Consider the following 57671-nt stretch of genomic DNA (forward strand, 5'->3'; position numbering starts at 1 on the left):
GGCCTTCATGCTTATCACAGCAGAAATCTATGAAATTGAGATAAATATTCATTTTATGATCTATGCATTTTGGCGGTTGATTTTTATTAATTCCAAGATGATTATAAAAAGAGTTGAAATTACTCATCCCTTATCCCCCAATTTAAAGTATTTTTGTACATTTCTTATTTGTATGCATATCCATCCTCATATAATTGGGCCAGTGAGCTGTAAAGCAAATCTTTATTCATAGCATTTTTTAAATGATCTACATGGCGCACATGGCTCAGGAAACTACAGATTCTAATTTTCCACTTGCTATTCAAAAAATGAAATAAACGCATCCTCTCTTCCATAAAATTCAACTGATTTTGTATGTCTTTAAATTGATTATTTACCAAAGGCATTATTTCTTGAGTGAAATTTAAACTGGAGCAAGATGGAATGTCGTGGGTGTTTATAAAGACGTTTTTATACATGATTCTCCCATCTTGTATGTGGAAATTTAATTTTTCTGCACTTATCTCTAAATTTTTCAATAATTTTTTATAATGTAAATAGTAACTTTCCGATGTGTAATTATATTTATATTGTACAACTTCAGCAAATATATAGGTTGCATTTATCATCTTTGCAAATACTGTTCTATGATTTCCATCGGTTACTACATAAATATCCTCTTTATCAAAATATGAAAGGTTGATTTTATGTTCGGGTTGTTGGAAATATTCGATAGAAGCTGCAAGACCATTTTCTTGTAAATATTTATAATGAGTTTCTAGACGATTAAGAGCTAAAACACCAGCTTCGCCAGTCATATGCTGTGCCCAGGTACAATTAGTATTTAATCTAGTATCTGTTAAACCTCTAATCTTTGAAATTTTTACTAGCATATTTTTCTTTTCAGTTGGTATACAGTCATAGTACAGCTCTAATTCCTCACATAATATAGGTTTTTCCTGATTCATTTTTTTTAGATGATCCAAATTAATTCCATAAGTACGTAATTCATCCATTAAACAATTAGCCATATCATACTTCCTTTCTATTCAAAAATACAACTTGTCTATATTTGAAACATGTCGATATACTTGTATAAGTTTTGAAATGTATAATTTAATCTAACTCTGACCTGGAAAAAATTGTATTAATCCCCCTTTTCGGGGGATGGGCGAAAACATCCATAGTGTATTTTGTTAGCTTGATGACGATGTGTTGTGACGCATATTAGGGCATCAATTCAGCAATTGTAATAGTTCCTAGTTTCTTATGAAAAAAAGAAGGGACTAAAGAAGAATAAACAGGCTGTCCTTTTTTCTTGTTCTTATTGTGATATATCTTGAACCAATAGACGATTGGATACTCTCTTACAAGTATTTCTTGTCCTAGGTATGTTGTTTTAAGCATGCTATTTACTTGTGAGTCTGAAGGTTCAATTTCAGGTGTTTGTAATGCATTAGCATGGATACTAGGGATATTTTCACAAACTGCTGATTGAAGACTACTTATCATAAGTGAAAAAGAATCATGAGTAGTACCAAAGGTTCTACAGATCATAGGTCTTTTATTGTATACTGTACAACTTCCATTATGTTCATCTAATAATGGACAAGGTAATTGGAATCTTTCTATTTGTTGATATTGTTCTACATCTTTAAAGTCAGTTTTGTTCTTATTTTGAAAAGTTGTATCTTCTTCTAATCTTTTGTATAACCCAGGATTATTGGTACGTAATGAATCTAAATGTTTGAGTGCCTTTGCGAAAACGGTTTCAGCAAATTCTATACCAATATTGCGCATTTCTTCTAAAAGTAATTCAAATTCCAACATTGAAACGGGAAAGACATCATAGCAACAATTGAAACATCCTTTTCCGCAAGGGTGATTTTCGAACTCATTATGTGTTGTTTTGTAATCTGAAATGATGTTGTCTATTTTAAAATATTTTTTATAAAGATTTCCGATATAACTATTCGGATCTACATCGTCATGACATTTTTTCTGTTTTTTGCCACTACCACAAAAACATAATTCATTTCTACCCATCTTTTTCCCTCTCAATTTTTTTATGCTTTATTTTCATGTCTCTTCACAAGTCGGTAAAATGTAGTTTTAGATAGATTAGCTTGTGTCATAGCTTCTACAGCGGTAATCTTTCCTGTTTTCCAGGCATTATAAACTGTAACAAATTCATCTGTAATTTCTATTTTAGGTCTTCCAAGATGTTTTCCTTGTTTTTTAGCCAAATTAATTCCTTCGTGTTGTCGAATTTTTATTTTTGTTCGCTCTTCTTCAGCAAGCCACGAAAGAATTTGAAGTACTAGGTCAGTAATGAGATTTCCTAAGTTGTCCTGGTACTTAGTTGTATCTAATAAAGGCATATCAATTACAACGATGTGGGCTTTAATATTTTTGGTGATATCCTTCCATTCATTTAAAATCGCTTCTTTGTTTCTCCCAAAACGATCTAATGATTGTACATATAAAATATCTCCTTCCCGTAACATCATTTTTACAAGTTGGTATTTTTGACGATTAAAATCTTTACCAGATTGTTTATCAATGAAAATATCTCTTTCATCAATACCAACTTGTTTCATTGCTTCTAGCTGTCTACCTTCGTTTTGATCTTTACTACTTACACGGATGTATCCGAATTTTCTGTTATTCAAGGTATCAGAATCTCCTTCTCTTGATGTTTTATAATACATATTATAACAAATCAGTTTCAAAAGGTGTCGATTTTTTAGAGACGTTTCAAAAATGGATTTTTGAGGTTTTGGAACTAGTATTTTATGTAATTTTGACAGTTCCAAAAGGTGTACCTTTTGAGACTGCACAAACAAATTAGTAATAAATTTCTCAATATGGATATTGTCACTATTTTTATCTATAATATTCAAACTTAACAGTTAATGTAATATGATAAAAAAGTGATGGTTATTACCCTTTTTCTTTCTCCTTATGCCATAGATAAGACCAAATCTGGTCTTATCTTTTTTATTTATGGGGTTCAGCCGAGATACGTGTAAAAATGGGTCATAAGCTGTATTTTATTTCCATCACTAGTTTTTTAGATAAAAATAACTATCTCATGCTACACAAAAAGCCAATTTTCTGTACGCTAAGGAATCGACTCTTTTATGTTCTTGCTTTGCTATATAGGCGTCCGTCAACCTTTTTTCTCTACTTTGCACCAGAATCATTTATGTTGTATCGCAAGAAGAAAAATCACATTAGAAAAGAGCCGGAATTCACCCTGTTAAGAGTAAACCAAATCTTTAATATTTAAAGGACGAAAAAAAGAAACATAGAAGTGAAAAACTTCTATGTTTCTTTTTGATTCATATATTTATTGGAAAATACTTTGAACTTTCAGGCACAGATGCTCCTTCTACCCTATTATAGAAGCTATTTTGAACGTAAGGGATTTGTAAGGAATAGGTAAGGAAAAAGAGATTTTCATTGTGTATGATCAAAATATAAAGAAGCATGAAAGGCGGAACAGATATGACGTATATATGAAAAACAAACTAGTTAACAAGAGTGTTTCAAGGAAAAGAAGTAATTTCTGTGGTTAACATATATGTGAAAAAAGAGGGATTTACCGTTTGTTAGGACAGAATGGTGTTTGTAAAAATAATCATTATGAAGATGATTACAAATTTAATGTTGACCTTTTGTCATTGGTAGAGATGATAGCTGTGTGGTTAGTATGAAACAGCAAGCAAGCAACCAACCACCTATACAATATGAATAGAGGAGAGGAATACCTTATGAAAATACGTGGTCAAATTACATTTGCAAGTCTGGCCCTTTTAATAACTGGAAGTTCCCTGCTATACACATCACCAACCTCAATTGTAAAAGCAGAGCCCACTCAAAATGTATCTAGTTCGTTACAAACAAGCACTGAGCGAGATCGTAATTCCGTTAAGCAAGCAATGCGGGATACATTGCAACATGGATACCCAGGGATACTTGCTAAAACTTCTGAGGGTGGAAAAACGTGGGGTTATGCCGCTGGGGTAGCGAATCTGAGCACTAAGAAACCAATGAAAACAGATTTTCGCTTTCGCATTGCCAGCGTGACGAAGACGTTCACCGCAACGGTTGTACTTCAATTAGCTGGAGAGAACCGCCTGAATCTAGACGACTCCATCGAAAAATGGTTGCCTGGTGTCATTCAAGGAAACGGATATGATGGTAACCAGATTACTATCCGGCAGATATTGAACCATACAAGTGGTATCGCTGAATACTCAAGGTCAAAAGAAGCTGATTTTTTTACAAGTACAAAAAAATCGTTTACCGCTGAAGAACTAGTGAAGATTGGACTTTCGCTGCCCCCAGACTTTGCCCCAGGAAAGGGCTGGTCCTACTCAAACACAGGATACGTATTACTGGGTATCCTTATTGAAAAAGTAACCGGAAACAGCTATGCGGAAGAGATTGAAAATCGGATTATTGAACCGCTTGAATTGTCGAATACATTCCTACCTGGCAATTCAAGCGTTATTCCAGGCACCAAGCATGCCCGTGGATATTTCCAACCAGACGGAGCAAGTGAGCTAAAAGACGTTACTTATTATAACCCAAGTATAGGTAGCTCGGCTGGAGATATGATTTCTACTGCTGACGACTTAAACAAATTCTTCTCTTACTTACTCAGTGGCAAATTACTGAAGGAACAGCAACTAAAACAAATGCTTACTACAGTTCCTACAGGAAGTGCTGAAATCGGCGGATATGGTCTTGGAATCTATGAAACTAAGCTTCCAAACGGTGTCTCGATATGGGGACACTCAGGTGGCATTCCAGGGTTTGGTACTTTTGCTGGAGGTACACTTGGAGGTAAGCATATGTTGGCCGTCAATATGAACAGTATGGGTAGAGCTAACAGTCCTGATCCTTTTAAAAATATTTTACTTGCTGAATTTAGCAAGTAGGCAAAAAGGGAAAACGGATAAATTTTGTCATAGTTTTTATAGTTAAAAATATACCTTTCTGGTACAAAAGCTCCCATTTACTTTTAAAGGTTCTGGTGCAAAAAATCTCTTAAATTTGGACATACTGATATTACTACTCTACAAAAGGTGTGTGATCAGTATGGAAAAGGAAAATTTGTTCAAATGGAAGCATTATCAGCCTGAACTAATCTTATTAACAGTAAGGTGGTACCTACGGTACAATTTGAGCTTTCGTAACCTGGTGGAAATGATGGAGGAAAGAGGATTATCAATTGCTCACACAACGATTATGCGTTGGGTTCATCAATATGGACCTCAATTAGAAGAGAAAGTACGACATCATCTTAAATCAACAAATGACTCGTGGAGAGTCGATGAAACTTATATTAAAGTAAAAGGGCAATGGATGTATTTATATCGTGCAGTCGATTCAGAAGGGAATACCATTGATTTTTATCTAAGTAAATCAAGAGATAAACAAGCAGCCAAGCGCTTTTTCAAGAAAGCCTTGGCTTTTTCGTACGTTTCTAAACCTCGCGTGATATCAGTAGATAAGAACCCTGCCTATCCTGTAGCGATTCAAGAGTTGAAAGAAGAGAAACATATGCCTGAAGGCATACAACTAAGGCAAGTTAGATATCTCAATAATATAGTGGAACAAGATCACCGTTTTATTAAGAAACGTGTGCGTTCTATGTTGGGATTCAAGTCATTTAAAACAGCAATTTCTATATTGAGTGGTGTTGAAGCCATGCATATGATGAAAAAAGGACAACTTCACCGACAGGTGAAGTCTACCCAAAATGAAGTTGAATTTGTACATAATTTATTTGGAATTGTATCATAATCTGGAATTGAACAGATTGTGTAGGTTCCCTATGTCTCTATTAAATGATTTTTGCACCAGAACCCATTAAAATGTGCGTGCTATCCCTTGGGAAATTTCTGTTCAATCTTATCATGTACTGATTCGATTTTTTCAGGCAACACAAATAAATATTCGATAAGGACTTCTGATAATTCTGTTAATAAATCTACTGTTTCATCATCAATTTCCTGTTGCAATTCAAGCATCCCATAAAGAGGACTGTCGGGATGAACGAGGTGGCCAATATCTTGAATCGGTTTAGTTAAATCGATATATTCTGGCAATTGCTCAAATTGCTGGGAAAGAGACTGCCCATTACTTTGCTCTCCAAGAAAATGTTTGAGGACACTTTCAAGAACTCGTTTTGACAGTACTGCAGCAGCAGAATTATCTTTTACATTTAAAGTAGAGCGATATGCCCTGACAAGGTCTATAGGGATATGTTTATTGCGTTCGAGCTGATCCAAAGGATTTCTTAAATCCGAAGGACTATAAATATAAACCTCTACTTCTACTTTTTCATTTATTCGATTCGGATAATCATTAAACATAATCACAAATTCTGATGGCTTTTGACATTCAAAACAAAGCCCTTCTGCGAATAATCCCCTTTTTGTAACTTGGTAAAAATTCGTTTTTAACGTAAATTCACTTGATTTACCGCATTTAGGACACTGACTTTTGACATTTTCCGGTACCTTTAAATACCCATACTGGGTATGAGACAAAATGGCCCCTGGCAATATTTTTCTCATTTAAACCTCCTAAAAACTCAACCCTAATACATAACTTATATAAATATTTCTGATAACTATTCAGTCACCTCATGAAGATATAAGATAGTTGGGGAAAATTACTAAAATGTATGTTTATCTGTTTTATGACAAGATGTAGTGGTATCACACATGTTTGTGTTGTAGCAAAAAAAATAGACCGAATTTTCGCCTATGAAACTCCTAAATTAAAGGTATAGCTGAGTAGTTATTATTCCTGTATAATTGATAATACAAATTTTTAAAGTTATACAAAAAGTATAACTTTAAAAATCATAATTACAATCTATAATATATGGAAATTATGTTTTTTATTAGTAGAGTGTCACCATAAATACCCACATTTTAACAAACATATAAGGGCCACTTGGGTTCTGGTGCAAAAACTATAAAGCTCATGTAACGAATCTTCGAAACTTGGACATACTGATTGGTCTTACCCCGTCAAGTAGACAGCTGTAAAAAAGGCTTAGCCATCGAGATTCGATATTGGGTATCTTTTCCCATCCCCTCAAAATGGGGGAATAGCAAGCGCACTATTAGCAAAATCCTTATAAATAAAGGATTTTAATTGACGCATTCAAATAATAATAAGTTGTATTTTTGAAATTAAAAATTCTAGAATTATAGTCATGTCATAAAGTGTACTTTTTGACATGGCTATAATTTTTTAATGAATTAGGCTAATTCTCCCTTTTCGGGGATTTGGGCAAAAATACCCAATTTACGAAAAGGAATTTCAGCACAACATCTTCGAAATACCTTCATTTTACGGCTGATTGAACATGGAATTTTAGAGGAACAAATTATAAAACAGGTAGGTTTTAAATCTAAACTTTCGTTAAAAAGATATTATGATTTCATCGATTAAAAATAACGGAGGAAGATAGCATGAAGGAAAATAAAAAACAGGAGCAACAGTACATAAGAGTGTATACATTAAGGGATAGAAGTACCAAATCCATTAAAGTTGAATCTTGGCGAACGTTTAAAGAGGAGATGAGAGTTCTAGGTCTAAAAGAATCGGATATTTTTCAAATTCAGTTAATAGCAAAGTAAAATAACCCCCAAAATGAGGTGAAGGTTTTTCGTTTGTTTTGGAGAATACCTAATCCAATATGAAAATAGAAGTTAGATCAATAACACTTGAAGTATTTTCTTTATAATCTAGGCTCAGATACGACTCAAATATATAACAAGGAATCACTGGAAAGGAGATTGGGATGAATAAAGGAAAAGGGTTATTGTTACCTCTTTTATTAACTATTGTATTAAGTAGCTGCCAACAGAGCGATATAGAAGAAGCAAAAAGTGAAGGTTCAAAAGTTATGGATACTGTTAGGAATACAGTGAATAAAAAAGATTTTCTCAGTTCGTCTGTGGATGATAAAGCGAGAGTTGTAGACCTAGAAATAGCGGATACTGTAAATACAAGTAAATTAAAAAAAGAGATTAGCATTCAGTTAAAGAACCAAGATATTAGACCATATACTATTAATATTAGTCAAAGAGATATGAACATTGTAAAAATAGAGAACAGGTGGGACAGAATTTTGAGTTATATTTTAGAAGAATTGTTCCATAAAAAAGGATACAAAGGTTTTTCAATGCGGGCTTATGTAGAATCAGGGCAACCTATTCCATTTGCTATATATACGCCTATAAATAGTGCTGATTCAGGAGCTAAAGAGTTTGGGGAGAAGATCGAGAAAGAAATTGATGATCTACTTAAAACACAGCAAGCACAAAAATGGATTGAAAATGATTTATATACTATTGAAGTTTATAGTCAAGATAATCAAAGAATCAACTAACAAATCTATGAACAGGATATAGGAAACTTAGTATTAATAGGCTAGTATTTGATGAAAAAGACTGGATTCATACCCAGTCTTTTTTACATGTATATAACTATTAAATTTAAGAAATTGTATTATTTATAATAAACTTGTCCACTATCAAGATATATAGTTCCCCCACCATAATTTTTAAGTCTAAGTTGATAATAATTACCAGAAGCAGTTAAAAGGTGAGAAATTGGAATGTTTAATCCACTTGAAAAGGAACCTTTAACTCTATATTCTTCCCACATCGAACTATTATGAAATACTTGTACTGCCAATCCAATAGTCTTAGTTTGTGGTTCTACCTGTACACTTTGAGGTTGGTAAAATGATGTGCCACCATCAATCCACTTATAGTTACTAAATTCCATATATCCAAAATTAAAAACATTCATAGCAAGAGGGTTAACCTCTGTTTTATTTTGCATATTACCATCGAACTTAGAACTTCTTAAAGGAGTTTTAGCCATGTCTTGATTAAATTTTTCTAATTCCTCTTTAGAATATGTTTTAACCAAATTCCTATCTTTATCGTAAACTTCTACAGATACATCATCAATTTCTGCATTATCGACATTTGCTGTAGATGCAGATACAGAAGAAGGCAAAGCTTCTCCATGTGCAACAGTTGAAGGTAAGATTATTCCTGCTGCTAATGCAAATACCCCTGCTTTAGCTAAATATTTTCTTTTCATAACATCATCCCCCTATTGTCTTTAATTTGTAGAACAATGTCATCATATCTTACAAATATTGTATGTGTAAATATGTTTTCAGAATATTTTTTCACCTTTGGGTTATGGGGGCATTTTTATGAATTGCAAGAGAATAACAGGGATAAGGGGTACAGGGGAAATTTTTAAAATTATGGGGGCAAAAATATTTTTGTTGAAATACAATAAAAAAGAATCCTTTCATAAGGATTCTGCAACAGGAAACAACAAATATATAGAAGTAAGATAAAGAGAATTACTTATTATTATATCGTATATATGTATAATGTAATGTTGAGAAAATGTTAAGAAATGGTCGAATCATTCTCATATGTATTATGTAGTAATGGTTGAAACTGCTTGTTTGTAAACGAGTTGCTGTTTACCACGAACCATCATAAGAATCGTAAATTTGTCCATTGCAAGAATTTGCCCGGTCATCCTAACCCCACTCTTTAAAACTACAGTGATTGGCTTTTTTTTCTCTTTTAATAATTCAGATGTTTTTTCTTGTAGACCGTTCATATAGCTTCCCCCCTTACTATAATCGTATCATACTTAAATTTAAATATTGTCTTATACACGTATTTCTCAATATAGCCATTGAAAAGGAATCTCCTAGTATTACGGATTTGTTTTTTATTACAAGAAAGCGCATTTTTTCCTTTTGGGGTATTTGCCTTTCTTAGCTTGATAGGGTCACCATATCATTTCGGGAATTTATTACGTTTAGACACCCCTCTTCTTATTGGATGTTTATGCTTCCCATTCGCTTTCGATTTTTCGAAACCATTTACCGATTTTACTTAAATAATATCTTTTTACTTCCCCATATGGAATCCAAATTTCACGTTCTTCTATGCGATCCATTACTTCATCAAGAATCTCATCATGCTCATATTTTTTAGGTCTTCTATGATGTACCTGTACAAATTTTGTATATTCTCTACGAAGCCAATTAGAAATGCGTTCTTTTTGTTGTTGTCTAAGATGTGACCATTTTTTATTTGTTTGACGGATCTGCCCATTCACTCTTATATGATTTTTCATAGACACGCCTCCTGTTACTGTTAAAACGAGAATATAGAACTATAGTAGCACACAAAATTCAAAACAGGGAAAGAATCCCTTGATGAAGTATCTTAATTTATTTATTAGAAATATGGTACGTGAAATTATTTAGATATAAATTAAAAAAGCCCCTCTAAAAGGAGCTAATTATTTTACAAGATTCTTCTGTAATTGCTCTATTATAACCTCTGCACCTGCTAGACTTAGTGTAATCTTTCCGTCTGCTAAAGTAATATTTTTATCAGATACTTCACCTGTTATTACACAAGCACCTTTAGCTTCATATTTTTTCAAGATGATCTTTTCACCTTCTACATAAATCTCTAATGGTGTCTTTTTTTCAATTTCCAGGGTACGCCTTAACTCCATTGGTATAACTATACGTCCTAATGGATCTAATTTTCGAGTTACTCCTGTTGATTTCATGAAATCTCTCCCTTATATAATCTATAGTTCTATATTTCAAACCCTATGCCATTTTTCATTGTAACAAGCTTTCTCCAAAGATTGAAAACATTATAAACTAAAAGCTTACAATCATAATAAGAATCTCTTTACACCTTTGTGAAAAGGGATACTGCGTTTCTTCCTCCTTTTGTAAAAAGATATTTTTGATTTTCTTTTCCAATACCTTCACTCCTTCAAATAGTAATATAAGTGATATCACTTATATTACTATTTTATTACTCGTTTTTCCAGTTGTCAATATAAGTAATATAACTTATAATACTTTTTATAAAGGAGTGATACTTATATGGCGATAAACAGAGATAAAAATACACCCGTTTTAGTTACAATTCCGAATGAACAATTAGAAAAAATCGAGAATTTTTGGCATGATAACAAACTAAAAAGTCGTAATGAAGCCATTCGTCAGCTCATAGAAAAAGGGTTAAGTCAAAAATAGACTTCCCTTTTTTATTTTGCTTAAAAATATGCAAAATAAATTTAACCCCCTTAAAATCTTCTGTATTCAAAAATAACTCCTCCAAGACTAATTACATTAGGCCAGGAATTAAAACTCCATACAAACAAACCTGAGGATCCGTTTTTGTTCAAAAATCCAATTATTAACTTAGAAATGGAAATGCCTTACTAAAAGCGAAATAGAGCTGAAATTTTTCCAGCTCATGCGTTAATTCGTTCCGTATGTGTACAAGTAGGAAATTGAGAACAACCAAAAAACTTATTAGCATTTTTCTTTGAATATCGAATGACTAATTGATTTTTACAAACCGGACATTTCCGTTCTGCTGGATCTACTTGCTCATACACATCTTCTGCTTTTTGTTCTGGATTTATTTTGTTAATTAAGTTCTGAAGCTCCAATCGATCAATAAGTTTTACCTGACATGCTTTTGCTAATTCCTCTGCTTGTTTCGTATAAAAATTATTGGTTACAATCCATGCTTCATCTGCCTTATAATACGCTTTCCCTGCATATACTTCTTGCACAGCCCGAATCCCAACTCGATTCTTTACCCCATATCGTTTCGCCTGAATCACAATACGATTTTTCCCTTTTAATACGACGTCTACTCCGTAATCACAAGAGCGTTTTGTGACCTCTGGACGGTACCCTAGTTCTCGAAAAAGAGCTTTTAAGTACACTTCAAACTGATATCCGTCCATTTTATCAATGTACTGAATACCTGACTTTGCCATCATCTTCAATACTCTTTTCTCTTGGATAATTCGATGAACAAACATATAAATACGAAAGAGAACATAAAAAATAAAAACATACATGAAAGCCTGTACCATGCTAGATACAGGCACAACTGGTATAAGTTGCCCGACTGGCAGATTAGACACTATGTTCCATCTCCTTTTTCTGTATTCGTACCGCTTGTTTCTTTTGCTGTCCTTGCGGTTGTATATGAGATTGTTGTTGTTTTTCTGTTGATTGTATGACCGCCTTCAGTACATCATTCCAATCTTTTTCTTGGGAAGGAAGGTGCATTTGGACACGTGGATTAATCGTTAAAGCTCCTATCTTTTCTGTGAATTCTTTCCCCGCTTTATCATTATCTACTGCGAGGACAATACGATTCACGGGAAATCCTTCATCTTTTGCCTCTTTAAATGTACGTAAAACGGTTTTCATCTTCAGTCCATTCATACTGACTAACCTTGCATTTTGTAGTCGATTTTGTTGTAACGTCCAATACGAAAGAAGGTCAATTGGGCTCTCAAAATAATAAATGGATGTTGGTTTTCCAACATCCACCATAAATCCCGTATGCGGTTTTCCATTCGGCAAAATTTGTTTAAAAGAACCTCTCTTATTTTCCATCTTAACCGTCCCTTGACGCTCCGCACCTACTACATTTCCTGTTCCACCTTGTTCCCGCCATTTAAACACCACATTCTTCTTTTTATCCTGTGCAATCAAGTCTTGACCAATCAACCAATTTACTAAACGAGCGTCAATCTTCCGTTCATCAGTTAAATAGTGCTTAATGGCTTGTTTATCCTGGACTTCTAGATGCCCTGGATAACGAAAGGGCTCATCTTGTTTTGGTTCTTCTTCCTTAGAAGATGTAAAAGTAGGATAATCACCAAAATTCACGTCTCGAACTGCTTCTTGAAAAGTCATACCATAGTACATTCTAGCAAAGCTAATCGCCCCATACCCCTTCTCTCCTCGGCTATTCCAGGCAAACATATTGTCACGAATTAACAAGCTATCGTGCTCCGTATGTCGATAATAATTGCCCTCCTTTTGAAATTTCTCCCCTTTGGCCTCTAGATACGCTAACAGATCCACATCTTTTGCTTTCATGACTTCCTCCTCTGCTAGTCGATATGTCATGTTGGCACCTCCCCTTGTTGTGAATGGTTTCAAGAATAAAAAAAGAGAACTGTTTGTATCAGTTCTCTACATCATTTATTTTCCAAATAAGAATTTTATTCGTTTTTCTTGCGTGCTATAAGATAACCGGGCATCAAATTTCTTCCCAGTATTTTTAGATTCAAATCCTTTGATTTGATCGGTCATATTCTTTTCTAATATTTTGATCACATTGTTACTGCTAATTTTCTTTCCAGACACGATCCCTGGAATAATGAATTCACAAGTCTTCTTATACTGCTCACATAAGTAATTTGATTTCCCTACAATCACTCGGCTCTTACAAAGCGGACATTTTCCTAGTGTACGATCCTCAAGTGTTGGAAAGCGGAACTTTAGTCCTTCCTTATCCAAATAGAGTGCCGCTGTAAATTCACCCTTTTCTCCTTTAAATCCTTGAATGAAGTCTGAACATTGTCCGTTCAATATCTTCTTGAGTTGCGAAGTGGGTATAGTTTTTTCTTTGATTTTTGCTGGCAACATGAACTTACAACCATTTTTATATTCTGTGCACCCAAAAAATGTTTTTCGGTGAAGAATAGCCCCTTTTTTACATGCCGGACACTTCCCCAGAGATAGCTCCTCTGTCGTTGGAAACTGGAATTGCACTTTACCTTCTCGTAATACTAAATACGCTGAAAACTCTTTCTCACCGGATTTAAAGCCTTTTAACAGATCCGTTTTCTTATCTTCAAATAGCTTTTTTATTTGTGCTTCAGGAATCGCTTTTTCTTTAATTTTCTTTGGCATGCGAATCTCACATTCTGGATAGTTACTGCACCCATAGAAGTTTCCTTTATGAAGAATCTTGCCCTTTTTACATGGGCAACGGCATACTTCAATTTGTTGATTCCAATTCAAAATCATTTCATCCGCTACTTTTCCCTCAGTTTCCCCAAGTTTTGCAACTGTTTCTTTTACAAATGTATTCGTATTTTCCACAAATTCACCGTATTGCATTTCCTTCTTTTCGATCATATGAATCATCCCTTCCATTTCAGCCGTATAAGCTGGATTTTTGATTTCATCTATCGGAAATTTTTCTACAAATGCACGACCAATTTTCGTAGTACGAATTTGACCATTGGTAACTGTGATGTAATTTCTCGTTGCGAGTTTTGGAATAAAGGTCTCCTCTGTCGCAACCGTCCCAATACGTTTTCCTTTCATTAGCTCTTTTAAATGGTCATCATCTAATTTACGACCGGCGGTCTCCATAAACGTTAGAATGGAGCTTTCAGTATGAAATGCTGGTTTCTTTGTTTTCGACTGCATTAAGTCATGTTTTACGATTTGGAACGAGTCTCCCTCATATAAAAAAGGGATTTGAAAGCTTTCCACAGAACCTTCTTCCATGTCCTCATGAAATACGCTTAAAAATCCATTCTCTTGAAGAACTTTCTCTTTTGTACTGTATATGTTTTCCTCTCGATCTATAAACTGTGCCTCACGTACCAAATAAATAGCCGGTGGCATAAAGTTCCCAATAAATCGTTTCACAATGAGGTCATATAATTGAATTTCTAATGGTTTTCTATCGGTCCCGTCATATGGTTTTGTTGTCGGGATGATGGCAAAGTGACTATCTACAAGCTCATCGTTAAATGTGGCATGTTTTTCTGTAATGGTATGCGGATCTACAAGTTGCACCAAATCCGCATAATGGGTAGACTGCAAGGCTTGGAATACTTCTTGTACTCTGCCTACCTTTTCCGTTGGCAAATGCCGGGACGATGAACGAGGATAGGAAATCCACCCTTCTTCATATAAACTCTGAATATGTTTTTTAGCGGTTTCTGCACTTACCTTTAATTTCGCATGAGCATCTTTATATAAATCTGTAAGGTTATATAACAACTTTGGTTTCTTTTTTCTAGTACTTTCTTTAAATTCCGTTACCGTTAAGTCTGTACCGATTAATTTTGTGCCAAGCTTTTGTAAAGGAGCTGGATCTAATAACTGGTCTTCTGTTTTCATAACAGCTTCTAATCCATTCTCTGTGATGAGTTTTAGATTATAGTAGGTTTGTTCCTTATAATTTTCTATGGATACCTCACGTTGCCAAATCTCATGTAACAGGCACATTTGCACACGCCCCGTTGCCAATAAGAATTGATTTTTAGCAAGTTTCGTTGTACATCCTCTCGTCACATTAATTCCGAGAAGATAGTCTAGGTATTGCCTTGCTTTTGCGGAATTTGCAAGTCCGTCATAGTGTTCCCCTGACTCTAATCGGTTCAGTCCTGCCTCTAATTCTGCTGGCTCATACGAAGCAAGCCAGAGGCGAGATTGTCGTTTATTTACACCCGCATATTCATACATTTCACGATAAATCAGCTCGCCCTCACGGTCTCCATCACAAGCGTTGACCACATGATCTACATCCTGACGTTGCAACAGATCTACTAGAATATTGATTTGTTCGATATAATCTTGCTTCACTTTGTATTCCGGCTCTAACAAAAGGGGCAAGTGTTCGAATTTAAATTCTTTGTATTTCTCATCTATTTCTTCTGGATGCTTCAGCTCTAATAAATGACCGGAACACCAACTAATAATGTACTGATGGTTCTCAAAGTATCCAAAATAAGGTTTACTCCCCATATGTTTCTCTGCATTTCTAAAACGTGGTGATTTCAATAATTCGTATGCAACTTTCGGCTTTTCCGCAATAAATAATGTTTTTCCCATTACTCATTCCTCCTCATGTATGTAACATCTTTAATTTTGACGCTTGATTCTCCGCATTTTGAAGCGTTTCATCACACATTGCCCCATCCATAAACAAATGTTCAATGCCACGACTACAAGCAACATACAGCCAGCAAATAGCCATGGATTCATGACATCTTTCTCCATTCCCAATCTTTCTGCAAAAACACATACATTTGCTTTTTCTCTGACAATATTTCACGTGCCAGTTGAATTTTTTCTTTTGGGAACAGAATAAAAATCAGTTCTTCAGCATTCCTTGTCTCTGCCCATACACCTGTATAATCAATATCTACAATCTCAACAATGTTTACCATTCTCTTCTCTCCTTTCGCTTTTAAAAAGAAGAAGAGCACTGTTTCACAGTACTCTCCTCAACCTATATCTATCTAGCATGTTCCATTTCCGCTTCTTTTGGCTGCTCTTTCTTTTTTACGTTTTTAAACTGATGAAAAAGTTGTGCGAATTTATTTTGACTTTTTGGTTCTTTCTCCTGGCTCGATTCTTTTTTACTGTTTTTATCATATTCTTGTTTTTCTTGATCTAAGGCTTTTTCAATGCCGGACAACTTTTCTCGCTGGGAATCTGTTAGATTCATTCCTTTTAACTCCTGAAGAGCTTCCTTTTTCAACCGGTATACTTCAGGATATGAATGTGTCTTCTCAAACTCTTTCATTTCTTTGACACGCTCTTCCCGACTTTTCGTATACGTTTCTTCTTGTTGCCCTGGACTATTATCCTGTTTTTCTTTTGATGAGGTTTGTTTATTTGGATCTGATCCCTTTTCATTATCAACTCCTAATAACATAAGCAATTCTGCCTGGTATTGTTCCTTGTAACGTATCTCATCCTGAGAAGGAGCAATCTCTTCTAAAATTTGTTCCTTATACGACTCTTTATATGCCTCTTTTGGCATTGCTTTAGGCATCACCACATGATTTTTTTCATCTAATGGCTCTAGAGGTGAGAAAGACTGTTCTACTTGATTTTCCCTCTTTTGATTGGCTGTTTCATCCATTCTTTGCCGCTCAATCGCTCTTTGTTTTATCAAATTTTTCACCACATCAGACAATTGCTTCTCTCCTGTAAGTCGAAGAGAAGATTTCGACCAATTCTCACCATCTATTTCTTGTTCATATACTCTCACTTTCCCTGTATCATGATGAACATCAATTGTGATATCTCCTTGCCCCCAGTCCATTTCGCTTGTCACAGATGGAATTGCAAAACGAGCCACACCAGGCTCAACTCCTCTTTGTATTTCATGCATATTCCCTTCAGGAAACCTTTCTTTTTGTTTACCAGTCATCTTAATTGCTTGTTTATATAAGGCTTCTCTGGTTTCTTCTTGCTTCAGTTGCTCTTGTATATTCATTTTTCACGTCCTCCTTTATAATAAAAAATCACTTCTCGTTCTCAACGATAAGTGATGACATTGTTTCTTTATTAAATTGTGTAAACAAGCCATTTATCGTCCTAATTCCACCTCTTGTTTCTTTTTCTTTGCAACATTTTGGAATTTCGTAAAGTTCGAGAATGGTTCATATTGTTTTTCCCAATCAACCAATTTCGATTCGGTCTGCTTTGTAACCGTAACTCCTTCTTTGTTCAACTTTTCTTGTATTTTACTTTCTAATTGATTAACAGATTCTTGGGTAATGAGTTCATTATCAATTGCTACATTTTTGGTTGCAAAATAACGCTCTTCCACTTGTACACGATGAATAATACTATCAATATCGTTTACTGTTTCATGAGATTGTGCTCGCTTAAAAGCCTCATATTTTCCACTTAATTCTTTCTCCATCGAAGCTGTAACATGTTTAGCTGTATGAGGAAGTGGTTGTAATTTTTGTTCTAATGACTCAATTGGTGCATAACCTTCCTGTTTCATTTCTTTATATAACTCTACTTCTTTTTCACTAAACCTTAACTCTTTTTGATCCTCAGCTTTATCTACAAAATCCCCTTCTCTTTGTGCCCATTTATCATATATGGCTATTTTGACTAGATCATTTAAATCAATCTGTGCATCCTTTTGATGTACAACAAACGAACTTTCTTTCCCCTCAAAAACAGAATTATGGACTGTCTCATATAAATCTGGTTGCAAAATTTTATTTAAGCGAACATCTTTTACACTACCGTTTTTTTCCGTTAAAGATACAGATAAACCTTCTTGATTTGGTTCTTCTTCCTTCCGTATTGGTATGTCAGTAATCTCTTTAGTAAAAGCATCCATCATGTGTATTTTTCCACCATACATATCTTGCACATCTTTATACAACACTTCGATTGTAACCAAATGGGCTTTCTCATGATATGGAGATGCATATAAACCATCTGACTCTGTTTTTGCCATACTATCTACCTCTTTCCCTTTTTTATTATTGATTTCTTTATCTAAAATACTTTCAATTGTTTCAATAAATTCCACAGACGTTTCATGTACTTCTTTTAGCAATTTGGATTTATCTTTTAACTCTTTCCCTTGCGTCCAGTTTGCTAAGTATCCTAACGAATACTCGCTTGAATCAATTCCAAAATAGGAAGAAACCGTATAAGCTGCCATTTCTGCCTGAAACTCTTTTTCTGGTGCCGTGTAATTCATATGTGTTTCTGCTGTATGAAGTTTGGCATGGGCAAGTTCATGAAGAAGCGTTTTTACATTTTGTAATTCACTATTCCTCGGATTCAAGGCAACCTCTTTCGTTAAGGTGTAGCTCACCCCCTTTGCGACCCCAAGCTCTTGTTTCGGTTCAATAATTTTCACACCGTTTTTTTCCGCAATAGCTTCCATACCTTTGTACAAACTCTTATAATCTTTCACAGTTCCTTCTAGCCAACGATTTGGAAAAATACGAGGCAAATCTTCCACTTTTGCGTTCGTTTGCGACACATCGAATACATAGCCGACAGAAAAATATAGACGACCTGGTTTCACTTCTATACTTTTAGATTCAATCTGTTTTTTCTCTTCTTCATTCGCTTTTGCAACAGGTTTCCAGGTTCCCCTTTTGTCTTTAAATTTTGCTGTTGTTCGGTTCGGAACAAGGATCTGTATTCCTTTCTCACCCTTATTAACCGAAAATCCTTTTTCTTTCCAAAAAGAAAAGGAACCCACGGCTCTGGATCCCTCAAATTGATTCTGTATTAATGCAATATTGGATGGTGAATAGTGATAAAACTTTGCCATAAATGATAAATATTCTTTTAAATCTTCTGGTGAACGAAAATAACCTTCTATGCTTTTTTCCATCTTTTTTGTTAGTGCTACTACCTTTTGTTTTTTCTCTTCAAATGAAACAGGGGAACGCTTTTTACTCATTGTTTTCCGCTCCCTTTGATGAAGCTTCTATTAATTCATCCATCGTTTCTTCATTCCAAGTTTCTAAGTCTGTTGGAACACATATTTTATGAGTTTTCATGTTGATGGGAATCAGTAAATCGTTTTCTGGAAGCTCAATATAATCAAATAACTCTTGTTCTTCCTCTTCTGTTAATGGGATTGTTACTTCTTGATTTGCGACGTGAAAAGTAACTTCTCTTTCGCCAATAGATTTTATAATTCCAAGTTCAATATCTTCATGAAAAAATAGCATTGTATCTTCCCCTCTTTTGTTAATTATTTATTTTCAATCCACGATTGTATTCTTTCTCATAATTCGTTAATTGCTCAAACACTTTTTCTAACTTTCTCATTGCATACATCATCCTTTCTTTATCAATTCACCTCCTCCACTGGAACATACACTTCTTTTGTTTGCCCTTTCGAAGCTTGATAATCCATCTTCTTTTGTCTTTTATGTGCAATTTTCTCCTCTACTACTTCTCTTATATGTTTTGTTGCTTCGGTTTCTGCAATATCAGTTGTACAAACTCCTTGATACTGTTCATGCTCATAGATGCCATTCATAAACTCAATTAACATTTGTGTATTTTTATCAGCACTATTCGTACCAAGTCGGATTTTTGTAAGTTCTTCTTTCAACACCTCATGAAGGTGCTTTGTCACGACTTCTGTAATATATCGAAGCGACCATTCTTGTTGTTTCGCTTCTTTATGCTCTTTAAAGATTTGTGCTAAAGCGACCCCGTTGTATCTAATTTTATGTTCTTCTTTAAATGCCACAAGATAATCATCAGTATCTTTTTCTAACTTTAATACACGCCTTACTTTACTCATCGTTCATATCCCCTCTCATTTTGTTGTTGGATTTCTCTCTCAAGACGTTCATAATAACGTTGGTTTTTCCAACTTTCATATTCACTTTTGAACGCACCCTCCATTTTCCTAAGTGCATACTGCATCGAAACATTTTGTTGAAAGTTCTTTTGCTGAATGGGCTTTCGATCTAACATTTTATCAATGCGCTGTCGTTCTTTATCGTATGCTTTCATCTCTTGTAAAAACGCATTTCCCATTCGCTTGTGAAGCTCTTCTATCTTATTTTCTTTATAATTTTCATAGCGTTTCTTATCACCAGAACCTTCTCCATATGCTCTCTTTAATACATCTACTTCTTTATCTAACTTTTGAAGAAACTGTTTATAATCTTCTTTATGATGCTTCTCAATATATTTTTTCGTTAATGCATCGAGATGAGGACGGAGTGGGCGCAATGTATTGTAACTGTATTGCCATTGCCTTTTATCTTCTGGTAAGCGTTTATAAATGAACTGGAATAATGGTTTTAGCTCTCGATTGCGCCATGTGAATGTGGAATCTTCTTTCTTTTTTGCAACCATATTCTTTCGAATCAAATCGTTAATCTGTTTTTGTTCCTGACCACGATCCATAATATTTTGAACAACTTTTCCCTTCATCGCATCCAACGTTTTTTGTTTTCGCTTCCCGCGATCCCTCGTTGGAAATGGTTCAACAGTTGCGACATGAATATGAAGGTTATCCGTATTATAGTGAATCGCTCCTGACCAAACTGCTGTATGTTCTAACTTTTCTCTTTTCAACATTTCTTTCATCGCTAATCGGGTCACATCCATCAATTTTGTTTCATCTACAGTACGTGTTCTAGGATCATACACACCATGTTCTGCAAGCCAATCATTATCAAAAGTGATGACATCTTGCCACATAATACTTTTATTATTTTGAGCGAGCTGAAACATCTTTTTTAAATCTTTCTTTTCATTTTCCTTTAAACCGTTACTATGCTCTGTGAAGAGGGAAGATGTCTTCTCTGCATCTCCCATATAATCCTGATACAGAGAAAACATTTTCTGATGCGCTTCACCTTCTCTTTTTGCATCTTCTCGGTCGACATACTCCACATAATCCTGAAATGTTTTTCCATCCGCCGTAACAAAACGAGACACTGTCACCACACCAGGCGTCACCGTTGCTTGTGAAGGACTTGTTGATTGATTCATGCCTCATCATCCTGCGTCATCATTTGTAAAAAAGCATTCATTTCTTTTACAGCTTCAAAACAACTTTCCATCGCATAGATATTTTTTTCTAATAACTGTTGAAGATACAATTCACGGTTTTGCTGTTCCTGGTAAAACGCCAATGTCTCAATTTGTCCTTTCAAGAATTCCTGTCTTGAGATGTTTTTCTTCTTTGCAATTTCATCTAATCTTTTGATCGCAACTGGACTCAAATTTCGGATTTTAATGTCCATCTGTTATTTCGCCTCCATTCGTTCAGAACACTACACCCAAGAGTGAGAAGAGCATAAGGGATTTTTGCCCCCACCGAGGGTGTGGGACTAGGCAAAGCCTAGTAAAATCGTGGGGTCATGAAAGTCTTCCAAAAGTACACTCAAGGTACAGTCAATATCTTCCAAAGTTCAGTCGAGGTACACTAAAAATCTATTAAAAGTGCACTCAAGGTACACCTAAAAACCTTGAAAGTACATTCAAGGTACACTACACTTTTTTCATAAACGCTCTACATCTTTTGCCTTCTCATCTAGTTTTTTAATCTTTTCTTTGACTTGCTCTTGCTCCCATTTATATAGTTCAACCTTCTCTTTTGACTGGCTAATATTCGTTTCTTTTGAGTTAATTTTTGCGTCGGTTTCCATTTTTTCTGTTTCAGTTTGGTACTTAGAATCGTTTTTCCATTCTATGATTTGTTTTTGCCACTCTGTTTGTTTAGATGTTTCTTGTTTCATGACTTCATCGTACTGTTTTACTTTTTCTTTTAAGATTTTTTGTTCCATACCGATAAACACTTTTGCATAAGCGCCTTTATTCTTTTGTGAAATACCCTCTTCTATTTCTGTTTTCTTTTGATCGGAGAAGAATGATTTTAAGAATGTTTGCTTTTCATCTTCTTTTGAAGTTTCATTTTCTCCTTCAGCCTTTTGCTTTGTCTCTACTGTTACATCTCGATTATTTTTTTCAAATACATCGAGCGCAACTGCTTGCCATTTTGGAGATAGTTCTTTCACTTGTACAACCATATTTTCATCATCTTGGTATACCACTTTTACTGGTAATTGAAGATTCGGATTTGCTTTTTCTTGTGCCTGGAACTGATACTTTTCTCCATCTCCTCCCTCTACATGAAGAAACATTTCTATTGTATGGGAAGCTGGATCATACGCTCTTTTCTCTATCGTCATTGTTCGATTTCCAAATAACGTAACCGGCTTTTTCAGCTCTGTATGATAGACTGGTTCTTCATAGGGTAAATATAATTTCGAAGTGAAAAAGCCAAAAAAACCAAAAAACATAAATCCTACAATCAATCCATATATCCATGATTTTTTACGTCTTAAATTCACACCATTATTTACAACTTCCATTTACTCAACACCTCACTTTTTTAAGATGTAACGATTTGAACTGCTAGTTCTTCTACATTGGTTATTTGCCAACTCTCTTGATTTTTTTGCACCGTTACTTTCATCACATTTTTCGTTTTATCTGTTGTTCCATTCGCACCAATCGTCACGGTATTTTGAAATTCTGCGATCACTTCTACCTGAGAAGCACCAATTTTATAGTCTTGTAAATATAACTTCATATCAGATGGCTTAGATACGTATGTGTCCTCCATTTCAAATGTATCCGTTGGATAAAAGAGCTGAAACACTTCATCCTTCATTAATTTTTTTGCTTGTTCTCTTCGTCCTTCATACCCCTGCTTTTCTCGATGAAATGATAGTTGAATAAACTTTTCTACTGCCGAAAGCTACGATTGTCGCTCTTGTTCTTGTTCCGAAGGAAGAGTTTCCTTCACTTTCTTTTTCAGTTCTTCATTTTCAGTTTGTAACACCTGGTTACGAACTTTTAATTGCTTTACATCACCCGTTTCATCGTTACGAGAATACAAAAAGATGTTCAAAAAAGTAACGCCTGCAATAACAATTGCAAGCGTTACAAACCAGACTTTTCTTTTATCTTTTTCATTCGTTTCACTCACTAATACCGCCTCCTTAACTTGTAATCCCCTATCCAGTTTTGTTATCGTTTTAGTAACGTCTCACATGTCCTTTAAATACTTTAGTCCAGTATGGAGTCGATAAATTTTCGATTGAGACACCTTTATTCGTTTGACAACCAATGAAAGTATTTTGATCAATGACAATGCCAACATGACCGTCATGTTTATACGTATCAAAGAAAATAACATCACCAGCTTTCATTTCCATTGGTGAAATTTGTGTACCAATCTTATTTAAAGTTTCTGTACTTACAGCTCCCATTGGACTCACATTCATCCCAACCTGTTCAAATGCCCAACGTACAAAACTACTACAATCAAAAATCCCTCTTGCAATGTCATTTGTGTTGCGTCCACCACCAAATACATACGTAGAACGTCCAATCCATTGACGCCCTACATCGGCAACTTGTGAGCCAGAAGAACCGCCTCCTGCGCTTCCTCCACCGCCATTTACTGGTACGCCAGGTATATAATATTTCAGAACGGCATCAACATATAAGGCGTCGCCATAACATGCGGAATAGGGAATCATCTCTGGTCGTACACATCGATACATACCCGTATGTTTTACTTTTTGATATGTTTCTGCGGAGAACTGAATTGCTAATTCTTTTGTGTATTTCCCCCCATTTTTTGCAATAAAATCAAAGAATCCTGTTCCAAAGTTGTAGGCCTGCAAAGCGGTTTTTATGTGATCCATATCACCTGGTCCCGTGACTCCCGCTCGCTCAATTGCATGCTTAAATTCCTGAACACCTGCCCAAATACTATAGTCTGGATCTGTGATACAATTTGGTGCTTTACAATACTTTGTGTTGTAAGCTCCTTCTGAGCTTTGCATAGGATCCAGTCCACGTCCGCCACTCTCCTGCATCATTTGAGCCAACATTAATGGAACAAACGCTTCTACACCAAATTCCTGCGCATACTTCCGAATGGTAGGTTCCCATTTCAACACTTCAGCCGAAACATTTGCTGTTCCCATACCACCTTGTGGGTATGTAATATCCCCTTGTTTTTTATTCCCCTCCATTCCGCCGATCAGTGCCATTGTAGCTCCTATAAGAATAGTTCCAAGGAGAAAGAGTAGACTCAGAGCGATCACAATGAGCCACTTTTTCGGAATAATCTTCAGTACAAGATGCATGAATTATGCCCCTCCTCCAAACAACGCTAACTCTTCTTCTGTTACATCAACTTTAAATAAAATGTTCTTCACGGCACTGATGCATAAGAGAACATCTCCTGTTGGTAAAAACGGTATTTCATTCAGTTCACTTGTACTGATTTGACCCGCAAACACTCGCCGTAACATATCTAGATTGTTGCTGTCTTGTTGCATAATGAATTTGTACTGTGTTAATTCAAATAGCTTCTTAATCTCTTCTACTGCTGCTAAACTAGCATCCTCTGGAACAAAGTCACGAATCGAATGACTCGCAAATACAATGCCTGCAAAATATTTTCGAGCTTCTCGGCTAAACTTGATCGTGAATTGCACCGCATGTTGACTTCGTTCACTCGTATTAATTAAATGATGAGCTTCATCCATAATGATGAGATACCGAATGACATCTTCAAATTGTATTTCTTTTCTATCAAAGGCTTTCCACTGTGGCTTTCCGTTTTCTAACATCTCATCCCACATCAAGTTCATAACGCTGAAAATCTGAGCTTGATAGATTTCCGGTTTTAAACTCATCAGGTGGCGCAATGAAAAAAAGACGATTTGCTCTTTTGAGAAATCGTCTATCGTTGAAACGCCATTAAATAAGTGTCCAAAATTATCTACTAAATTGATTAGATTTAATTCAATCAACTCTAACCGTTTCTTACGAGTATCGCTGACATTAGAACGGTGTATTCCCTTTTCTATATCTTCATATAGTTCTGTGCGAACAAGATACAAATAATTTGAGAAAATAGGATACTCGTTCGCTAACAAACCTGTAATATTATTTTCCGCACCTGGTTCATCATTCCACAGTTCCTTTTCCACATACATTTTACGAAGTAAATTCTCATATTCTTTAATTTCATCATCCTTTGCTTCTGGTGCAATAAAACGATAAAAGATACTAAGTTTAGATAGATGTTGAGTAAAGGATACTTCTTCTGTTTCAGCCGTTTTATATACTTGGAGTGGATTGATTTGTCCTTGCGATCCATCTAATGCAATTTGCTTCCCGTTATACTCTTGCACAATATCTTCAAACTCACCTGTAATATCAAAGCCTCGAATCTTATACCCCTTCATTGCATTATCACTCATGATTTTTTTCAGTAAAGTAGATTTACCCGCACCCATCTTTCCGATAACCACGCCATTGTAACTTTTACGTTGTTTATCTTTATGGAACAAATCAAAAATGACACTCCCCTTTGTCTTGGTTGTGCCATAGTAAATCCCATATGGATCATTTAGAAATGTAAAGTGAAATGGGAATCCCCCTGCTAAAGCAAGAGCTGGTATTTCTTTCCCATTTCGTTTATTAATATATTTCTTCTGCATCTCAAAACTTGATGTTAAAGAAGCCCATTCATGTTCTTGTTCATTTAGGAATATGGCACCTCTAAAATTATAAGATTCTAGTGTTTCCATGACTTCTTTCGCTTGTTTTTCTAGCTCTGCCATCGTTCGTGCTGAAATATAAATACGTAAATGTACTCGCTTCAGCACCTCTCCTTTGGATACTTGCTGATATAACGTTTCTAACTCACTAAACTGTTGTTCCGCTTCAATTCGCTCAATATTATCTTTAGCGTTCGCATGTCGAACGCTTTGTTCTGCCATTGATTTATTAATCGATTCAATCACAATTTTTCGGCTATCACTGATAATATCAAGCGTTGTAATGACATTCGGCATATTCATAATAGGTTCTAACCAAAAGTCATTTACCGTTGTTTGAAACCCATATACATGAATGCAAGTTTGTAGTCCATCTCCACCTTGAACATATACTTCTTGGAATTTAATGCCCCCTTGCGGTTGAATTCGGGAAACTAATTCCTTACTGATTTGTTTCTTTTCTTTTTTCTCTTCCTTCTTTTGCTTTCTCTTTAAAAAATTAAGTACAGACACATTCATCACCTCTTCTTATTTTTTCGTACCAATTTTTGAATTTTGATTATGCAATTTATATAAAATTTCTATCTTCTTTTCCTCTTCCATCTCTAACAATGGGATACATCGTTGCAAGTACCGTTTTGACGATTCCACCCGCTCTTTCACAACAAATTCGTTCTCACCATACACGAATAAAAAGTACTCCCGGTTTGTGCGCCCCCATTCTAAATACTGAAGTTCTTTCAGTTTTTGTACGAGGAAGCGTTCATATAGCGGATTCTGACATGTTTCAATTTTCTTCAGTAGAAAACGTTGTTGCGGTTCCGTAGAAACTGGAAAATTCATCGATACAATCTTGATGGACTCTTGATATGATTGATAATAGTGTGCAAGATGATAAATCGCATATTCTGCTTCTTCCTCGTTCATCGAATAGATATCTGTACCTTGGATCTGTAAGATATCTACAAAACCTTGTTCTTCTCGAAATTCAAAGACACCCGATTCCGTCATATCAATAATCGGAATTACCTCAGCAATACTCTTTTTGATATGAGGTGGCTTTTCTTTCTTTTTGGCTTTTTTTCCTTTTTTCTCTTTTTCCGTCTTCCCTTTGCTTCCCGAATCCTCGTCAATCTTCGCTGTTTTTTTCACAACATCTTTTTTCTTTTTTCCAAGATGTTGCATTAAATTTTTCTTCTTTTTCTTTACGGGCATTTCTTCTTCTCTCAAAGGAGCAACCGTTGGTTGTGCATCTTTCTTTTCCTGAAATCCTTTGATTTTCACGACTCCCCCTGGCTTTTTTTCTTGCTTTGGCAATTGCAGGGACGGTTTGGCTTCGCTCTTTTTTTCTACTCCTCTATTCATTTCTTTTTCATTGAATAATGCCATGCCATTTCCTCCTTTAATCTTGTTCCTGGTCAATTGCACAATACGTAGAACGTTTTCTAGCTAACATAATAAACAGCACCTCAAACATTCGTTTTTGTGGGTTTGTATTGGGACGAACTATTAAAAGGACACCTACAAACAACATAAAAATATAAAAGGGAATTTGTAACATCGGATGAACCAAGGGCTTAGTCGTCATAGTGAAAACCACAAGCCCTATAATGAACAAGAGATCAAAAAGATATAACACTTTGTTAATTTTCAATTCCGTTCGTATTTCTTTTGGAATTCGATAGTTTGCCATTTTCATTTCCTCCTTTTCAAGCGAAAAAAATAAGCATTCCATGTATGCTTACTGTGTTGTAACCTATGCATCTTTTCTACGATTTTTGGGTGGATTTTGATTTGTATTTTGCCCTTCATTCTTATTTTGGCGTTTGTTTCGGAAACTCTCCCCTGTGTTTTGTCCAAGCTGATAAGAACGTCTTGTCTTTTGTACCGTTGGAGAATTATGAAATGCGTTAGAAAGACGATCTTTTGCATATTGACCAATGGTACGATTTTCTCTTTGCGGTGCCGGAATATCCTCGGTAGAACTTGGTGCCGTATCTACTGGACGAGATGAACCGGTAGAACCTTCACCACTTGAAGATGCTCCGCTATGACTTGGTTGAGACGGTTCTGATACGCTTGATGACGCTCCCCTACTGCTTGGTTGAGTTCCGCCTGTTGTACTTGATGGTACTCCACTACTACTTGATTTAGAGCCGCCTGTTGTACTTGATGGTGCTCCGCTACTACCTGATTTAGAACCGCCTGTTGTACTTGATGGTGCTCCGCTACTACCTGGTTGAGATTTTCCTGATGCGCCTGATGCACTTGTTGATGTTCCACCACCTCCAGATTGCGTTCCGCCGGATACATTCGCTGAAGAACCCTGCCCTTCATTTTTAGCCTCTTTATCAAAACCAGACGATTTTATTTCATCTTGCAAAGACGTAGCGCCACCGCCTGCCTCGCCTTGGGACGCTTGACTTTTTTCTGTTCCAGAACCTGATTGACCCATTTCATCTTGTATAGATGAATGACCGGTTCCATTTGCCCCGCCATCGGCATCGCTTTGCTTTTCTTTCCCTTCTTTTCCATTCTCTTTACCTTTTTGTTCTTTAGATTGTTTCTGATTTTCTTGTTCACTACCACTTGTTTTCCCTGCATTCTTATATCCACTTGCCATACCTGCGGCACCTGCACCTGCTTGTAATGCACCATTACCTGCACTTTTTAACATGTTTCCAGCTTTGGATGCAATATTACTAGTTGCTTTACTAAGCCCTTTTCCAAGTGCGTATCCACCGGCAACGACTCCCCAACCATTTTTCAATCCTGCATCAATGCCAAAAAGACGTTCACAAATAACGGGACCATCTACAACCGCAAGGCTTAAACAAATTAATGCCACTATATAAGCAATCCCATTTACATTTTCATGAATATAGTTCATACCGATGAGATAGAGCTTTAATGAAAGAAAAATCATAATCATGATAAGAAACGCATTTAAAATATTCATCAGAATATGCTTAGTTTTTTGCCCATTTGCCACATCTGCCGGTGCAACTAAGTTTGCTAGAATGTAGCTGAAAGCTAGTTCAAAGCACAATTTCCCAAGTTTGATTGCTGTAAACAATAGTGTCATCCCAATTACAAATAAAGAAGAAGCGATTTTCCAAAACTCCCAGTCCCAGCGGTAATATTTATCTGGCCAAAAATCAAACCAACCATTTTTTAAATCTATCAGTACTTCTTTTCCATCTGGTGCAACACTAAGTTTCTTTTCTAAGATTTTTTGTCCATCATCAGTTAATTCTTTATCCTTACTAATTTTAAATTCTTTGTCAATTTTTTCTAAAATGTCGATTCTTCTAATATTTTCTTGTGGAATTTGATTTGGTTCCTTTAACTTGGTTGTCTTCCATTCCCCTATGTCAAACTGCGCTACATCTGTAAGACCATCCTTTATAATCTTTTCACTTGTTGTTCCACTTCCTTTGAGATCCACTGCCTTAATTGCCTTATCTGTAAATTTATCTGCTTGCATCATCGCCGTACTTAGTAACACAATTACACCCATACTGATAAAAATATTCACCGCAATCTGTTCACGATTTGTTTTCCGATTGAATATTAAAGTGTATCCTATATAAATGAGCGAAAACGCAAATAATACATAAAAGAGAGGCTGAAAGTCTCGTACAAAAGATTGTACTTCTTCTGATGCAAACAATGTTTTGACTAACAAAATTTTATCTGTAATTCCTTCTAATGCATCCACCAGATACGATAACCCTAAAATAATCATCCAACCAATCGAACGGAGAATATAGTTCGTAAATCCACCAATTTCTAAGTACTCACTAAATGTTTTTAGTATTTCTAACACTTTCTCATCATTCATGGTTTCACCCGCTTTCTCTTAAGCTTCAAATACTTCTTGTATAGTCAAATCAAGATACTCATCCACTTCGTCTACTCGTATAACAATCGGTGCTTCACCGGTTCCTCCTGGTTGTAACACCACAACGCCATTTCTAAGTCCAATCATTACTTCTCTCCCCGCCATTACTTGATTCCCGTAAACTTGTAAAATTTGTTGTAAGGAATTGGTTACTTGCATCACACTTCCTCCTTTACGCCTTCTTTTTCTAATAAACCATCCATAATTTCACCGTATTTCCCATTAATCAAACGATACGTATTCTTATCAATTTGTCCTGTCGTCACTAATATTTTCAAATCGTCAATAAAGCTTTCCATTGTACTTGCCTGAATATCCGCTAACGGTCTATTCCATTGCTTCATACATTTCTTTTCAATCACACTCCAAATGGAACGATGTGTTTCAAAGAATTCTTCTGCTGTTTTTTGTTCCCAATTTTCTAAGGTAAGTGGTTCAAAAACACTAGATGATTCTACTATCACAACTGGTTCTGATGAATATGCTTCTTCTGGAATCTCAATCTCTTCATCAATATCCGCAAATTGTGGTTCCTCATACTCTTCTTCTGAAGGCGTCGGCACAGGCTCTGGTTCAGATCCTGGTGCAATTTGTTTTGGCTCTTCTGATTGCCCAGTTGGCTCCTCTTCTTGTTTTGGGAAGAAATCAATTATGAGATCCCTTGGATTCACATATTCATGTAAAGAACGAATGTCGATATCTAAAATGGATTGATCCGTATCAAAGTCATCTCCCAGGTACTCCCAACGGTATTTCATGACCGTTTTTCCTCGGTTCAGAATAGGAAACGGCTCTATCTTTTCAAACTTATTATCCCGACGCTTCATAAAGCGTATTACTGCACTTTCTCCTTCTTGGAACCTCATTAACTCTGTTGGCGTTAATAATGGTTTCGTATCAATCCCTTCTGTCTTACTCTTATCAATTGATAATCCTTTTCCACTCCGAGATAATGAATGGATTGTTTGATTCCCTAACTTTTCAGATATTTCTTTTGCGGTTTCTTTATTACCCGATTGAATATAAATTTGATTCCCGCAATTGTCTTGAATCGTGGTACTTGCATCTCCATATTTCATTTTCAACTGCGGAAGAGCTTGCACAATGAGGTTAAATCGGATGTTTCGTCCTAAACAAACCGTTACAATATTCCCCATATCATCAATCGCAGGCATATTTCCAAATTCATCCAATAAATACACTACTTCTCTATGACACTTCCCACCACGAGCTAAACCAGCATACTTGGAGAGCACAAAATATAACTGTCTAATAAAGATTGAGGCAATGACATGATTACTAGAATCATAGTCTGGAACGATCATAAAGACCGCGATTGGTTTTTCAAAAATAACAATGCTATCAATTTGTAATCCATCTTGTTTCTCGACAACTTTGAATGTTGTTTCACCTGTATCCTTGTTGATTGTTTGCATCTCTACAATCATTTTCTTCTTCGTTTTACTCTCCATCACATGAATACGCTGACCTTTTTTTACATTTTGCTGGAAATCCAGTTCAAAACGCCCTGCTGTATCTGTTTTGATACTTTCTTTCGATCCATCTGGGAAGATAATTTGTACACGAACCCTTGGTGTTCCTTTCCCTTGCAAACTTTTCCCAAAACCTATTCGTTTTAAGTCGATACTGTTACGAGACGTCATTTTTGCAATTCCTTCAAATGTAAAAATAGATAATTTACTCATTGCCGTACTAAAAATGCCACCTCGTGTAGTTTCACCTTTCGCAAAATTTGAAGTTGCATATTGCATTTTTGCTACACTATCGGCTGGAAGCATTTCAAAGTATATATCTAATGCATTTTTGGTATTTCCTTTTGCATCAATCACAATTTCTTTCGAACCAAGCTCCGATAACATATTAGCAACCGTGTACATGCAAATTTTATCTTCTGTTTTTTCTGTAATACATTTATCTATAACCGCTAAGATTAATGCATTACATAAGCTCATCGCACTGTTATTCCAGAAAGGATCCTTTACATTTGGATTGTAATAAAGTGAAAAGGATAATGTATTACAAAGTGTCTGAGCTGTTGCTGTATCACCTTGTTTATATGCCTCTTTGATAAGCTGAAGCAAATTGTAGCTCATCGACTCTAACGGGTTAATTAAATTTAAAACTTCAATATGGAATCCCCGTTTTTCCATCGTTTTTTTCGATGCCGCCAGCAATTCACCCTTCGGATCATTCACGATTAAAGACGGCTGGATTTCAGCACGGGAATATGCATCAATTGTTGGAAATACATAGGTTTCCCCTTTACCAGACCTCGTTGTCCCGATGATTAAATTACTAACAGCCCCATCATCTATAAGTAGCCTTCCTGCCTTGGCACTATCTTTTAGGTTTTTAATTTCTTGCCACTTTTCCATCCCTTTTGCTTCCATCACTTTTTTTGCTTGTCGTAAAATAGATTTCACCGAAATTTCATCATACCTAGAAATGACCACACCACCTTTTCCCTCATATCGTTCGGTCTTTTCAGGAATCGCTCGATATTGTCGTTTCACTTCATCAAATGTTGCAAAACGAGAAGAATCTTTTTGATTCTGATTTAAATCTTTAAAACTCGAACGAATGTTGTAGGTGAATTGCATAGTACATACACTCGCAATCAGGAATATTATCAAATAAAGTAACAACGGATGTTGAAAGGTATATAGATCCTCTATCCCGATATGAAAAGGCTTTGGATGTAATAAATCTGAAAAGGTTGTTTTCACTAGCTCTACGATGACGTTTCCTAGAAAATTTACGATAAGAAAGATTCCACCAAATAAAAAAGCACTCATCGGGATGAGTACTTTCCATTCAGCTAGTTTGTATTTTAATGACGGCTTTGGACTTACCCTGTTCATATTTTCCTCCTTTTTTAGAAAATAAAAGAGCTGGTTGAACATTCAACCAGCTTACTATCTTTTCTAAACAAAATCCTAATTTGTACTTAAAAAGTATTCATCGATTAAGCATGATGAATCGAGGAAATTCAATATCAATTTCTATTGGTGGTAATGTTTGAAAACTTGCTATTACTTTTGTATTAGCTTCTTTCATTTGTTGTAAAAATGATAAAAACCCCTTTACTTCTTCAGCAAATAAGTAATACGTTTCATCAATTATTACATAGTCATGTTGTTTAGCTAATTCGATTATTTCTTTGCTTAATTTCATTTCTGAACAGGTCAGATTGTATAGATTTATAACATCTAACTTATCTCCCTCAAACGATTCTTCAAGATTTTCATACTCCCCACAAAAGTCTAAAACCATTACGTTATCTAACTTGGTAGCAAGTTCTTTTAAAATTGTTGTTTTACCTGTACCAATACGACCAACAATCTTTAAATTTTCATTTATGTTCACTATCTCATTTGTTTGAAACATGTTATATCCCCCTTTTATTTCATTCTTTAACTCATGCAACTGTGTTTGGCTTCTTCGGATCCGTTGGCGGTTCTACCGGTGGTTTTGGCTTATCTGGATTCGTTGGCGGATCCACTGGTGGCTTCGGCTTATCTGGATTCGTTGGCGGATCCACTGGTGGCTTCGGCTTATCTGGATCCGTTGGCGGATCTATTGGTGGTTTTGGCTTATCTGGATCCGTTGGTGGTTCTACTGGCGGTTTTGGCTTATCTGGATCCGTTGGTGGTTCTACTGGCGGTTTTGGCTTATCTGGATCCGTTGGCGGATCTACTGGCGGTTTTGGCTTATCTGGATTCGTTGGCGGATCCACTGGTGGCTTCGGCTTATCTGGATCCGTTGGCGGATCTACTGGCGGTTTTGGCTTATCTGGATCCGTTGGCGGATCCACTGGTGGCTTCGGCTTATCTGGATCCGTTGGCGGATCTACTGGCGGTTTTGGCTTATCTGGATCCGTTGGCGGATCTACTGGCGGTTTTGGCTTATCTGGATTCGTTGGCGGATCTACTGGCGGTTTTGGCTTATCTGGATCCGTTGGCGGATCTACTGGCGGTTTTGGCTTATCTGGATCCGTTGGCGGATCTACTGGCGGTTTTGGCTTATCTGGATTCGTTGGCGGATCCACTGGCGGTTTTGGTTTCTCTGGATCCGTTGGCGGATCTACTGGTGGTTTTGGCTTATCTGGATCTGTTGGCGGATCTACTGGTGGCTTCGGCTTATCTGGATCCGTTGGCGGATCCACTGGCGGTTTTGGTTTCTCTGGCTCTGTTGGTGGTTCTACAATCGCATCTGGTTGTTTCTCCGTTGGAGCCACATCTACAATGCTTGCTAGTGATAAGTCTGTATTTTGATCACCAAATGCAAATTGGTCACCTTTAACTGTTACTTGCGGACTTCCATCTGTAATAACTGCAACCACATTGTCCTTCGCTGTATCATGAATCGTTTTATCTGAAGTTTCGTTGTCAAATAGAGCTAGAACACGAGAAGTTGTTTCATCTCCATTTTGAAGATTACTTGCAATTGTCTTATCCTTATAATTTACTTTGTTTTTATCAATGTCTAGGACGTATGCAACATCTTTATCCTGACTTTTTATCGCATTTTCTGTCATTGTTTCAAAGTCTTTTTTATTTATATCTTCTTTCTTTTCTTCTGGTTTATTTTTATCAACTTTTTTGGTTATAGCTGGCTTACTTTTTGCTGTTTCCTTACTTCCAAACCAACTACAACCAGCACTACCTAATAACAATGAACCACCTACAGCTACAATTCCCATCTGTCTAAAAAATTTCTGATAGTTTAATGGCATAGCGTTTCTTCCCCCTTTAGATTTCGCTTAATTCCTTATCGATTTTTTCAATCTTAGCTTTCTTTTCTTCTTCACTAAGAGTGGATTGCCCCACATCCTTTTTTTGTAACTCTTTTACCTCCTTCATAAGAGTTTTATTTCCTTGCGTTTTTGCAAAAGTAAAGCACTCATCAAACTTTTTCTGATTTACATACGCTTCGGCTACAAGCTTTTCACGTCTACCATCCATATTGACCTTTGCTTTTAATCGGATCACATCCTTATATTTCTTATTGAGTGCCGCCTTTTCAAAATCAATCACATCATTTTTAATATCAATTTCATTTATTTTTTTCATATTATCGATTCCGATATAGTAAGCTACAACACTCTCAGCAAATTTCGCTTCATACTGTATGGCCTTATTTGCCTTTCCACTTAATAAGTAAGAGAATAAGACTGCTTTTTGACTTTCTTTATCTAGCCCTTTATAATCCAATTTCTCAAACTCTTGAATTGCCTTTGGATATTGCTGAATAGAAGCTTGTTGAAGTCCTTTCACTAAATGCGTATCCGGCTGATTCGTTCTTGCTTCAACCGAATTTGTTGGGACAGTATACAAGGAAAATACACTTACAGCTCCTACTACAATCCCGCCAACCGCTCCCCCGATAATTTGAAACAGATGTTTTTTGTTCCTGTTTCCTTTTTCTAAAGGAAGCTCTTCATTAGCATGTTGTTTCCCTCTAGCTCCGTTGTTTTCTTCTGGTGCTTTTACCTCTTTAGGTGGAGCAATTTCCTTTAAAAACTCTTCAATATCTTGTCGCATCAGTTCTAACAGTTCTTCTTTTTGTTCCTCTTGCTCTTCATCCATTTCCATGGCAGACAATTTATTCTCTACATGTTCATACAAATGAGAAGCATAACCAGAACCTAAGGACAATGTCCCTGCATACATTTCTTCACTGTTTTGATCTAAAATATGGAAATCTACATGGATGATATTTTCTTGCTCCTGTAACGTTTGTTCGAGTTGGTACGAAATCTTACAAGCATCCTGTAACGACATCTTCTGAAAACTTTTAATCTCTGGTATTGTGCTTTTGGTAAACATGACTTCTAACATAAATTGTGTCCTCCTCCCCTTTCTAACGCTCTACATTGGCATATAAAAAGAAGCTATACAATTGCATAGCTCCTTTACCAAAACACATTTTGTTGTATCTTCACATCCAAAAGAACAAAATAGATCCAAACTTGATATTACTATTAATCCCTTCTGCCAATCCCTTTGCACCCATTACAATGATTAATCCTACTGCTGAACCAATGAACCAACCTTTACTCTGGTGTCTCCCTCGTTCTCCCCCCCAGATAAGGTAGTAACCACCGATACAAAATGCGATAGCCGCACTGATGATTCCTAAACGTTGTGCCCAGGTTAATACCGATTCACCTGTACTAACTAGACTAGACATGCCGTCTCCGGCACCTAAAATCAAATGGTTTAATTTAAACATAACCTACACTCTCCTTATATTTGTGTTATACAACTTTACTTGACTGCGAAAGATCCACCGGACGTTCAGGTGCTCTACCGGAGCCTTTTTCTTCTTCTACAAATAGAGTGAGTGCTTCTAATATTAATTCTTGATTTCCTTCAATGAACTGTTGATGTTGTGCATGTAACCAATTTTGATAACTTTCCCCTTTGACTTTCAGCAATTTTTCTACTAAATCTCTTGATTTTTTTAAATCTCGCTGTGTAACAGTTGGATTAGACAATTTATTACACCGCCTCTCTATTCACTTATTTATCGATATACATTTCCTTCATATTACGTACAAACACATCTAATTCTTTTTCTAACTCAGATGGTTTGTATTTATCTAGTGCGATTTGTTTTTTCAGCTTTCCTTTTTCATAATAAGCTAATGTTTCTCCAGTTTGTTTTAGACCATAATCTGATTGACTTTTCTTACCATCATAATTAGGGTGATTACTATCTAATTCCTTACCATTTACATCATTATTCTTTAATGCTCTTTGAACTTGATTCATATAGTCCACTCGATCCTCTTTACGGAAAGAATACATGACAAATCCCGTTCCATCCTGTGACATGAATTTTTTCATTTCTTGAGGGCTTAATTCTTCAAGTTCTCCTTTCTTGCTATTTGAGAATACCAGTGTGGAACCAATCCCTAAGATTGCAACCAATGCAACAATAACGGCGATGAGTTTTGATTTTCGAGTCATAATTTGACCTCCCTATTCGTATTAAACAAGCGATTTTGGAGTCTACTGAGAGTTCAGATCGTTTCTCCACATCTGGTTATTATTATAGCAAGAATATTGGGAAAATAATGATTAATTACCATTTATGGCTGATATGGTAAACCCTATATTGGCATGCATATGAACATTCATCCCGACCGAACTTCATAAGCCCAATACTGCACAACGTTTTGGCATGTACGTAGAACCTTGTGTATCTACTGTTTTTATGTTCATCGCTTCTTTAGAATGTCACACTGGGATATTCCTCACGATTACTAAATCCTACAGATGATGGATACACCGTATTTTTCCCATGGTCACAGGTGCGTTTTACGTATTCACGCACCGAACAATAAATCAATCGTATACCCAACCTTTTTAGTGACCGTTTCGAAAGGGGGCACGCATGTGAAGTTTTCAAAGGGCAATTGTGCTTTGATAAGGAAAAACTTTCGTTTTGAACGACTATAAAAATAGTTACGAAATTGTTGGTTTTTCCATTATCGTCGGATAAATCTATTTATCTCAGCACACTCCAAAACCGCTTGTTTGTTCTCGAAAATCGTCTTATTTCCGTCGTTGGCACACAGTCGTCAATTCATCATCCTGGTTTCTTCTCTTGGCAATTACTTTTTGTTTTTCATCCATGACTGAACGGACACGGTAATAGATCTCTGCAACTCTTTCAATATTTCCTGTTGTATTTTCTACCGCTACCGCTCCTTTTAACTGATACACTTTGCCATCGAATGTTTTGACACTTTGTGCACGTGACGACGATATATCATAGAATGCAAGTCTCTGCTCTTTTCCCATGTGTATCGCCTCCTTCAAAAGGGGAAGGACTTAAAATCCCCCCTTTCATCTTGTATAGTTTTCTAGCCATCTATATATCATGAGTGACTATGAAATCCCGAAAATCTTATATGATTCTGTTCAATTCCCTAATGCCTTGCCAATAGGAATGTACAGCTGATACCGCTTGTGCTTCAGACGAGCACTTCGTAATGTCTGGTAAAAAACTTTTCCCTTCGTATTCCAGGAGTTTTTCTTCTCGAAATGCATCTCTTTCATGCTCCGCTATTTCTCGATGTATAAAATGTTGATCTTCAGCGATTTTTTCAATCAGATAATTGGCTGGTTTTATTTTCATGTTTTGAAATTCTTCCGCATTTGCCTCCATCAACTTCATATATTTTCTCCTTTCTGAAGTAAAAAGCGTTTTTTGAAAGGTAAGACTATGCTAGAACGGTTGTCTGACACGATGTAGTAATTCGTTTTGCTCCATGTTTTCCGTATATACGTTGTAAAACGGAATGGGATTCTACAATGATGGAAGTTCGAATTTTATAGGTAGCACTTTCTTTTAAAAACTGCTCCATATGAGGGATGGGATAAAGATCAAATTGATAGAACACAAGATGAATTGGGCGAATTTTCTTCTTTTCGGTTAAAAAGTGAAGAAAATGAGATAGCGCCTCACCTCTATCTTCATAGTTACTAGTAATCGTATCTATACTGACATACATGATAACCTTTTGATTGCTTTCATAATCTAAAGAGACTGTATCACTTAACAAATTGTGTTTTAGAATACGATACCCTTGTGCTAATTTCTGCTGATGCGTATCTTCATAAAATTGACCTGTTGGATCAAAAATAAAGATAAACTGTTGTTTGGATTTTTTCACATCCTCAATTACTGTTCTATACGCCTCTTGAGAAGCTTTTGTTACATCCACACCCTTTTCTCCTCGATCAAAAATTTCCACTGCCTGTAGAAGTCCTGAGCACCTTTGAATCACTCCTAGCATGTCTATTTCTCCTTTCATATTTCATTCTTTGAAACGCTTTACTCAATATTGAAACCAAAAACAATCTCGTTCCTTTTCCAGGTTTTCATGTCTCATTGCATATTCATCTAATACCTCTAGAAGTTTTGTAATGGTTCCTTCTCTTGTCTTTTTTGCTGATAAAAGAAGAACTTTAAAAATTTGATAAGCTGGATGACTTTGATCGAGCGAATCTGTTATCTCCGAAAAGTAGGTCTCCTGATTGTTCACTTTTTGTACGAACTCTCTGACCTGGATTAAATCTAAATAATACAAGTCCTTATGTCGCTGATCTAGATATAAGATACTACCTGCCAACAACTTTGTAGCAGACTCAATCCAAAAATCATATCGCTCTTTTGGTTTGATCACTGTTTGTGCGATTGAAATTGCTTGCATGAGATCTTCGGAAAGCCAATGGCTTTTACGATACATCTGTCCTTTTTCCGGTTTCCCTCCCATCCAATCATTTGAACGAATCCTTACCGTTGGCTGTTTGATTGTACCGATGTAGACTCCTAACATCTCATTTCATCCCCCTTCGGTTTCTTATACCTAGCTCCATATCCAAAATACAATTGCCCAAATGGGAAGTGCAAGTATGCATGCATTGCGACATCCAATAAAAAGACCAAGTGGATTTTCATCTATTTCACTGAAATGAGCTTGGGTTTTCGTCATATTTTCTTGTATCATCTTGCAATTCTTCCTTTCTTATTTTGAACTATTGCGCTTTTTTACGATTCCTTACTGCAAATACAGCTCCAATTGCACCAAGTGCAATACATGCAAGCCCAATCCACTTTATGTATGGATTTTCAGCTTTACCGCCTGTTGTTGGAAGTCGTGTTTCTGATTTCTCTGGTGTTTTGTCTAGTTGTGATTTTGTAACAATTTGTTGTGGTGTCTCTGGTTGTGGAGTAACAGGCTTTTCTGTTACTTTTGGTTGTTCTGGTGTCTGTGGTTGGTCCGGTTGATGTGGTGTCTCTGGTGTTGGTGGTGTTGGTGCTGTCGGCTGTTTCTGATCCTTCACCGTATGTTTAATAATTTCACCATCTTCTTTAATTTTAAAAGAGAAGGTTTCTTCGTTAATCAAATATCCTGCCGGCGCAAGGGTTTCCCGGTATGTGTACTCCCCAGCTGGGAGCTTCTCAAATATCGCAATTCCCTTTTCATTTGTCTTACCTTTTACGACTTCTGTTCCTTGCTTATCGTAGATTGTGAACTCTGCGCCTGGAAGTTTGTTATTCCCATCTGCCACATCCACCTTCGTAATGATAAGAGTACCTTTAATTGGTTTATTTTTAGCCGTTAATGTGATAATTTTGCTATTTTCTGAAATATTGAAAGGAATTGGGTCTTTTGATAGAACATATCCCTTTGGCGCTTGCTTTTCTACAAACTGATATGAACCAAATGGTACATTCTTGACTTCAATCATGCCATTTTTATCTGTTTTATGTTCACTGATTTTCTTCCCTTTACTATCCTGAAGGGAGAATGTTGCTCCTTCTAGCTTCTTATCATGATTTTCTTCATCTACCTTAAGAAGTTGCACATTTCCTTTTACCTCTTTGTTTTCAACAGTAAATGTGAGCGTTTTTCCTTGTTCTTTAATCTCGAATGGGTATTTTGTCTGGTTAAGAAGGTATCCTTCTACCCCTTTTGTTTCTACAAAATAGTACTTCCCATATGGAAGATCTTTTACTTGAGCAATCCCTTGCTCATTTGTAGTGGCTTTAGTAACTTCTTTTTCATCCGCTGTATATACCGTGAACTCTACTTTCGGAAGAACTTTTCCACTGTCACTTAGCTTTTTAATCTCGATGTTCCCTTTCACTTTAGCGTTCGCTACAGTGATTGTTGCGACCTCACCCGTTTTCACTTCAATCTTTTGCGGTTGATTATTCAGTACATAACCAGTAGGAGATTTCACTTCTTTCAAAGTGTACTGTCCACTCTCTATACCGGAAAGGCTTGCTGTACCTTGCTCATTTGTAGTCATTGTGCCTACTTTTTCGTTTGCACTGTTAATGACTTCAAATACGGCACCTTGTAATAATTCTTTCTGCTCACCTACTTTTACAACCTTTAATCCACCAAGGGATTTCCAGTGTACCTGTAGATCTGCGCTTACTTTTTCCTCTGTTCTTTCTAATAAGACTGTTGCATCCTGCACTTTGTCATTTCCCTTATAGGCTACTGCATGCAACTTAGAAAGATTAGATGATACTTTCAAGGAAAAAGTACCACTTGGAGAGGATTTCGGTACAAGGATACGGAATTGTTCCCCTAGGTTGAACTGTTGTTTCTCTTCTCCATTTGTTGAAACAACTTTTGTTCCATTTGGTGCATTGGATAGTTGGACTGTAAATACACCGTTCTTTGCATTACTTTCTACTTGGTATAATGTCGTCTCAAAGTACTCATTGTTTAATTTCGCTTCTTGATTGTCTGTTGGTGTTACATTCATGTACAGTTCTTGTGTTTCCTGACTCGCATCTGCCCCAGCAATAATTGCTTTTACAGCTTTAGCGATACCTTCATCACGATGTTCAACTTGGTTAATATCAATCTGTCCTAATGATGCCCAAACGCTAAGCTGCGTAGCATAATGCGCCTGTTTCCAATCGGAAACCCCTAATTCTTCTGGACTCTTTTGTGGATAACCATTTAGAAGAACACGGTACACAATATCATCTGTGCGCCCCATTTCTGGAAGATCATTGCCATTGGGACTGAGTTTTCCATACGTTAAACAGTACGCAATTTGCCCATTCTTATTCTTCAGTAATTCTGTTCGCAGTTCTTTCCCGTACATGGGGCTATAACTCCATTTCATTTCATATCTCTCACGATTAATGACTTCAGCACTCGCTTTCGTCAGCGGAAATACAAAATTCAGAACAACTAGAAGCATACTCATAGCAATGAGTAACATTTGATACGATCGTTTCAACATGACTAACAGCTCCCTCATATTATGCAGTTTTCAAAGATCAATTTTTGAATCATTAATTCTATTTAAATTACTAATATTTTTTACTATAATTAATCTTATATAGTTACTTTGTATCATTATTAAAACAAAGTAACTCTTTTTAACTTATTCTCGAACCCTGTAATACGTTGGTATAAAAAAGTATTCTACTGGTTTGTTGAAAAAATTAGCTATTTTTTCTGCTCGTTCTGAATTAACGCTTGTTTTTCCTTTCTCAATTGCATGAAGAACTTGAGGTTTAATATTAACTTTTTGACCAAGTTGTGTTAAAGAGAAATCTTTAGATTTACGTTCATGCAGTAACATTATTGTTAATTACCTCCTCTCAATTAGTATAAAATAAGTATACATCACTTCTAAAGTGAAAAACAAGTATAATTTACTAAAAAATAAAAATATTTAGTTTTTGTTACCTGTACGGGCTGATAAATAGTTTATATTACCACAATGAATACAGAATGATATGTTTTATTTACTGATTTTAGTGCTTTTAAAGTACTTAGGCTAAGATTTTATATGAAAGGATTAAAAATATGAATATTTTTAGCGAACGTTTACGAAAATTACGCCAAGAACGCAGTTGGACAATGAAAGAATTAGGGGAAAGGATAAGCGAAGTTGTAGGTTCTTCTTTTAGTTCAGCTTCTGTATCGAATTGGGAAAAGAAAGGATCCGAACCACCTTACAATATTCTTGCTGCAATAGCACAAATTTTTGATGTCAGTGCTGATTATCTCATAGGAATTAGTGAGACACCTACTCAAAATAGTGAATCTCCTACAGAAAAAATTGAGCATAAACAAGATATAATTAATAATGTAGAACTATATTTAACAATAAGCGAACATGCAAAAAAACAAGATATATATACAAAGGTAAAAGAGTTGCATCAACAAATTCTTATATTACCTACTGAAAAACAGGAACGATTAGAAAAAGAGCTGACTGAATATCTTAGGTTTTTTGGATACAAATACGATCAATTACATGTAGACTTCGTTAATTTCACCAATTATCTTCAACATGAACTAAAGGCCTCTAAATATTAGAGACCTTTAGTTCATGTTTTATATGTTCAAATTTAATTAAATAAACAATAAACTGGTTGTTTAAGTAAAAATTACTAATTATTAGATTGATATTCTACCTTAATAGTTATAAAATTAATGCATAATTAAATTTATCGTTTAAATTATTATAAATAAAAAAACCCTACCACAAGCCATTTTTAATTGATCTTTCAGTTTGGCCGCTGAATCAATTAAAAACCTTAAGAAAGTAGGGGTTTTATCCATATTAAAATATATATTATCTACGACTATTATAGCACTTAATATATATAATGTGAATAAAAACCTCTACTTTTCCAGCATTTTTCTGTATATTTGTGGTGGAAAAAATAGGAGGTTTTTTCGTGTTGTTACAAAACTTTTTGCTTAGTAAAGCAAAGGCCGATTTAAGTCGCCGCATTAAACACTTACCTAAAACACCAGGGGCTATTAATCAAACAATTAAGCAACTTACTACTTATATTGATAATATTGTCCTAGAAGATGAGGGTGTTACTACAAAAGATTTCCTCACCAAACGTAAATATGAAGCTTTAGAAACAGTTTTATCATATTTGGTACAAGAAGGATATTCCCAAGTAAGGCAAGATCATATTAGCAAAAAATCTGGTATTTCAAAACCAATTATTAATTACGTGTTTAATTGGTTGCAAGATTTGGGAGTATGCCAACAGATTAAAGTACGAAGACACGGTAAAATTGCCCCTTCGATTTACATTTTAACCATACATAACAATTACTTAAAAATTATAGAATACTTCAAGGTAAAATGGGCTGTAGCAATTGATGTATGCTCTACTTTCACTGAAATTTTAAAGAAAAAACTCTTTAAGAACGCCAGTGTCTCTGACCATGAAGAAAAGAATGTTTCATCCAATGGTGTAGATATTTTAAATTTTGAAGAACAAGTAAAAGCAAATACTAATTTACAAAACTCTACTGATAGGTCACAGAATTTAAATGATTATTTAAGTGAAGATCAAAAAAAAGCATATCGTTATATAACAAGTCAACCAGTAACATATTTAACAGAAAAGGATGCTTATACAATTGCTTTAAGAATGCCCCGAAATATCGACGTCTATCAGCGATGGGATTTTGAAGAATGCATTGGATGGTTCAAATATAATAATGCTGAAACAAGCAATCCTGCTCATTTTATGAAGATGTATACTGAAAAAACTAAACAAAGAAACGAACGTAACGCAAACGTTGAATGTGAAGAAAAATATGAAAGTAAATTTATTTTTCGCAATTGGGTTGATGACCCAAAATTTGATCCTATACTGCAAAAATTGAATACAAATCAATACTAATTTGTAAATTTTAAAAAACGTATATATTACAGCCTTGCTCAAAAAATTATATACAAGCAAGGCTATTTGTCATGTCTTAATATATACTCTTCTCAAATTACTTTTTTTATACATAAACATCTTCAAAAAATCTTCTCCTCTTCTTTGCTTTTTATTATTTTCTTATCTATTTATCTTTGAACTACTCACCGCTTAACATCCTTATGGATTGTTTGAAGTGGGGGATTCCTAATCTATTAGAGTTCTATCGAACTCTAATAGATTAGGCTATCATTCCAACGAACAAGAAAATGGTTAAATACAAAGCGGCTGCAACCAATCGTTTTAGCAATTAATATTTCTTGTTTCTTATTTGGATAGATACGAAATTTATATGCTTTATTTACTAACATAAGTTGCACCTCACTTTTTCATAGGATATCTACAGTATACAAAAACGTTGGCTTACGCCACCGACATCCATCTCCCACCTAAAATTGATGTTTCACACACTCGCATTTTTGAGGAAGGAATCTTCTATCGGCAAACGATAAAATTTGTACTCTACGTAACCTGAAAATTCTACTATTTACTCTCAGTTTAACTTTGAATTTTACTAAGAAGAAATCTTAAAATGCTTATTAGAGTAAGAGTCACGGTTCAAAAATGAATCCTAATGTTTTTATTGAATTTAATTTTTTAAAAACAAGAATTAATAAATAAGATGATCTTAAATCAGCCTTAAATTTTAAAAGGAAATTCTGTCTCTTTTTAGGGAGAACCTACATACCTTGTCTAATATGTATATAAGAACTTGAAATAGACATGATGGTTCCCTAAACAACTACAATATTAATAGGTATATTGTAAATTTAATATTTTATCCTTATCAATATTTGTAGAAATTAAGTTGCCTTATATTTAATATAGCAACTTATAACGAGGCATGGGGAATCTTTTCATTTAAAAAATGACTATAAAGTGTAGGGATTTTACCAATTAATGTGGAAGCGTTCTATATAAAAACTAAGGAGGTAGAACAGTTGCAAGAACGCTCGTTTTGGACAAAAGAAGTTGCGGAACAATTAGAGATAGGAACCAGTACACTGAGAAAATGGTGTTTAGCTTTAGAACAAGAAAACTATTCTTTTGTCAAAGGTGCAAAAAATAGTCGTGCTTTTGTTCAAAAAGATATTCAAGTACTCGAACAGATGAAAAAGCTGATTCAAGAAGCTGGAATGAGCATTGAAAGTGCTGTGAAGGTTGTTTTATCTGTTCCTTTTATTGAAGATAAAGCGAATATTGTTTCAGAAGAAAACAAGAGAACGCCTAGCGTTCTACCTGAGAACACAATAACTTTTAATAAAGAGTTTATAGAACAATTACTTCAAGAACAAATATTACTGAAAGAGAAAATTCAACAGCTCGAACGCATAGAATTAATGAATGCCGAACGCTTAGAACGCATAGAGAACAGATATAATGAACGTGATTCGTTACTGTTAACGCATGTTAGAGAAATTCAAGAAACAAAACAACTTATTGTAGCATCACAAAATAAAGAAGAAAAAAAATGGTGGGAATTCTGGAAATAATGTAAAACATTATAATTTAAAATAAGTTATAATAATTTATTTTAAATCAAAAAATGTCATAAGCCCTCTTCTAGTTCAATATAATAATTTATTTCAAATGAAAATAAATTATTTTGATTTAAAGTAATTTATTTTCATTAATTTCATTGCATTTAAAAATGGTTTGAGATAAAATTGTAATTAAGATAAATCAAAATAACTTAAAATGAATTCTTTTCAATTAGAAAGGGGTAATATAAATGAAATTAAATTACTTTGTAGAAGATGACAATGGGAATTCTGAGAAAAAGATTACGATTAATGGAGAAATGATGAAATTCCCAAATACTTACAGTTATGTGTATAAAGAACCTGTTCCACAAGATAAAAAAATTGAAGAGTTAGTGTATGGGCTAATTCATAACATGGATGTTGCTGTTAATTCGTCAGCATTAAAAGGTCAAGTAGCTCAGAGAGTTTTTGTTGGGGAACGTGCTATACGTTCAGGTGAGGATCTTCAAAACCTTAACATTAGATCAAATCGAGGTAAACATAAACAAGATACTACAATTATGACAACAGTTAGTGCAATTGCTTGTCGTGCGGTTCAAGATATGTTTAAAAAAGAGAATTCTTTAGAAGAAGGTACAAATGTAGAAGTGAATGTTTTAATGGTTACAGCTTTACCAGCCAGTGAATGGACGAAAGAAAAAGCAAAACAACTTTCTGACAGGTTTACAAATAGTAGTCATCACGTAACTGTTACTGTTGGTGATATAAGAATTTATGTAACTTTAAAATTTGAAAAGGTTATCGTTGTACAAGAAGGAACGGTCGCACTATTTGCATTGATTGAAGATGGAAAAGGTAACTATAGAAATGACGACTTATTTGATGAATTTAAAGAAATGTATGCTATGAAAGATATAACAGGTGAATATTTCCGTGAGAAACGTCTTCTTCATATAGATGTGGGCGACGGAACTACAGAATATGTTGTTACTAAAGGATATGATTATGATAATGACCATTCTTCTGGAGAAAGACATGGTATAGGTCATGCGATTGAACGTGCTAAAAAAGACTTTGAAGATGAATGGGGATTCTCTGTAGAAAGACAAGAGTTTGCTGGATATCTAAAAGAAGAGCATCCTAAATATTATGAGGATGCTAAGAAATTTCTAGCAAGAGCAAAGTTCAATTTGGCTGATGAAGTGTTAGATACTGCGGAAACTAAATTACAAGATTTAAAATATGATGTAGACGTAGTTGTTGTCTATGGTGGTGGGAGCATTCAATTAAAAGAAAATCTTTTCGAGGACTTAAAAGAAATTTGTGATTCTAAAAAAATTAAAATACTATGGATTAAACCCAAGTATGCAACAGAAATGAATGTAAAAGGCATGACAGTATTCAGCTCAATTGCACTTCAAAAAGAACAAGTAAAATAGGTGATTATGATGGCAAAACCAAAAGCGATTCAAATTCCATTATCAGAAAAAATGCGTCAAAGATGTCCGGAATTATTCGTTTGGATAGATGCTCAAGAAAACCCAAATGAAGCAACAAGAAAGGTTTTAGAACATTTTATCTCATTGTACGGAACACAAAGCGTTGATAGTGAAGAAGTGAAGCTGGGAATGGCAAAAGACCTTCTTAGTGCAAAAGGGATGCTACAAGGAGATATACCAAGAGGTGTATCTTCCCTAGCACCTTTAACATACAGAAAACACGAAGAGGGTATTTCAATTAAAGAAAATGAAATATCAAATGGAGGCACAAAAGAAGAAAATATGCCGGAAGATGTTGATATTGAAAAATCGGAAGAAATGATTGAAGAAGAGACAGTAAGTAAACCTATAAAAAGAAATATGGATATAAACAAATGGCTCTAAGGGTAAGTTACAATATAGTATTTGTATGAGAAGAAGCAATAGACAAAATGCATAAGGACAACATGGAGTGCTTACTTTTTAGAGAAAGCACTCTTTTTTATTTTTCATAAATAGGATAAAGAGAGGTGATTATTGATGAGCGTTTCAGTAGCTAATGAAAGACGATGGCTGAAGACTTTGAAATTATTAGGATATTATACAATAATATTGGGAGTAATTTCAATATTATTGTATGTACTGAAAACAATTATTTTACAAGTGTTAGGGGTCTTTGTAATCGGAGTATTTGTAGTAATTGGTTTTTATTTCTTAGGATATATACTGATAGGTGTTCTTAGTTTGTTAATAATTGTAGGAAGTGTTATATGTGCAGTGGGTCTTTTAGTTTATTTACTAGCTTAATATCAGGATGTAATCCAAAATGGAGGGGATGATTCAACCCCCTCCATTTCCGTGTTGATACTGGACAGCAACTGGATATTGAATACCCATACTGATTTGTTTGGAATCTGCGGAAGGTGCTTGTACACAAGACAGTATTGTTATTGTTGTTATAATTCCCATTATAATAAGTGTTATTTTCTTCATTTTTGACCCTCCTTATCAAAGAGTTTTTCTTTTAATTTTTCTTTTAAGTTACTGGCTAAATAAAAATATTCACTAGCTTTTAAATAATTTTTTTCTTGGTAATATTTATGTGCTAACTGTTCATGATACTTTTGAGTATACTCCAATAAGTTTTCTTTTTCAAAATAAGTATTTCCTGCTTGAACCAATTTTTCTACTTCTAAAGCAGGGATATTATTGACAAAAGCTTGTAAAATATAAAAGTGATGTAAATATTCTTCATTTTGTAAACCTTTACAAATGTGTATGCCTCTTTCAATGCGTTCAGAAGCAACATCTATTTCTTTAATTTTAAAACGTTCTCTAGCTTCAATAAATAGTGCTTTATAGTTATTTAACATTTTTTGATTAACCTCAGAAAGGTATCGTAGAGATAAAGTAGAGAGATTCTGTTCAGAGTACATAAAGCCTAAATTTTGACGAACCATTAAGATAAAAGTTTCTTCCTCTATCTTTTGAAATGTATTTAATGCAGATGCGTAGTATTCTTCTGCCATTTCAAATTCTTGTAAATGGGTGCAAAACAATCCCGAAAGATTATTACAAAAAGCTATATTAACTTCACAGTTATCGTGTTGAGAGAAAATTTCTTTAGCTATAGATATTTCTTTTAAAGCTAATAATGACTGGAAATTTTCATATAAAGAATATCCTAACATATAATGAAATTCTGCATATTCTAATTTATCAGAGCAATATTGTAACAGATTTTCTGCTTTATAGAAATAATCCTTACCTAAAATATAATTTCCAGTTGCATTATAATAGATTGCTTTAAAAAAATGATAGTAGTATGCTAAGATGCCTGTGGTAGGTATAACGAACGAATCTATAATATCAAAATCATTTTTAGAAATACCTAAATTGTCCACTAAATAGTTATATCGAAAATCCACAAGTGAGTAATGTAATAATAAATCCGGAAAGTGCTGAAATTCATGGATGTGTTTATCAACTTCTTCTTTTAGATGAATAGCTTTGTCAATGTTTCGTGTACGGATAACAGCATACCATTCGTATAGTAATTCTGTATGTTTCTCACCGCTTTTCAATTGAACATTCATTTCTTTCCCCCCCATCATCCCGTAAAAAATAAAGGGAATATTCTCATAATAAAATAATAGCAGATAAACAAAAAATTAATCTTATTAGCGTTATGTTTCAATATTTTTCTGAATATTACAAATTATATACTTTCACCTCGAAATTGAAGACATTAAAAATAAACTAACTCAATATATCAAAAATGATGAACATTATAAGAAAGCAGGAAACCAAAAAAAGGGTTCCTGCTTCTTTTCTTACATAGACTCAATTATGATTTGCCTTTCATACCATTTGGTTAATTTATTATTGACGCTATTTGAGATGCGCTTCATTTTCTTATTACAAAATCTTGATAGCGTAGCAGGTGATAACCCTATCTCATCTGCAATTTCGCGCATAGTTCTATTTTTGCGCATATGTTGGTGCATAATTTTCTCTCTAATCATATCCTCTGAACCATCAATACTATGCTTTACGGTATCGATGGTTAAATTATTTTCTTGCTTATCCGGAGCTTCAACCACCTTTTTCTTTATCAAACTACCGATATTATCCATTAACTCTTTAGGAGGCAAGATGGTGATTCCTAATTTAGAGTAGTAATTTTTAAACCAATTCCGTTCTCCAATCCTGGATTCATCAAGTTCCTCACTGTATGCCCAGTGTGTAATAACTTTTTCTTTTTCTAAATCTATTAACACATTTTCTAATTGTTCACGAATACGATGTGGACGTCCCTTCGCAATATTAATCCCCATTACAGACAATAGTCCTTTTTCTCCACCAATTGAATAGGGTCTTTGTAAATTGCTATACTGTTGTCGAATTCTCCACTGCCAGGATAAGTACCGAATTAGTCGCTTATGGAATTTGTGTCGATAACTATTGTACTCCAATGCTTTTTTAGATAATAACGCTGTTGTACTATTAGAACCGTATAAATACATCGATAAAAAGCTACCTGGTTTTATTCTACAAGATTCAATACCTACGTAATCATTGGTATTTTTATCTCTCCAAAGAACTACAGAATCTAAAACGAAGAGTCTTTTAATTACTTCACGTTTCATTTCAAATTGCTTACCAGTTTCTGCACGATCATTTAAAACAACTACTTCATTATCATCATTTAAATAAATAAAGATACTTGCTAAAGCAGCAATTCGTTGAGCAATTTTGATTTTATCTTCTGCACGATAATACTCTATACCGTTTGCCCTTGCTTTTGGCATATTACACATTTCCAACACATTCTCGTAGCTGAAATCAATAAACTCATCTGGAGAATTCACTTGATTCAACCACTGTATCGTAATTGTATCTAGACAATCAGCTGTAAGATCATCCATATTACTGATAACACCATCAACTAGTATTGACCATCTTTCTGCTTCATTAGTGTTTACTAATCTTAGATCTTCATCTTTATGTGATGAAAGCTGAGCAACTCCGCTTGTGCTTTTAGTTTCTAGTGGTAATACAGGTACTGCTCCTAATTCATCTTCTTCAAATTGATTTTTTGCTATGCCATCACGTAGTTGATAATATACCGCGTCATTACTAACAGGGTAGTAGTCATCAGCAATGTCCGTTTCATGTTCTTTTACCTTCTTATCTTTTGTATTAGATAAGATAGTTGTTTCAACTATCTCTGACATTCCTTCGAACTCTTGCTCTATTATCTTATCAAGTACATTTCGAAGCTCATTTTTATATTTATCCAAATTTGCATATATGTGCAATAATGAAATTCCTTGTTCTTGTTTCTGACCTAACCAAGAAACAAATGCTGAAAATGAAGGAGAGATATTAGCTGAAGTTACTAATTTGTCATGATTTTCTTGTACTTCATCATAATATTTATTCCACTTTGTCCATAGCTGCTTGTTCTCTTTATACATTGGAGCAGCAAGAAAAAGAGCATCACTAAACAACACTAATACTTTCTCCAAATAAAAAACCTCCTAACAAAATAACCACCGGATATATATTATAAAACTTGAAATATCCTAGCTATATAGTGGCAACACAGCTCAGAATCCGAAATGTTACCAGAATCTTCTGTGTATAATAACACTTCATCATACGATGTTTGGAATACTAGTTAATCAATCGTGGTCTTTTCTTTAATTATATAAGACGGTGTCTATTTGTAAAATTACTACTATCTAAAAAGCATTACATTCTTTATGCTCATCAATTTCAAGCCCTTTGCCATTATAGTTACATGATGGCCATAGATATATAAAACTTGAAACGTTATAGCTATATGATGGCAACTACAGGTCAAAAGTATTAAGTTTCATTTAAAAAGCATTACATTCTTTATTCTCAACCATTTCAAGCCCTTTGCTATTATAGTTATATGGTGGCTATATCTATATATAAAACTTGAAATATTATAGCTATATGATGGCAACATCTTTTCATAAAAGATATCCCCTAAATCTATATCTACCAAGGGATTAAGTGTATTTTAAGTGAAGTGGGAACCTGATTTCAAACATGAAACGCTTTAGCGGTATGGTGGCAACTAATTTTAAAAAACATGAAACGAATATAGCTATATGATGGCAACACTTTTTTGTTGAAAAGTAACCCAAAACCCCATATATAACAACACTTATATGGGATTTTCACACGTTCGATAAACATATCAAAACATGAAACGTTATAGCTATATGATGGCAACAACTCTTACATTAAGAACATAAAAAACCTTATAGAATCAATGCTTATGAGCTTTTTTACAAATTCGATACGCGTTTCATATTTGAAATCTCTTATAGCGATATGGTGGCCAAAAACTTTTTTTTGTGAAACGTCAAATCCCTTGGGCGCCAAGGGATTCAGGCACGTTTCATGTTTTTATTTTTTCTCTTAAAGGGGCACATTTCATCAAATTTCGATTTGCTATAATCATAATTGGTATATTTTATAGTGTTTTGGCATATATTTCTGGATTTATGTGTAGGAGGTGAAAAAGATGAGACAATCATTTATTATTCGTAATCAACGTAGTCTAAATGGACAAGATACAAATGCAGTTTTAGTAACATTGAAATCTTGGCAGAAACTTGTTGAAGCTTTTGAAGAAAAATACTACAGCTATAAAGATACATACCTTGAGGATATTCTGGATCATATGACATATGAAGAACGTATTGCTGATGTAGATGGCTTTGTGGCTCAGGCGAAACCATCTTTTTCAAGTCGTACACTATCTGCTATTTCAGAAAAAATGGGACGAAAACATAAATTATATGGTATTACAAATGCTGATCTTGAAGTCTTCTTATATCTACACAAGAAATGTTACACGAATGGGGTCATTCCAAATGTAACAGTACATATGATGTGGGAAGATTACAAGCAATATAAAGAAGAATTTGCTTATATACAGCATTCTCAATTCTATATTGCATTAAAGAAATTAAGTTTACATAACATTATTACAATAGAAAATGAATTAGATGGCCGCTATACAATTAAGTTAACTCATTTTATGAATGAAGAAACTGAAAAGGCAAATTCCTATGTGTATATTAGCCCGGTCGTTTTTACTAAGGCTTTCTTTGAGCTTTCAGTTGCGGCTAAGAAATTATTCTTGGACATCGCTATGCAACAGCACAGCGAAACGACTCTAAAACGTTCCTTAGATAAACAAGATGAAAGAGGAAATACAACTCATTTTGGAGGGATGTACCGCTTTTTACATAAGAAATACCCACATCAAATCCGTGCGGTTATGACAGAATTAACAACTGCATTACCATGTATAGGGACTCCCCTATTCAAAATTTGCAAATTACAAAAAGGGGTTAAAAATACAAAAAGATATACGACTTTATATCTATCCTTACATACAGATTTCTTATGTACAAAGGAAGCTGGAGAAGTACAGTATCGTGATCCATTCACACCTAAGGTTACGTATGCACGAAAAGCTCGTTTTATTGAATCTGTGTTACAAGAACTGAATATCGGTGAATTTGCACAAGACATGAATAAATTTATTCATGTACTTAAGTATACTTGTCATCGACAAATTCGAAGTGTCATTCGCAGCTTACGTGACATGATAGATCGTAATGAAGAATATCCAAGTAAGTTAGTGTATACGCTGAAAAAATTATTGAATCAAACATCACAATATCAAATTCTTGATACAGCGGCAAAAGAAGGTATTTACCCTCTTATTACACAACATGTTCCAAAAGAACAAAAGGAACAAGCTGTATTTGATTTTGGATTGCATTTCTCTATGTACTCTCTTCGAAACATCAAAAAGTTGTTCCGTAAAACATATGAGTTACTAAAATCCAAATTTGCTGTACCTGTTACAGAGGAATCGTATCACCGTAACTATCTAAAGTATCAAGAAGAAACGTTGTTTAGAAAGTACGCCTATGAACAAGGTGCAAATCTAAATGCTTATATGGCTTTAGAAATAGAAATACGTGAACTTCTAAAAACAAGAGGACATAAAGATCGCTTTATTCCAAGTGATGTTCGCGAATTGTTCATTGAAAAGATAGATCGACTACCTAAAGAAAAGCTTCGCGTTATTGAAGTAACGGATGAGTTCAATTTGATTACGTTTATGCGTGCATTTGAACAATTAGTACGCACTGGTATTCAAGTAACCACAGCTGAACAAGTACTTGAGGTAATAGAAACAAATTAATGATACTCCGCTCTCTATTTTTGAAAAAATTATAAATAGAGGGCTATTCGTGTTGGTTCCATTCAAAAGAAGCCCTCTACTGATTTCTTCACATAGATACCTTTACTAGACTCTATTCATAATAAAGTCTTTTTTTTATGCATTTCCATACAAAGCTGTACTACAATTAACTAATTTTCCACATCTATGTTTCAATAAACACGTTATTTTTATCTAAAATGCATACAAATACCTACAAAAAATCATAAGAAAAACAGTATATTTCGTGGGAAAGTTGATAATTAGAGCCTAATGTGAATAATATGATGTGATTTTTATTGAAATAAAGGGATTTTGGTACTTCATCTATCAAAAATCATCAATTTTTATGTGAGTCATGTGACAAATTCTAATTATGTTGATTAGTTAACCTATATTGTGAATGTTTTGTGAGTAAATATTATAAAACGGTGGACATACAGTGGATGAATTAAAAATTTAGCACTTGAATAAATATATTTAACCATGCATCAATTTGTTTCATTTTTTATGTAGAAATACGCGATCTTGTTTATGATTATTTGTAGGTTTTATACCTTACTAATGGTTAATTTTGTGTTGTTAGATTTTGCTGTTTATGATTTTTTACGCTATGGTATACTCAAAACCCTTGTTACAGTAGGAATAAAATCATATTTACTATCCCTATATAAGTTTTATCTTTATATTTTTAATATATATAAGATATATATTTATATAAGATTTTATTAATTAATAAAAATATGATTAAAAAAGGGTAATTTATTATCGAACGTCATTCTAAAATGGGAATGGCGTATTTTTGTATTTTTTTGAGGTACAAATTCGAAAAAATGAATCCTCATCATATGTATTTAGTGTATCTAGAAATCTATATGGATGGTGAGACAACATGAGTTATTATCAGATGTTATATAGTACCCCTTATCTGTATTCTTCAAAATCATTACGTCAGATGTACCGGGATACTAAAAGAGAAGAAGATATTTCAGCAATACGAGAGCACATGGTACGTCATGAAGTGTATTTAGACCGACAATACAAAGGTTATTATTATTTGAGTCAAAAAATCGAAGAGGATTTGTACGGTGATGAGTATCCGGTCTCATGGAATGAATTGTTGGATGAGTATCAACTTTATAAGGATCGTAAGGGAAATTTGTCTATTAAACCAAAAGGGTGGGATTAACATGACAATCATTGGAGAGTTAGGAGTTGTATATGGTGTGACAGGAGTCTCTATTTTAGGGATTAAATTGCTGAAAAGGAAAGGTCTTTACCTTCCAGATTGGTTGCTACGTGCGGGTCTCAAATGCTTATTAATTGGGAGTGTTTGGTATGTGCTAATGGATATACTAGATGTGTTTCTACGTTAGTATTACATCTGGTAGTTGAAAATAATTGTAATAGTGCGTTTTAATCTGTTTTTTCTAACCTTCCATACAGGCTCAACTACCTAAAGGAGGTATGGAGGATATGATATCACTTTTATTAATACCAGCAACCTTTTTAACTGTTGCTTATTTTTATAAGGGAAAAGAAATGAGTGATAAGAAAAAAATTGCCACGTTTTTTGAAATTACAAAGATATGTGTTCAGCATAAAGGTGAATTACAATATCCTGTTTTTATAAAAGAAATGGAAGATGACATAAGCATGAATTATGTTTACAAGTTACCGCTCGGCGTCCCAAGTCAGCTCATCAAAAAGTTAGCTGAAGTATTAGAAGAAGGACTATATAAACCTGTTAAAATATCGTTTCATCAAAGGGAACTTCATATTCGAGTATTTAAGCAACAAATACCTGAAGTGTGGAATTGGTCTAAGGATCTACTAAAGGAGCACACATGGAGAGTTATGATGGGGAAATCGTTAGATAAACACGTATATCATGATTTCGAGAAAACACCGCACATGTGCGTAGCGGGTATGACACGTTTTGGAAAGACAGTATTTCTAAAAAATGTAATGACGAGTTTAATTTTACAACAACCTCGACATGTGAAATTTTTTATTATTGATCTGAAGGAAGGATTAGAATTTAGTCCTTACAAGGATTTGTCTCAAGTAGTAGAAGTAGCTGAAAACCCGGAACAGGCGTTAGAGATGTTGGTGAGAGTACGTGAAAAGATGGTAAAACAGATTGAGATGATGAAAAATTCCTATTTTACCAATGTTATAGACACATCAATTAGAGAACGTTGTTTCATCATAGTAGATGAAGGAGCGAATCTTTGTCCGACACAAGGTTTACCTAAAAAACAACGGGATGTATTATTTATGTGCCAGGAGATGTTATCTGAAATCGCAAGAATCGGAGGTGGTTTAGGATTCCGGCTTATATTTTGTACTCAATATCCAACCTCTGACACATTGCCAAGGCAAATCAAACAAAATGCTGATGCAAAGCTAGGTTTTCGATTACCAACAGTGGTTGCTTCACAAGTTGCTTTGGATGAACCAGGTCTTGAAGAGCTGCCTTCCCTTCCAGGAAGAGCATTATTTAAGACTGATCGCACAGAAGAAATTCAGGTACCTTATTTAAAGGATATGGAAATGTGGGAATTACTGAAGCAATACAAGGTGGTGAAACAAAATGAGGCATCAAACACTCAAACAGAAAGCGAGACAAATCGAGATTTTATCCACTTTGAGTAAGTTAGATTTTGCAACCAGGAGACAATTGCAAGCCATCCACTGCCTAGGAAGTATTCGAAATGCAAATCGTGTACTAAAGGATCTGACTCCGTATTGTCATATTACTAAAATAGCTCGTGAGCATGTATATTATTTAAATAAAAAAGGACGTGATTTATTAGGAATTACAAGAGAAGTAAAGAAAAGTAGTCAATTACAGCACATTTTAATGAGAAACGAATCCTGGATGTGGCTAGGATTTCCGGAATGGAAAACAGAACAAATGATAGAATTTTCAACCGGTGGTCAGCGATATCAAATCATTCCTGATGCAACCTATTTTGAAGATAAAGTCCCTCACTTTGTTGAGATAGATCGCATGCAACATATGAAAGCAAATGAACACAAAATACAGTTATATGGCCATATAACAGATATCTATAAAAGAAAGAATACTATTGTTCCAGTAATTATCTTTTTCACACTATCAGACTATCGGCAATCTAAATTAGAGCAATACGCTATAAAACAAAATGTGTTTATGAGAACTTTTGTAATGGAAGATGTGTTTAGTTAATTCACGCCCAAAAATCAGTAGAATCTATACTTTTCCCAGTTAATTTCCTCAAAGTTTTTATAATACGATTTGAATTTTTAGTTGTCGGTGATACGCTGTCCAAACTACACAATCGGCTGACGGTAGAGCGAGTTACACCACTTTTTGAAGATAGTTCTTCTTGTGTAATCTTATGCTTATCTAAAAAACGACCTAAAGCTGATCTAGGTTTAGAATACCAATTCATCAAATTCACTTCCTTAAGTATTTTACTTATAGTCTGTCCAATAATCCCATTTTTTAAAAGTCACTGAAAACAGGAATTTTATTAATAATTGAGCATAATATTGAATAAGAAGTAAAGACAAAAAAATATGTAATAATTTTGTGGAATCTAGCATTCATAGTAATAGCTACAAGTTGCTGATACACTATCCTAATGGCAACTTGTTGCAAAGGATATTCCTATAAAATAAAAAGCTTAAATCCATTGATACATAAGGACTTAAGCTTTTTTTGTTTTATTAAGTTATCAAACATAGTTTAATAAAAAAAGAAACTAAAATTTGTTTGTCTGTCGAATTTTGAAGAAATGTATAATTTCACGTACCTTATTTAAATTAAAAACCCCTCAATAAATATAATCAAGGGGTTTCCTTTATCAAGAAGGATCAAAGTCTGTATAACGGTAAGGGCCTGTTTCTTGTTGTTTTCTGTGTATTTTGTGTCCATTTGG

General features: G+C 34.7%; 64 protein-coding genes and 2 pseudogenes (1 of these 66 running past the window's edge). 18 read left to right on the forward strand and 48 right to left on the reverse strand.

Going from position 1 to position 57671, the window contains the following annotated elements:
• Positions 1-164: 164 nt before the first annotated feature.
• From ACM6HU_RS10990 to ACM6HU_RS11000, 3 genes are all read right to left on the reverse strand, one after another.
• Positions 165-1010, reverse strand: a complete 846-nt coding sequence (locus ACM6HU_RS10990) for a hypothetical protein (protein WP_414848135.1) — start codon at positions 1008-1010, stop codon at positions 165-167.
• Between the two features lie 196 nt (positions 1011-1206).
• Positions 1207-2025, reverse strand: coding sequence for a YkgJ family cysteine cluster protein (locus tag ACM6HU_RS10995; RefSeq protein ID WP_414848136.1), 819 nt, complete (start codon positions 2023-2025; stop codon positions 1207-1209).
• Between the two features lie 20 nt (positions 2026-2045).
• Positions 2046-2651: a recombinase family protein gene (locus tag ACM6HU_RS11000; protein WP_414848137.1), complete on the reverse strand. Its 606-nt coding sequence runs from the start codon at positions 2649-2651 to the stop codon at positions 2046-2048.
• Positions 2652-3755: 1104 nt separating this feature from the next.
• Between ACM6HU_RS11000 and ACM6HU_RS11005 the strand changes: the two genes are divergently transcribed.
• Positions 3756-4928: a serine hydrolase domain-containing protein gene (locus tag ACM6HU_RS11005; RefSeq protein WP_414848138.1), complete on the forward strand. Its 1173-nt coding sequence runs from the start codon at positions 3756-3758 to the stop codon at positions 4926-4928.
• Positions 4929-5088: 160 nt separating this feature from the next.
• Positions 5089-5796, forward strand: a complete 708-nt coding sequence (locus ACM6HU_RS11010; RefSeq protein ID WP_414848139.1) for an IS6 family transposase — start codon at positions 5089-5091, stop codon at positions 5794-5796.
• 80 nt (positions 5797-5876) lie between these two features.
• Here ACM6HU_RS11010 and ACM6HU_RS11015 read toward each other — a convergent pair whose 3' ends face one another.
• Positions 5877-6572 (reverse strand): hypothetical protein, encoded by a 696-nt coding sequence (locus ACM6HU_RS11015; protein ID WP_414848140.1) that lies wholly within the window; start codon positions 6570-6572, stop codon positions 5877-5879.
• Between the two features lie 739 nt (positions 6573-7311).
• Here ACM6HU_RS11015 and ACM6HU_RS11020 point away from each other — a divergent pair.
• The 3 genes and pseudogenes from ACM6HU_RS11020 to ACM6HU_RS11030 form a co-directional block, all read left to right on the forward strand.
• A pseudogene (locus ACM6HU_RS11020) lies at positions 7312-7461 on the forward strand (integrase); the annotation flags it as partial.
• 20 nt (positions 7462-7481) lie between these two features.
• Complete coding sequence (locus ACM6HU_RS11025; protein WP_170927964.1) at positions 7482-7649, forward strand: hypothetical protein; 168 nt, start codon at positions 7482-7484, stop codon at positions 7647-7649.
• 164 nt (positions 7650-7813) lie between these two features.
• Positions 7814-8404, forward strand: coding sequence for a DUF4030 domain-containing protein (locus tag ACM6HU_RS11030; protein ID WP_199668293.1), 591 nt, complete (start codon positions 7814-7816; stop codon positions 8402-8404).
• Between the two features lie 119 nt (positions 8405-8523).
• Here ACM6HU_RS11030 and ACM6HU_RS11035 read toward each other — a convergent pair whose 3' ends face one another.
• On the reverse strand, positions 8524-9129 hold the full coding sequence (locus tag ACM6HU_RS11035) for a hypothetical protein (RefSeq protein ID WP_309440506.1): 606 nt from the start codon (positions 9127-9129) through the stop codon (positions 8524-8526).
• A 118-nt stretch (positions 9130-9247) separates the two neighbouring features.
• On the opposite strand from ACM6HU_RS11035, the gene ACM6HU_RS11040 reads away from it, so the two are divergent.
• A complete protein-coding gene (locus tag ACM6HU_RS11040; protein WP_414848141.1) occupies positions 9248-9397 on the forward strand; it encodes a hypothetical protein in 150 nt (49 codons plus the stop codon).
• An 86-nt stretch (positions 9398-9483) separates the two neighbouring features.
• On the opposite strand, the gene hfq is transcribed toward ACM6HU_RS11040, so the two are convergent.
• The 3 genes from hfq to ACM6HU_RS11055 form a co-directional block, all read right to left on the reverse strand.
• Complete coding sequence (gene hfq / locus ACM6HU_RS11045) at positions 9484-9672, reverse strand: RNA chaperone Hfq (protein WP_309440574.1); 189 nt, start codon at positions 9670-9672, stop codon at positions 9484-9486.
• A 231-nt stretch (positions 9673-9903) separates the two neighbouring features.
• The gene (locus ACM6HU_RS11050; protein WP_309440575.1) at positions 9904-10197 is read right to left on the reverse strand and encodes a transposase; all 294 of its coding nucleotides are present in this window, start codon (positions 10195-10197) and stop codon (positions 9904-9906) included.
• Positions 10198-10365: 168 nt separating this feature from the next.
• The gene (locus tag ACM6HU_RS11055; protein WP_309440577.1) at positions 10366-10644 is read right to left on the reverse strand and encodes an AbrB/MazE/SpoVT family DNA-binding domain-containing protein; all 279 of its coding nucleotides are present in this window, start codon (positions 10642-10644) and stop codon (positions 10366-10368) included.
• A 328-nt stretch (positions 10645-10972) separates the two neighbouring features.
• On the opposite strand from ACM6HU_RS11055, the gene ACM6HU_RS11060 reads away from it, so the two are divergent.
• Complete coding sequence (locus tag ACM6HU_RS11060; RefSeq protein ID WP_006097643.1) at positions 10973-11125, forward strand: ribbon-helix-helix domain-containing protein; 153 nt, start codon at positions 10973-10975, stop codon at positions 11123-11125.
• Between the two features lie 221 nt (positions 11126-11346).
• On the opposite strand, the gene ACM6HU_RS11065 is transcribed toward ACM6HU_RS11060, so the two are convergent.
• The 34 genes from ACM6HU_RS11065 to ACM6HU_RS11230 form a co-directional block, all read right to left on the reverse strand.
• On the reverse strand, positions 11347-12033 hold the full coding sequence (locus tag ACM6HU_RS11065; RefSeq protein ID WP_414848142.1) for a restriction endonuclease: 687 nt from the start codon (positions 12031-12033) through the stop codon (positions 11347-11349).
• Entirely contained in the window at positions 12026-13033 is a 1008-nt protein-coding gene (locus ACM6HU_RS11070) for a DUF3991 and toprim domain-containing protein (protein ID WP_414848143.1), read from the reverse strand. The genes ACM6HU_RS11065 and ACM6HU_RS11070 overlap by 8 nt, the downstream gene beginning before the upstream one ends.
• Positions 13034-13108: 75 nt before the next feature.
• The gene (locus ACM6HU_RS11075; RefSeq protein ID WP_414848144.1) at positions 13109-15763 is read right to left on the reverse strand and encodes a DNA topoisomerase; all 2655 of its coding nucleotides are present in this window, start codon (positions 15761-15763) and stop codon (positions 13109-13111) included.
• A gap of 30 nt (positions 15764-15793) precedes the next feature.
• Positions 15794-15931 carry a hypothetical protein gene (locus tag ACM6HU_RS11080; RefSeq protein WP_179863330.1) on the reverse strand — a complete coding sequence of 46 codons (138 nt, stop codon included), beginning with the start codon at positions 15929-15931 and terminating at the stop codon, positions 15794-15796.
• On the reverse strand, positions 15913-16101 hold the full coding sequence (locus tag ACM6HU_RS11085) for a hypothetical protein (RefSeq protein WP_088094483.1): 189 nt from the start codon (positions 16099-16101) through the stop codon (positions 15913-15915). Before ACM6HU_RS11085 ends, ACM6HU_RS11080 begins: the two co-directional genes overlap by 19 nt.
• 68 nt (positions 16102-16169) lie before the next feature.
• Positions 16170-17159, reverse strand: coding sequence for a hypothetical protein (locus ACM6HU_RS11090; RefSeq protein ID WP_414848145.1), 990 nt, complete (start codon positions 17157-17159; stop codon positions 16170-16172).
• A 93-nt stretch (positions 17160-17252) separates the two neighbouring features.
• Positions 17253-19112, reverse strand: coding sequence for an ImmA/IrrE family metallo-endopeptidase (locus tag ACM6HU_RS11095; RefSeq protein ID WP_414848146.1), 1860 nt, complete (start codon positions 19110-19112; stop codon positions 17253-17255).
• The gene (locus ACM6HU_RS11100; RefSeq protein WP_309440585.1) at positions 19105-19386 is read right to left on the reverse strand and encodes a hypothetical protein; all 282 of its coding nucleotides are present in this window, start codon (positions 19384-19386) and stop codon (positions 19105-19107) included. Before ACM6HU_RS11100 ends, ACM6HU_RS11095 begins: the two co-directional genes overlap by 8 nt.
• A gap of 122 nt (positions 19387-19508) precedes the next feature.
• Positions 19509-19970: a hypothetical protein gene (locus tag ACM6HU_RS11105; RefSeq protein WP_309440681.1), complete on the reverse strand. Its 462-nt coding sequence runs from the start codon at positions 19968-19970 to the stop codon at positions 19509-19511.
• Entirely contained in the window at positions 19967-21175 is a 1209-nt protein-coding gene (gene mobP2, locus ACM6HU_RS11110; RefSeq protein ID WP_414848147.1) for a MobP2 family relaxase, read from the reverse strand. Before mobP2 ends, ACM6HU_RS11105 begins: the two co-directional genes overlap by 4 nt.
• Positions 21172-21429 (reverse strand): hypothetical protein, encoded by a 258-nt coding sequence (locus tag ACM6HU_RS11115; protein WP_414848148.1) that lies wholly within the window; start codon positions 21427-21429, stop codon positions 21172-21174. Before ACM6HU_RS11115 ends, mobP2 begins: the two co-directional genes overlap by 4 nt.
• Positions 21430-21687: 258 nt before the next feature.
• Positions 21688-22560 carry a hypothetical protein gene (locus ACM6HU_RS11120; RefSeq protein WP_309440567.1) on the reverse strand — a complete coding sequence of 291 codons (873 nt, stop codon included), beginning with the start codon at positions 22558-22560 and terminating at the stop codon, positions 21688-21690.
• A 20-nt stretch (positions 22561-22580) separates the two neighbouring features.
• Positions 22581-22862 (reverse strand): hypothetical protein, encoded by a 282-nt coding sequence (locus tag ACM6HU_RS11125; RefSeq protein ID WP_414848149.1) that lies wholly within the window; start codon positions 22860-22862, stop codon positions 22581-22583.
• An 87-nt stretch (positions 22863-22949) separates the two neighbouring features.
• Entirely contained in the window at positions 22950-23180 is a 231-nt protein-coding gene (locus ACM6HU_RS11130; RefSeq protein WP_414848150.1) for a hypothetical protein, read from the reverse strand.
• 49 nt (positions 23181-23229) lie between these two features.
• Entirely contained in the window at positions 23230-24255 is a 1026-nt protein-coding gene (locus ACM6HU_RS11135; protein ID WP_414848185.1) for a lysozyme family protein, read from the reverse strand.
• Positions 24256-24354: 99 nt separating this feature from the next.
• Positions 24355-26295 (reverse strand): VirB4 family type IV secretion system protein, encoded by a 1941-nt coding sequence (locus ACM6HU_RS11140; protein WP_414848151.1) that lies wholly within the window; start codon positions 26293-26295, stop codon positions 24355-24357.
• Positions 26296-26304: 9 nt separating this feature from the next.
• Positions 26305-27165 (reverse strand): hypothetical protein, encoded by an 861-nt coding sequence (locus ACM6HU_RS11145; RefSeq protein WP_414848152.1) that lies wholly within the window; start codon positions 27163-27165, stop codon positions 26305-26307.
• Between the two features lie 13 nt (positions 27166-27178).
• Complete coding sequence (locus tag ACM6HU_RS11150; RefSeq protein ID WP_309440558.1) at positions 27179-27469, reverse strand: DUF5592 family protein; 291 nt, start codon at positions 27467-27469, stop codon at positions 27179-27181.
• Between the two features lie 63 nt (positions 27470-27532).
• Positions 27533-29620, reverse strand: coding sequence for a pLS20_p028 family conjugation system transmembrane protein (locus tag ACM6HU_RS11155; protein WP_414848153.1), 2088 nt, complete (start codon positions 29618-29620; stop codon positions 27533-27535).
• Positions 29621-29638: 18 nt separating this feature from the next.
• Positions 29639-29839 carry a hypothetical protein gene (locus tag ACM6HU_RS11160; RefSeq protein WP_309440555.1) on the reverse strand — a complete coding sequence of 67 codons (201 nt, stop codon included), beginning with the start codon at positions 29837-29839 and terminating at the stop codon, positions 29639-29641.
• The gene (locus ACM6HU_RS11165; RefSeq protein ID WP_414848154.1) at positions 29839-32562 is read right to left on the reverse strand and encodes a VirD4-like conjugal transfer protein, CD1115 family; all 2724 of its coding nucleotides are present in this window, start codon (positions 32560-32562) and stop codon (positions 29839-29841) included. The genes ACM6HU_RS11160 and ACM6HU_RS11165 overlap by 1 nt, the downstream gene beginning before the upstream one ends.
• A 97-nt stretch (positions 32563-32659) precedes the next feature.
• Positions 32660-33088 carry an ATP-binding protein gene (locus ACM6HU_RS11170; RefSeq protein ID WP_309440552.1) on the reverse strand — a complete coding sequence of 143 codons (429 nt, stop codon included), beginning with the start codon at positions 33086-33088 and terminating at the stop codon, positions 32660-32662.
• A 31-nt stretch (positions 33089-33119) separates the two neighbouring features.
• A complete protein-coding gene (locus tag ACM6HU_RS11175; RefSeq protein WP_414848155.1) occupies positions 33120-34436 on the reverse strand; it encodes a hypothetical protein in 1317 nt (438 codons plus the stop codon).
• A 16-nt stretch (positions 34437-34452) separates the two neighbouring features.
• The gene (locus ACM6HU_RS11180) at positions 34453-35541 is read right to left on the reverse strand and encodes an LPD25 domain-containing protein (RefSeq protein ID WP_309440603.1); all 1089 of its coding nucleotides are present in this window, start codon (positions 35539-35541) and stop codon (positions 34453-34455) included.
• Positions 35542-35641: 100 nt separating this feature from the next.
• Positions 35642-35935, reverse strand: coding sequence for a hypothetical protein (locus ACM6HU_RS11185; protein WP_078212076.1), 294 nt, complete (start codon positions 35933-35935; stop codon positions 35642-35644).
• 25 nt (positions 35936-35960) lie between these two features.
• The gene (locus ACM6HU_RS11190; protein WP_309440602.1) at positions 35961-36200 is read right to left on the reverse strand and encodes a hypothetical protein; all 240 of its coding nucleotides are present in this window, start codon (positions 36198-36200) and stop codon (positions 35961-35963) included.
• Between the two features lie 25 nt (positions 36201-36225).
• Positions 36226-36675: a hypothetical protein gene (locus ACM6HU_RS11195; RefSeq protein ID WP_097814851.1), complete on the reverse strand. Its 450-nt coding sequence runs from the start codon at positions 36673-36675 to the stop codon at positions 36226-36228.
• Positions 36676-37263: 588 nt separating this feature from the next.
• A complete protein-coding gene (locus ACM6HU_RS11200; RefSeq protein ID WP_098337359.1) occupies positions 37264-37512 on the reverse strand; it encodes a hypothetical protein in 249 nt (82 codons plus the stop codon).
• Between the two features lie 106 nt (positions 37513-37618).
• Positions 37619-37888 (reverse strand): hypothetical protein, encoded by a 270-nt coding sequence (locus tag ACM6HU_RS11205; protein ID WP_098101947.1) that lies wholly within the window; start codon positions 37886-37888, stop codon positions 37619-37621.
• A 46-nt stretch (positions 37889-37934) separates the two neighbouring features.
• Positions 37935-38510: a TraM recognition domain-containing protein gene (locus tag ACM6HU_RS11210; RefSeq protein WP_414848156.1), complete on the reverse strand. Its 576-nt coding sequence runs from the start codon at positions 38508-38510 to the stop codon at positions 37935-37937.
• A 42-nt stretch (positions 38511-38552) separates the two neighbouring features.
• Positions 38553-39053, reverse strand: a complete 501-nt coding sequence (locus ACM6HU_RS11215; protein ID WP_414848157.1) for a hypothetical protein — start codon at positions 39051-39053, stop codon at positions 38553-38555.
• Positions 39054-39083: 30 nt separating this feature from the next.
• A complete protein-coding gene (locus ACM6HU_RS11220; RefSeq protein ID WP_176544817.1) occupies positions 39084-39224 on the reverse strand; it encodes a hypothetical protein in 141 nt (46 codons plus the stop codon).
• A 28-nt stretch (positions 39225-39252) separates the two neighbouring features.
• Positions 39253-41490, reverse strand: a complete 2238-nt coding sequence (locus ACM6HU_RS11225) for a SpaA isopeptide-forming pilin-related protein (RefSeq protein WP_414848158.1) — start codon at positions 41488-41490, stop codon at positions 39253-39255.
• Positions 41491-41634: 144 nt separating this feature from the next.
• Positions 41635-41835, reverse strand: coding sequence for a helix-turn-helix transcriptional regulator (locus ACM6HU_RS11230; RefSeq protein ID WP_414848159.1), 201 nt, complete (start codon positions 41833-41835; stop codon positions 41635-41637).
• Positions 41836-42062: 227 nt separating this feature from the next.
• Between ACM6HU_RS11230 and ACM6HU_RS11235 the strand changes: the two genes are divergently transcribed.
• Positions 42063-42578: a helix-turn-helix domain-containing protein gene (locus ACM6HU_RS11235; RefSeq protein ID WP_414848160.1), complete on the forward strand. Its 516-nt coding sequence runs from the start codon at positions 42063-42065 to the stop codon at positions 42576-42578.
• 365 nt (positions 42579-42943) lie between these two features.
• Positions 42944-43915 (forward strand): Replicase RepFR55, encoded by a 972-nt coding sequence (locus ACM6HU_RS11240; protein ID WP_414848161.1) that lies wholly within the window; start codon positions 42944-42946, stop codon positions 43913-43915.
• A 266-nt stretch (positions 43916-44181) separates the two neighbouring features.
• Here the strand turns inward: ACM6HU_RS11240 and ACM6HU_RS11245 are convergent.
• Positions 44182-44307 (reverse strand): annotated as a pseudogene (locus tag ACM6HU_RS11245) (helix-turn-helix domain-containing protein); the annotation flags it as partial.
• 630 nt (positions 44308-44937) lie between these two features.
• On the opposite strand from ACM6HU_RS11245, the gene ACM6HU_RS11250 reads away from it, so the two are divergent.
• The 4 genes from ACM6HU_RS11250 (at position 44938) to ACM6HU_RS11265 (ending at position 47765) form a co-directional block, all read left to right on the forward strand.
• Complete coding sequence (locus ACM6HU_RS11250; protein ID WP_414848162.1) at positions 44938-45489, forward strand: DUF3967 domain-containing protein; 552 nt, start codon at positions 44938-44940, stop codon at positions 45487-45489.
• Between the two features lie 239 nt (positions 45490-45728).
• Complete coding sequence (locus ACM6HU_RS11255) at positions 45729-46919, forward strand: ParM/StbA family protein (protein ID WP_088094639.1); 1191 nt, start codon at positions 45729-45731, stop codon at positions 46917-46919.
• 9 nt (positions 46920-46928) lie between these two features.
• Positions 46929-47363: a hypothetical protein gene (locus tag ACM6HU_RS11260; RefSeq protein WP_414848163.1), complete on the forward strand. Its 435-nt coding sequence runs from the start codon at positions 46929-46931 to the stop codon at positions 47361-47363.
• A 135-nt stretch (positions 47364-47498) separates the two neighbouring features.
• Positions 47499-47765, forward strand: coding sequence for a hypothetical protein (locus ACM6HU_RS11265; protein ID WP_414848164.1), 267 nt, complete (start codon positions 47499-47501; stop codon positions 47763-47765).
• Positions 47766-47798: 33 nt separating this feature from the next.
• Here the strand turns inward: ACM6HU_RS11265 and ACM6HU_RS11270 are convergent, their stop codons facing one another.
• The 3 genes from ACM6HU_RS11270 to ACM6HU_RS11280 all read right to left on the reverse strand — a co-directional run bounded on the left by ACM6HU_RS11270 (position 47799) and on the right by ACM6HU_RS11280 (position 50989).
• On the reverse strand, positions 47799-47951 hold the full coding sequence (locus ACM6HU_RS11270) for a Phr family secreted Rap phosphatase inhibitor (protein ID WP_141441881.1): 153 nt from the start codon (positions 47949-47951) through the stop codon (positions 47799-47801).
• Positions 47948-49054 carry a hypothetical protein gene (locus ACM6HU_RS11275; protein ID WP_414848165.1) on the reverse strand — a complete coding sequence of 369 codons (1107 nt, stop codon included), beginning with the start codon at positions 49052-49054 and terminating at the stop codon, positions 47948-47950. The genes ACM6HU_RS11270 and ACM6HU_RS11275 overlap by 4 nt, the downstream gene beginning before the upstream one ends.
• A 237-nt stretch (positions 49055-49291) precedes the next feature.
• The gene (locus tag ACM6HU_RS11280; RefSeq protein ID WP_414848166.1) at positions 49292-50989 is read right to left on the reverse strand and encodes a helix-turn-helix domain-containing protein; all 1698 of its coding nucleotides are present in this window, start codon (positions 50987-50989) and stop codon (positions 49292-49294) included.
• 1034 nt (positions 50990-52023) lie between these two features.
• Here ACM6HU_RS11280 and ACM6HU_RS11285 point away from each other — a divergent pair.
• The 5 genes from ACM6HU_RS11285 to ACM6HU_RS11305 all read left to right on the forward strand — a co-directional run bounded on the left by ACM6HU_RS11285 (position 52024) and on the right by ACM6HU_RS11305 (position 56956).
• Entirely contained in the window at positions 52024-53724 is a 1701-nt protein-coding gene (locus ACM6HU_RS11285; protein ID WP_414848167.1) for a hypothetical protein, read from the forward strand.
• A 910-nt stretch (positions 53725-54634) separates the two neighbouring features.
• Complete coding sequence (locus tag ACM6HU_RS11290) at positions 54635-54931, forward strand: phage protein (protein ID WP_033799497.1); 297 nt, start codon at positions 54635-54637, stop codon at positions 54929-54931.
• A gap of 1 nt (position 54932) precedes the next feature.
• Positions 54933-55118, forward strand: a complete 186-nt coding sequence (locus tag ACM6HU_RS11295) for a hypothetical protein (RefSeq protein WP_003203313.1) — start codon at positions 54933-54935, stop codon at positions 55116-55118.
• A 100-nt stretch (positions 55119-55218) separates the two neighbouring features.
• Positions 55219-56400, forward strand: coding sequence for an FtsK/SpoIIIE domain-containing protein (locus ACM6HU_RS11300; protein WP_414848168.1), 1182 nt, complete (start codon positions 55219-55221; stop codon positions 56398-56400).
• Positions 56339-56956: a replication-relaxation family protein gene (locus ACM6HU_RS11305; RefSeq protein ID WP_414848169.1), complete on the forward strand. Its 618-nt coding sequence runs from the start codon at positions 56339-56341 to the stop codon at positions 56954-56956. Before ACM6HU_RS11300 ends, ACM6HU_RS11305 begins: the two co-directional genes overlap by 62 nt.
• Before the next feature lies 1 nt (position 56957).
• On the opposite strand, the gene ACM6HU_RS11310 is transcribed toward ACM6HU_RS11305, so the two are convergent.
• Both ACM6HU_RS11310 and ACM6HU_RS11315 read right to left on the reverse strand, forming a co-directional pair.
• Positions 56958-57182 (reverse strand): helix-turn-helix domain-containing protein, encoded by a 225-nt coding sequence (locus ACM6HU_RS11310; protein ID WP_414848170.1) that lies wholly within the window; start codon positions 57180-57182, stop codon positions 56958-56960.
• A gap of 414 nt (positions 57183-57596) precedes the next feature.
• Positions 57597-57671 carry the 3' portion of a TIR domain-containing protein gene (locus ACM6HU_RS11315; RefSeq protein WP_414848171.1) on the reverse strand. The gene runs 429 nt beyond the window's last position, so 75 of the gene's 504 nt are visible here — the last part of the coding sequence; its start codon lies off the right edge, out of view; its stop codon occupies positions 57597-57599.

The sequence above is a fragment of the Bacillus sp. IT-79MI2 genome (assembly GCF_949768135.1).
In the GTDB taxonomy this organism is placed as follows: Bacteria; Bacillota; Bacilli; order Bacillales; family Bacillaceae_G; genus Bacillus_A; species Bacillus_A pseudomycoides.

Bases quoted from the DNA above. Each gene is read 5' to 3' on its own strand.
- ACM6HU_RS11090 (WP_414848145.1), bottom strand. From the start codon at position 17,159: ATGAATATACAAGAGCAACTGAAGCAAGAAGAAACCAGAGAAGCCTTA.
- ACM6HU_RS11170 (WP_309440552.1), bottom strand. From the start codon at position 33,088: ATGTTTCAAACAAATGAGATAGTGAACATAAATGAAAATTTAAAGATT.
- ACM6HU_RS11270 (WP_141441881.1), bottom strand. From the start codon at position 47,951: ATGAAGAAAATAACACTTATTATAATGGGAATTATAACAACAATAACA.
- ACM6HU_RS11305 (WP_414848169.1), top strand. From the start codon at position 56,339: ATGAGGCATCAAACACTCAAACAGAAAGCGAGACAAATCGAGATTTTA.
- ACM6HU_RS11100 (WP_309440585.1), bottom strand. From the start codon at position 19,386: ATGCTATTTTTTCATGAAGATATTGAACTTGGAATTATAAAATCTATT.
- ACM6HU_RS11300 (WP_414848168.1), top strand. From the start codon at position 55,219: ATGATATCACTTTTATTAATACCAGCAACCTTTTTAACTGTTGCTTAT.
- ACM6HU_RS11260 (WP_414848163.1), top strand. From the start codon at position 46,929: ATGGCAAAACCAAAAGCGATTCAAATTCCATTATCAGAAAAAATGCGT.
- ACM6HU_RS11005 (WP_414848138.1), top strand. From the start codon at position 3,756: ATGAAAATACGTGGTCAAATTACATTTGCAAGTCTGGCCCTTTTAATA.
- mobP2 (WP_414848147.1), bottom strand. From the start codon at position 21,175: ATGAATCAATCAACAAGTCCTTCACAAGCAACGGTGACGCCTGGTGTG.
- ACM6HU_RS11160 (WP_309440555.1), bottom strand. From the start codon at position 29,839: ATGCAAGTAACCAATTCCTTACAACAAATTTTACAAGTTTACGGGAAT.
- ACM6HU_RS11035 (WP_309440506.1), bottom strand. From the start codon at position 9,129: ATGAAAAGAAAATATTTAGCTAAAGCAGGGGTATTTGCATTAGCAGCA.
- ACM6HU_RS11255 (WP_088094639.1), top strand. From the start codon at position 45,729: ATGAAATTAAATTACTTTGTAGAAGATGACAATGGGAATTCTGAGAAA.
- ACM6HU_RS11285 (WP_414848167.1), top strand. From the start codon at position 52,024: ATGAGACAATCATTTATTATTCGTAATCAACGTAGTCTAAATGGACAA.
- ACM6HU_RS10990 (WP_414848135.1), bottom strand. From the start codon at position 1,010: ATGGCTAATTGTTTAATGGATGAATTACGTACTTATGGAATTAATTTG.
- ACM6HU_RS11195 (WP_097814851.1), bottom strand. From the start codon at position 36,675: ATGACTCGAAAATCAAAACTCATCGCCGTTATTGTTGCATTGGTTGCA.
- ACM6HU_RS11295 (WP_003203313.1), top strand. From the start codon at position 54,933: ATGACAATCATTGGAGAGTTAGGAGTTGTATATGGTGTGACAGGAGTC.
- ACM6HU_RS11140 (WP_414848151.1), bottom strand. From the start codon at position 26,295: ATGAATGTGTCTGTACTTAATTTTTTAAAGAGAAAGCAAAAGAAGGAA.
- ACM6HU_RS11220 (WP_176544817.1), bottom strand. From the start codon at position 39,224: ATGATACAAGAAAATATGACGAAAACCCAAGCTCATTTCAGTGAAATA.
- ACM6HU_RS11230 (WP_414848159.1), bottom strand. From the start codon at position 41,835: ATGTTACTGCATGAACGTAAATCTAAAGATTTCTCTTTAACACAACTT.
- ACM6HU_RS11025 (WP_170927964.1), top strand. From the start codon at position 7,482: ATGAAGGAAAATAAAAAACAGGAGCAACAGTACATAAGAGTGTATACA.
- ACM6HU_RS11050 (WP_309440575.1), bottom strand. From the start codon at position 10,197: ATGAAAAATCATATAAGAGTGAATGGGCAGATCCGTCAAACAAATAAA.
- ACM6HU_RS11105 (WP_309440681.1), bottom strand. From the start codon at position 19,970: ATGAGTAAAGTAAGGCGTGTATTAAAGTTAGAAAAAGATACTGATGAT.
- ACM6HU_RS11165 (WP_414848154.1), bottom strand. From the start codon at position 32,562: ATGAACAGGGTAAGTCCAAAGCCGTCATTAAAATACAAACTAGCTGAA.
- ACM6HU_RS11085 (WP_088094483.1), bottom strand. From the start codon at position 16,101: ATGGTAAACATTGTTGAGATTGTAGATATTGATTATACAGGTGTATGG.
- ACM6HU_RS11180 (WP_309440603.1), bottom strand. From the start codon at position 35,541: ATGTTAGAAGTCATGTTTACCAAAAGCACAATACCAGAGATTAAAAGT.
- ACM6HU_RS11115 (WP_414848148.1), bottom strand. From the start codon at position 21,429: ATGGACATTAAAATCCGAAATTTGAGTCCAGTTGCGATCAAAAGATTA.
- ACM6HU_RS11040 (WP_414848141.1), top strand. From the start codon at position 9,248: ATGAATTGCAAGAGAATAACAGGGATAAGGGGTACAGGGGAAATTTTT.
- ACM6HU_RS10995 (WP_414848136.1), bottom strand. From the start codon at position 2,025: ATGGGTAGAAATGAATTATGTTTTTGTGGTAGTGGCAAAAAACAGAAA.
- ACM6HU_RS11185 (WP_078212076.1), bottom strand. From the start codon at position 35,935: ATGTTTAAATTAAACCATTTGATTTTAGGTGCCGGAGACGGCATGTCT.
- ACM6HU_RS11235 (WP_414848160.1), top strand. From the start codon at position 42,063: ATGAATATTTTTAGCGAACGTTTACGAAAATTACGCCAAGAACGCAGT.
- ACM6HU_RS11095 (WP_414848146.1), bottom strand. From the start codon at position 19,112: ATGAGTAAAAAGCGTTCCCCTGTTTCATTTGAAGAGAAAAAACAAAAG.
- ACM6HU_RS11080 (WP_179863330.1), bottom strand. From the start codon at position 15,931: ATGGAGAAAGATGTCATGAATCCATGGCTATTTGCTGGCTGTATGTTG.
- ACM6HU_RS11205 (WP_098101947.1), bottom strand. From the start codon at position 37,888: ATGAAGTTGATGGAGGCAAATGCGGAAGAATTTCAAAACATGAAAATA.
- ACM6HU_RS11150 (WP_309440558.1), bottom strand. From the start codon at position 27,469: ATGGCAAACTATCGAATTCCAAAAGAAATACGAACGGAATTGAAAATT.
- ACM6HU_RS11070 (WP_414848143.1), bottom strand. From the start codon at position 13,033: ATGACATATCGACTAGCAGAGGAGGAAGTCATGAAAGCAAAAGATGTG.
- ACM6HU_RS11290 (WP_033799497.1), top strand. From the start codon at position 54,635: ATGAGTTATTATCAGATGTTATATAGTACCCCTTATCTGTATTCTTCA.
- ACM6HU_RS11215 (WP_414848157.1), bottom strand. From the start codon at position 39,053: ATGTTAGGAGTCTACATCGGTACAATCAAACAGCCAACGGTAAGGATT.
- ACM6HU_RS11200 (WP_098337359.1), bottom strand. From the start codon at position 37,512: ATGGGAAAAGAGCAGAGACTTGCATTCTATGATATATCGTCGTCACGT.
- ACM6HU_RS11310 (WP_414848170.1), bottom strand. From the start codon at position 57,182: ATGAATTGGTATTCTAAACCTAGATCAGCTTTAGGTCGTTTTTTAGAT.
- ACM6HU_RS11030 (WP_199668293.1), top strand. From the start codon at position 7,814: ATGAATAAAGGAAAAGGGTTATTGTTACCTCTTTTATTAACTATTGTA.
- ACM6HU_RS11010 (WP_414848139.1), top strand. From the start codon at position 5,089: ATGGAAAAGGAAAATTTGTTCAAATGGAAGCATTATCAGCCTGAACTA.
- ACM6HU_RS11120 (WP_309440567.1), bottom strand. From the start codon at position 22,560: ATGGAAGTTGTAAATAATGGTGTGAATTTAAGACGTAAAAAATCATGG.
- ACM6HU_RS11125 (WP_414848149.1), bottom strand. From the start codon at position 22,862: ATGAAGGATGAAGTGTTTCAGCTCTTTTATCCAACGGATACATTTGAA.
- ACM6HU_RS11225 (WP_414848158.1), bottom strand. From the start codon at position 41,490: ATGTTGAAACGATCGTATCAAATGTTACTCATTGCTATGAGTATGCTT.
- ACM6HU_RS11175 (WP_414848155.1), bottom strand. From the start codon at position 34,436: ATGCCATTAAACTATCAGAAATTTTTTAGACAGATGGGAATTGTAGCT.
- ACM6HU_RS11055 (WP_309440577.1), bottom strand. From the start codon at position 10,644: ATGAAATCAACAGGAGTAACTCGAAAATTAGATCCATTAGGACGTATA.
- ACM6HU_RS11275 (WP_414848165.1), bottom strand. From the start codon at position 49,054: ATGAATGTTCAATTGAAAAGCGGTGAGAAACATACAGAATTACTATAC.
- hfq (WP_309440574.1), bottom strand. From the start codon at position 9,672: ATGAACGGTCTACAAGAAAAAACATCTGAATTATTAAAAGAGAAAAAA.
- ACM6HU_RS11155 (WP_414848153.1), bottom strand. From the start codon at position 29,620: ATGAATGATGAGAAAGTGTTAGAAATACTAAAAACATTTAGTGAGTAC.
- ACM6HU_RS11210 (WP_414848156.1), bottom strand. From the start codon at position 38,510: ATGCTAGGAGTGATTCAAAGGTGCTCAGGACTTCTACAGGCAGTGGAA.
- ACM6HU_RS11265 (WP_414848164.1), top strand. From the start codon at position 47,499: ATGAGCGTTTCAGTAGCTAATGAAAGACGATGGCTGAAGACTTTGAAA.
- ACM6HU_RS11015 (WP_414848140.1), bottom strand. From the start codon at position 6,572: ATGAGAAAAATATTGCCAGGGGCCATTTTGTCTCATACCCAGTATGGG.
- ACM6HU_RS11145 (WP_414848152.1), bottom strand. From the start codon at position 27,165: ATGGCATTATTCAATGAAAAAGAAATGAATAGAGGAGTAGAAAAAAAG.
- ACM6HU_RS11135 (WP_414848185.1), bottom strand. From the start codon at position 24,255: ATGGCACTGATCGGCGGAATGGAGGGGAATAAAAAACAAGGGGATATT.
- ACM6HU_RS11060 (WP_006097643.1), top strand. From the start codon at position 10,973: ATGGCGATAAACAGAGATAAAAATACACCCGTTTTAGTTACAATTCCG.
- ACM6HU_RS11075 (WP_414848144.1), bottom strand. From the start codon at position 15,763: ATGGGAAAAACATTATTTATTGCGGAAAAGCCGAAAGTTGCATACGAA.